This window comes from Cocleimonas flava (assembly GCF_004339015.1).
Taxonomy (GTDB): Bacteria; Pseudomonadota; Gammaproteobacteria; order Thiotrichales; family Thiotrichaceae; genus Cocleimonas; species Cocleimonas flava.
On sequence record NZ_SMFQ01000003.1, the window covers coordinates 346,029 to 403,699 of the forward strand.

At 39.8% G+C, this 57,671-nt stretch carries 47 protein-coding genes and 1 tRNA gene (2 of these 48 cut by a window edge); 25 read left to right on the top strand and 23 right to left on the bottom strand.

From position 1 onward, the window contains the following. The 3 genes from EV695_RS07580 to EV695_RS07590 form a co-directional block, all read left to right on the top strand. On the top strand, positions 1 to 572 hold the 3' portion of the coding sequence (locus EV695_RS07580) for a hypothetical protein (RefSeq protein ID WP_131905342.1). Its footprint begins 199 nt before the window's first position; only the last 572 of its 771 coding nucleotides appear in the window; the start codon falls outside the window, past its left edge; the stop codon is at positions 570 to 572. Positions 573 to 668: 96 nt separating this feature from the next. After that, positions 669 to 1,847, top strand: a complete 1,179-nt coding sequence (locus EV695_RS07585; RefSeq protein WP_131905343.1) for a M20 aminoacylase family protein — start codon at positions 669 to 671, stop codon at positions 1,845 to 1,847. Between the two features lie 213 nt (positions 1,848 to 2,060). Further along, entirely contained in the window at positions 2,061 to 3,143 is a 1,083-nt protein-coding gene (locus EV695_RS07590; RefSeq protein WP_131905344.1) for a hypothetical protein, read from the top strand. Between the two features lie 116 nt (positions 3,144 to 3,259). Here the strand turns inward: EV695_RS07590 and EV695_RS07595 are convergent, their stop codons facing one another. Next, the gene (locus tag EV695_RS07595; RefSeq protein WP_131905345.1) at positions 3,260 to 4,507 is read right to left on the bottom strand and encodes a GNAT family N-acetyltransferase; all 1,248 of its coding nucleotides are present in this window, start codon (positions 4,505 to 4,507) and stop codon (positions 3,260 to 3,262) included. A 349-nt stretch (positions 4,508 to 4,856) separates the two neighbouring features. On the opposite strand from EV695_RS07595, the gene recC reads away from it, so the two are divergent. From recC to EV695_RS07610, 3 genes are all read left to right on the top strand, one after another. Beyond that, positions 4,857 to 8,135, top strand: a complete 3,279-nt coding sequence (recC, locus tag EV695_RS07600; protein ID WP_131905346.1) for an exodeoxyribonuclease V subunit gamma — start codon at positions 4,857 to 4,859, stop codon at positions 8,133 to 8,135. A gap of 358 nt (positions 8,136 to 8,493) precedes the next feature. Continuing rightward, positions 8,494 to 10,503, top strand: a complete 2,010-nt coding sequence (locus EV695_RS07605) for an SLC13 family permease (RefSeq protein ID WP_243651533.1) — start codon at positions 8,494 to 8,496, stop codon at positions 10,501 to 10,503. 335 nt (positions 10,504 to 10,838) lie between these two features. Then, entirely contained in the window at positions 10,839 to 11,891 is a 1,053-nt protein-coding gene (locus EV695_RS07610) for a GGDEF domain-containing protein (RefSeq protein WP_131905347.1), read from the top strand. On the opposite strand, the gene trhO is transcribed toward EV695_RS07610, so the two are convergent. The 5 genes from trhO to guaB form a co-directional block, all read right to left on the bottom strand. Beyond that, the gene (gene trhO / locus EV695_RS07615; RefSeq protein ID WP_207907061.1) at positions 11,888 to 12,880 is read right to left on the bottom strand and encodes an oxygen-dependent tRNA uridine(34) hydroxylase TrhO; all 993 of its coding nucleotides are present in this window, start codon (positions 12,878 to 12,880) and stop codon (positions 11,888 to 11,890) included. The two genes, EV695_RS07610 and trhO, sit on opposite strands and share 4 nt — an antisense overlap. 102 nt (positions 12,881 to 12,982) lie before the next feature. After that, positions 12,983 to 13,360 carry a DUF2237 family protein gene (locus EV695_RS07620; protein WP_131905349.1) on the bottom strand — a complete coding sequence of 126 codons (378 nt, stop codon included), beginning with the start codon at positions 13,358 to 13,360 and terminating at the stop codon, positions 12,983 to 12,985. Between the two features lie 124 nt (positions 13,361 to 13,484). Further along, entirely contained in the window at positions 13,485 to 13,994 is a 510-nt protein-coding gene (gene tadA / locus EV695_RS07625) for a tRNA adenosine(34) deaminase TadA (RefSeq protein WP_131905350.1), read from the bottom strand. A gap of 144 nt (positions 13,995 to 14,138) precedes the next feature. After that, on the bottom strand, positions 14,139 to 15,716 hold the full coding sequence (gene guaA / locus EV695_RS07630; RefSeq protein WP_131905351.1) for a glutamine-hydrolyzing GMP synthase: 1,578 nt from the start codon (positions 15,714 to 15,716) through the stop codon (positions 14,139 to 14,141). A gap of 210 nt (positions 15,717 to 15,926) precedes the next feature. Further along, positions 15,927 to 17,387: an IMP dehydrogenase gene (gene guaB, locus EV695_RS07635; protein ID WP_131905352.1), complete on the bottom strand. Its 1,461-nt coding sequence runs from the start codon at positions 17,385 to 17,387 to the stop codon at positions 15,927 to 15,929. Between the two features lie 295 nt (positions 17,388 to 17,682). Here guaB and EV695_RS07640 point away from each other — a divergent pair, with 295 nt between their 5' ends. Genes EV695_RS07640 through EV695_RS07655 form a run of 4 tightly spaced genes read left to right on the top strand, consistent with a single transcriptional unit; the run spans position 17,683 to position 20,005 of the window. Further along, a complete protein-coding gene (locus tag EV695_RS07640; protein WP_131905353.1) occupies positions 17,683 to 17,967 on the top strand; it encodes a hypothetical protein in 285 nt (94 codons plus the stop codon). Between the two features lie 36 nt (positions 17,968 to 18,003). Next, a complete protein-coding gene (gene xseA, locus EV695_RS07645; protein WP_131905354.1) occupies positions 18,004 to 19,335 on the top strand; it encodes an exodeoxyribonuclease VII large subunit in 1,332 nt (443 codons plus the stop codon). A 43-nt stretch (positions 19,336 to 19,378) separates the two neighbouring features. Beyond that, positions 19,379 to 19,768, top strand: a complete 390-nt coding sequence (locus EV695_RS07650; RefSeq protein WP_131905355.1) for a YchJ family protein — start codon at positions 19,379 to 19,381, stop codon at positions 19,766 to 19,768. Positions 19,769 to 19,816: 48 nt separating this feature from the next. Further along, entirely contained in the window at positions 19,817 to 20,005 is a 189-nt protein-coding gene (locus EV695_RS07655; RefSeq protein WP_131905356.1) for a CPXCG motif-containing cysteine-rich protein, read from the top strand. Positions 20,006 to 20,063: 58 nt separating this feature from the next. Here EV695_RS07655 and EV695_RS07660 read toward each other — a convergent pair whose 3' ends face one another. Further along, entirely contained in the window at positions 20,064 to 20,408 is a 345-nt protein-coding gene (locus EV695_RS07660) for a 5-carboxymethyl-2-hydroxymuconate Delta-isomerase (RefSeq protein ID WP_131905357.1), read from the bottom strand. Positions 20,409 to 20,579: 171 nt separating this feature from the next. Here EV695_RS07660 and EV695_RS07665 point away from each other — a divergent pair, with 171 nt between their 5' ends. After that, complete coding sequence (locus EV695_RS07665; protein ID WP_131905358.1) at positions 20,580 to 21,884, top strand: MFS transporter; 1,305 nt, start codon at positions 20,580 to 20,582, stop codon at positions 21,882 to 21,884. A gap of 41 nt (positions 21,885 to 21,925) precedes the next feature. Here the strand turns inward: EV695_RS07665 and EV695_RS07670 are convergent, their stop codons facing one another. The 3 genes from EV695_RS07670 to gltX all read right to left on the bottom strand — a co-directional run bounded on the left by EV695_RS07670 (position 21,926) and on the right by gltX (position 25,417). Beyond that, complete coding sequence (locus tag EV695_RS07670; protein WP_131905359.1) at positions 21,926 to 22,723, bottom strand: substrate-binding periplasmic protein; 798 nt, start codon at positions 22,721 to 22,723, stop codon at positions 21,926 to 21,928. A gap of 116 nt (positions 22,724 to 22,839) precedes the next feature. Beyond that, positions 22,840 to 23,787 (bottom strand): MBL fold metallo-hydrolase, encoded by a 948-nt coding sequence (locus EV695_RS07675; RefSeq protein ID WP_131905360.1) that lies wholly within the window; start codon positions 23,785 to 23,787, stop codon positions 22,840 to 22,842. A gap of 226 nt (positions 23,788 to 24,013) precedes the next feature. After that, on the bottom strand, positions 24,014 to 25,417 hold the full coding sequence (gene gltX, locus EV695_RS07680) for a glutamate--tRNA ligase (RefSeq protein ID WP_424273798.1): 1,404 nt from the start codon (positions 25,415 to 25,417) through the stop codon (positions 24,014 to 24,016). A 326-nt stretch (positions 25,418 to 25,743) separates the two neighbouring features. On the opposite strand from gltX, the gene EV695_RS07685 reads away from it, so the two are divergent. After that, the gene (locus tag EV695_RS07685) at positions 25,744 to 26,691 is read left to right on the top strand and encodes a DUF808 domain-containing protein (protein ID WP_131905361.1); all 948 of its coding nucleotides are present in this window, start codon (positions 25,744 to 25,746) and stop codon (positions 26,689 to 26,691) included. A 98-nt stretch (positions 26,692 to 26,789) separates the two neighbouring features. Here the strand turns inward: EV695_RS07685 and EV695_RS07690 are convergent, their stop codons facing one another. After that, positions 26,790 to 27,437, bottom strand: coding sequence for a DUF3047 domain-containing protein (locus EV695_RS07690; RefSeq protein WP_131905362.1), 648 nt, complete (start codon positions 27,435 to 27,437; stop codon positions 26,790 to 26,792). A gap of 176 nt (positions 27,438 to 27,613) precedes the next feature. On the opposite strand from EV695_RS07690, the gene EV695_RS07695 reads away from it, so the two are divergent. The 3 genes from EV695_RS07695 (at position 27,614) to EV695_RS07705 (ending at position 31,350) form a co-directional block, all read left to right on the top strand. Next, entirely contained in the window at positions 27,614 to 29,746 is a 2,133-nt protein-coding gene (locus EV695_RS07695; RefSeq protein WP_131905363.1) for an FAD-dependent oxidoreductase, read from the top strand. Positions 29,747 to 29,749: 3 nt separating this feature from the next. Next, complete coding sequence (locus EV695_RS07700) at positions 29,750 to 30,532, top strand: sterol desaturase family protein (protein WP_131905364.1); 783 nt, start codon at positions 29,750 to 29,752, stop codon at positions 30,530 to 30,532. A gap of 188 nt (positions 30,533 to 30,720) precedes the next feature. Continuing rightward, positions 30,721 to 31,350 (top strand): 2-hydroxychromene-2-carboxylate isomerase, encoded by a 630-nt coding sequence (locus EV695_RS07705; protein WP_131905365.1) that lies wholly within the window; start codon positions 30,721 to 30,723, stop codon positions 31,348 to 31,350. 232 nt (positions 31,351 to 31,582) lie between these two features. Here the strand turns inward: EV695_RS07705 and ilvC are convergent, their stop codons facing one another. The 4 genes from ilvC to EV695_RS07725 form a co-directional block, all read right to left on the bottom strand. Then, complete coding sequence (gene ilvC, locus EV695_RS07710; protein WP_131905366.1) at positions 31,583 to 32,599, bottom strand: ketol-acid reductoisomerase; 1,017 nt, start codon at positions 32,597 to 32,599, stop codon at positions 31,583 to 31,585. Between the two features lie 108 nt (positions 32,600 to 32,707). After that, positions 32,708 to 33,202: an acetolactate synthase small subunit gene (gene ilvN, locus EV695_RS07715; protein ID WP_131905367.1), complete on the bottom strand. Its 495-nt coding sequence runs from the start codon at positions 33,200 to 33,202 to the stop codon at positions 32,708 to 32,710. A 17-nt stretch (positions 33,203 to 33,219) separates the two neighbouring features. Continuing rightward, positions 33,220 to 34,968: a biosynthetic-type acetolactate synthase large subunit gene (gene ilvB, locus EV695_RS07720; protein WP_131905368.1), complete on the bottom strand. Its 1,749-nt coding sequence runs from the start codon at positions 34,966 to 34,968 to the stop codon at positions 33,220 to 33,222. Positions 34,969 to 35,333: 365 nt separating this feature from the next. Continuing rightward, positions 35,334 to 35,410 (bottom strand) — tRNA-Met (locus EV695_RS07725). A 194-nt stretch (positions 35,411 to 35,604) separates the two neighbouring features. Here EV695_RS07725 and EV695_RS07730 point away from each other — a divergent pair. After that, positions 35,605 to 39,858: a DEAD/DEAH box helicase gene (locus tag EV695_RS07730; protein WP_131905369.1), complete on the top strand. Its 4,254-nt coding sequence runs from the start codon at positions 35,605 to 35,607 to the stop codon at positions 39,856 to 39,858. 266 nt (positions 39,859 to 40,124) lie between these two features. Continuing rightward, positions 40,125 to 40,904 carry an autoinducer binding domain-containing protein gene (locus EV695_RS07735; protein WP_131905370.1) on the top strand — a complete coding sequence of 260 codons (780 nt, stop codon included), beginning with the start codon at positions 40,125 to 40,127 and terminating at the stop codon, positions 40,902 to 40,904. Positions 40,905 to 40,996: 92 nt separating this feature from the next. On the opposite strand, the gene EV695_RS07740 is transcribed toward EV695_RS07735, so the two are convergent. The 3 genes from EV695_RS07740 to EV695_RS07750 all read right to left on the bottom strand — a co-directional run bounded on the left by EV695_RS07740 (position 40,997) and on the right by EV695_RS07750 (position 45,533). After that, positions 40,997 to 41,641: an START domain-containing protein gene (locus tag EV695_RS07740; protein ID WP_131905371.1), complete on the bottom strand. Its 645-nt coding sequence runs from the start codon at positions 41,639 to 41,641 to the stop codon at positions 40,997 to 40,999. A 202-nt stretch (positions 41,642 to 41,843) separates the two neighbouring features. After that, positions 41,844 to 42,431 carry an START domain-containing protein gene (locus tag EV695_RS07745; RefSeq protein WP_165874650.1) on the bottom strand — a complete coding sequence of 196 codons (588 nt, stop codon included), beginning with the start codon at positions 42,429 to 42,431 and terminating at the stop codon, positions 41,844 to 41,846. Between the two features lie 81 nt (positions 42,432 to 42,512). Then, positions 42,513 to 45,533 (bottom strand): NAD-glutamate dehydrogenase domain-containing protein, encoded by a 3,021-nt coding sequence (locus EV695_RS07750; RefSeq protein WP_131905373.1) that lies wholly within the window; start codon positions 45,531 to 45,533, stop codon positions 42,513 to 42,515. Positions 45,534 to 45,802: 269 nt separating this feature from the next. Here EV695_RS07750 and EV695_RS07755 point away from each other — a divergent pair, with 269 nt between their 5' ends. Together EV695_RS07755 and EV695_RS07760 are read left to right on the top strand one after the other, a co-directional pair. Next, on the top strand, positions 45,803 to 46,684 hold the full coding sequence (locus EV695_RS07755; protein ID WP_131905374.1) for a DMT family transporter: 882 nt from the start codon (positions 45,803 to 45,805) through the stop codon (positions 46,682 to 46,684). Positions 46,685 to 46,754: 70 nt separating this feature from the next. Continuing rightward, complete coding sequence (locus EV695_RS07760) at positions 46,755 to 47,000, top strand: hypothetical protein (RefSeq protein WP_131905375.1); 246 nt, start codon at positions 46,755 to 46,757, stop codon at positions 46,998 to 47,000. Between the two features lie 107 nt (positions 47,001 to 47,107). On the opposite strand, the gene mnmH is transcribed toward EV695_RS07760, so the two are convergent. Both mnmH and selD read right to left on the bottom strand, forming a co-directional pair. Next, positions 47,108 to 48,250, bottom strand: coding sequence for a tRNA 2-selenouridine(34) synthase MnmH (mnmH, locus tag EV695_RS07765; RefSeq protein ID WP_131905376.1), 1,143 nt, complete (start codon positions 48,248 to 48,250; stop codon positions 47,108 to 47,110). Then, positions 48,243 to 49,319, bottom strand: coding sequence for a selenide, water dikinase SelD (gene selD, locus EV695_RS07770; protein WP_207907007.1), 1,077 nt, complete (start codon positions 49,317 to 49,319; stop codon positions 48,243 to 48,245). Before selD ends, mnmH begins: the two co-directional genes overlap by 8 nt. A 172-nt stretch (positions 49,320 to 49,491) precedes the next feature. On the opposite strand from selD, the gene EV695_RS07775 reads away from it, so the two are divergent. The 3 genes from EV695_RS07775 to hflD all read left to right on the top strand — a co-directional run bounded on the left by EV695_RS07775 (position 49,492) and on the right by hflD (position 52,042). Then, a complete protein-coding gene (locus tag EV695_RS07775; RefSeq protein ID WP_131905377.1) occupies positions 49,492 to 50,187 on the top strand; it encodes an SDR family oxidoreductase in 696 nt (231 codons plus the stop codon). Positions 50,188 to 50,194: 7 nt separating this feature from the next. Further along, positions 50,195 to 51,298, top strand: coding sequence for a tRNA 2-thiouridine(34) synthase MnmA (mnmA, locus tag EV695_RS07780; protein ID WP_131905378.1), 1,104 nt, complete (start codon positions 50,195 to 50,197; stop codon positions 51,296 to 51,298). Positions 51,299 to 51,403: 105 nt separating this feature from the next. Then, positions 51,404 to 52,042 (top strand): high frequency lysogenization protein HflD, encoded by a 639-nt coding sequence (gene hflD, locus EV695_RS07785; RefSeq protein WP_131905379.1) that lies wholly within the window; start codon positions 51,404 to 51,406, stop codon positions 52,040 to 52,042. 40 nt (positions 52,043 to 52,082) lie between these two features. On the opposite strand, the gene EV695_RS07790 is transcribed toward hflD, so the two are convergent. Both EV695_RS07790 and EV695_RS07795 read right to left on the bottom strand, forming a co-directional pair. Next, positions 52,083 to 52,955 (bottom strand): lysophospholipid acyltransferase family protein, encoded by an 873-nt coding sequence (locus EV695_RS07790; RefSeq protein ID WP_165874651.1) that lies wholly within the window; start codon positions 52,953 to 52,955, stop codon positions 52,083 to 52,085. Positions 52,956 to 53,094: 139 nt separating this feature from the next. Further along, a complete protein-coding gene (locus tag EV695_RS07795; protein ID WP_131905381.1) occupies positions 53,095 to 54,027 on the bottom strand; it encodes an SRPBCC family protein in 933 nt (310 codons plus the stop codon). 140 nt (positions 54,028 to 54,167) lie between these two features. Here EV695_RS07795 and EV695_RS07800 point away from each other — a divergent pair, with 140 nt between their 5' ends. Further along, positions 54,168 to 54,725: a hypothetical protein gene (locus tag EV695_RS07800; protein ID WP_131905382.1), complete on the top strand. Its 558-nt coding sequence runs from the start codon at positions 54,168 to 54,170 to the stop codon at positions 54,723 to 54,725. Positions 54,726 to 54,818: 93 nt separating this feature from the next. Here EV695_RS07800 and EV695_RS07805 read toward each other — a convergent pair whose 3' ends face one another. Further along, positions 54,819 to 55,472: a hypothetical protein gene (locus EV695_RS07805; protein WP_131905383.1), complete on the bottom strand. Its 654-nt coding sequence runs from the start codon at positions 55,470 to 55,472 to the stop codon at positions 54,819 to 54,821. A gap of 236 nt (positions 55,473 to 55,708) precedes the next feature. Here EV695_RS07805 and EV695_RS07810 point away from each other — a divergent pair, with 236 nt between their 5' ends. Further along, a complete protein-coding gene (locus EV695_RS07810) occupies positions 55,709 to 56,923 on the top strand; it encodes a hypothetical protein (RefSeq protein WP_131905384.1) in 1,215 nt (404 codons plus the stop codon). A 70-nt stretch (positions 56,924 to 56,993) separates the two neighbouring features. Beyond that, a protein-coding gene (locus EV695_RS07815; protein ID WP_131905385.1) for a cytochrome-c peroxidase crosses the window boundary here: on the top strand, positions 56,994 to 57,671 show its beginning. The gene runs 789 nt beyond the window's last position; 678 of the gene's 1,467 nt are visible here — the first part of the coding sequence; its start codon is at positions 56,994 to 56,996; the stop codon falls past the right edge of the window.

The following is a 57,671-nucleotide window of genomic DNA, read 5'->3' on the forward strand; positions in this document are numbered from 1 at the left end:
ATGATAGGTTGGTTAAATTGGGACAGAACTATGGAAAAGATTTTTCCATACCAGTGAGTATTAAGTTAGCACCACAAATAACATCACAACCACCCAAATTGCCTGAAACCAGAAGCAGCCTGAGTGTTATATGGTGGAGTATCAAGTTACGCTACTGGGCGTGGAAAGAAGATAATTATCTGGGTGCCAAACCTCAAATACGTTCTTATGCGCTGTTTTATGACCCAAAAACCCACAAAGCTTTGAAGCATTCCACGGGTTTGAAAAAAGCAAAAATAGCCATCAATCATCTGTTCGCTGATAAACAATACAATGGGCAAAATAATGTAGTGATCATGCATGAGTTATTTCATACACTCGGTGCAACGGATAAATATGATCTACAATCAGGGATACCCGTTTATCCAGAGGGTTATGCAGATCCAGAGCAAAACCCGTTGCATCCACAAACACTGGCTGAAATTATGGGTGGCCAAATAGCGCTATCTCAAACAGAATTTACAATGCCAGACTCATTAGCTAAGGTCGTTATTGGAAATATAACGGCTAAAGAAATTGGCTGGATAGATTAAGGATTTATAATAAAAGCCTACTTAAGTGAGCTTACTTTAATTGATTTAGCAAAACATCAGCAGTTACATACTGCTAACACATTATAGGTTTACAGCATGTCATCAATCGTAAAAGACTCAGAACTTCACCAGCAGATGACCTCATGGAGGCATTGGCTACACCAACATCCAGAACTAAGTTTTAATGAGTTATTAACCAGTGATTACATCGCATCCGTACTAGAAGGTCATGATATAGAGCACCATCGTGGCCTTGCCAAAACAGGTATCGTTGCCACCATCAAAGGACAACGAGCGGGAGGAAGTATTGGTCTTCGAGCCGATATGGATGCATTACCAATTCAGGAACTCAATGAGTTCGACCATAAATCCCAACACGATGGAAAAATGCACGCCTGTGGCCATGATGGACACAGCACCATGTTGCTGGGCGCAGCAGTTTATTTAAAACAACACAATGATTTTGCTGGCACCGTTCACTTCATCTTTCAACCTGCAGAAGAAGGCGGTTGCGGTGGTAAATTTATGGTGGAAGAAGGACTCTTTGAGATGTTCCCCTGCGATTCTGTTTACGGCATGCATAACTGGCCTGGTTTAGCGGCAGGTAAATTTGCAGCGCATGATACCAATGTCATGGCAGCCGTTGACGAAATTAACATCACAATTACGGGCAAAGGTGGTCATGCTGCGATGCCGGATCAAGTAATCGATCCCGTGCTTGCTGGTGCACATGTAATCACTGCTCTGCAATCGGTAGTATCTAGGAATGTGCCGCCAGTAGAAACCGCAGTTATCAGCATTACCATTGTTGAAGCAGGCAGTATTTCTAATGTCATTCCGAACCAGATGAAACTTACAGGAACATTACGTCACTTTAATCCAGACATTGGTGTAATGCTCAAACAGCGTATGAAGGAAGTGGTTGAAAATACCTGTGCAGCAATGGGTGCAACCGGCACACTTCATATCGAACCTGGTTATCCTGCTACTATCAATACGCCAAAACACGCTCAAAAATGCGCCGAATCAGCTGCTAAAATAGTGGGAGAAGAAAACGTTATTCGAACTCTTCCACCAAGCATGGGCGCCGAAGATTTCTCGTTTATTCTTAACGCAAGTGAAGGCGCTTATATCTGGATCGGAAATGGCGAAGTGCCCAAAGATGAACTCGCTGGCGGCTGTATGTTACATAATACACAATACGATTTTAATGACGCTGTTTCAGCAGATGGGGCAAGTTACTGGGTTCAATTAGTCTATGATTTATTGAAGTAGTAATAATTTTACACCCCCCTACTTACAGGCGTTTTTTTGGTTGGATATTGAGAAACCGGAACACTTAATATAATTTTGAACAAGTCTTGTTTAAATGGTCGATGTTTGCCGTTAAACGGATTATAGAGATTGTTTTAGTGACAGGCTGACTGGTTTAAAATTTATACAAACATTATGCTGTTTACTTATAAAAGGATTTTTAAATAAGTAGCAATGATAGAAATTTCACGTCATATACACGATGGATCTGAATTAGACGCTTCTGAACTAGAGCGTTCTGAGTTAAAGATACTGGAAGCAAAGAATACATCACAAACTGTTTCTCCGATAAATAGTACGGACAGCTTTGACTGGAGCGCAGAAGAATATCAAAACTTCAGTCGTGAAATCCAACTGCTTAAACACGAATACCACAAATCAGAATTATTCAGTAACGAATCCTTAATCAAACTACTCGATAATTACCCGAGAACCTGGTTACAGTGTTACACCATGGGTACAAATCCAGAAAACCATAACGAATGGACGCCTGTGCATATCGCAGAAAGCAGCGGCATAGAAATTATGGAAGCCTTGCAAAAAGGTCGTATCTGGATCAATGCGGTAAACATCGATAAATACGATAAACATTACGGAAAACTGATCGAAGAAATGTATACCAAGATCAGTTCTAATTGCCCGCATATTCATAAGCTACGCAATGCATTTAACGCGCTGTTGATTTCATCTCCTGGTATTCAGGTTTACTATCACCTGGATACTGATCCAAATATGCTGTGGCATATTCGTGGTGTCAAAAAGTTCTGGGTTTATCCAGCACGGGATAAACGCTTTACTCCGCAAAATTATATTGAAGAAATCATTGCTCATGAACGCCATGAAAATATGCCTTATCAAAGCTGGTACGATGATCATGCGTATGCCATATCGCTAAAAGAAGGTCAGGCAGTAAGCTGGCCTCAACATTCGCCACATCGCGTTGAAAATGTGACAGTTAATGTGTCTTTAACCAGCAGCTATGAATCGACAGAAAGCCGAAGATTAGTCGGTGTACACGGAGCGAACTATTACTTCTTGAGAAAGCTAGGCATTAAAAACAGACCTACGAATACTGAAGGGCTTTTACCTGCATTTAAATCATTTAGTTACTATGTATGCAATAAACTAAGCCTACTAAAAAAAGGGAGTCGCACCAGTACGTATGTATCCAATATTCGAGTTGATCCTAAAAGCGAAACTGGATTGAGTACTATGGATAATGCCAGCCGAACTGCTTTCTCCTATATCGATGAGTGAGTATTAGCTAAAAGAACCTAACTGTTTTTTTTAATAGTGATTGTTATTCTTTAAAACCCGCCTAAATAGGCAATCTTTATCTATTCGAAATAGGTTATATTGTAGATCAAACTCTTCTACTCAACGCGCAATAGCTTTTTAATTCCTTGTTTTAATCTACCGTGTATCCATTGATACATAGAGAATTTTGCCCCTGTTTTATCAAAAGATAAGGTATACATAGTCTCAGTTGTCCCTGAATAACGCTTTTTATACGTACCCTCTTCATCTGAATACATGAAGTTAAATCGTTTTAATTGCGGATTTTCGATACTGCTTTCGATTTCTTTACTTAACATCGTAGTCAGTAAAGAATAACGATGGCCATTTTCTGTTTCGAAACCACTCTGATAAGGATGAATCGTATCTCCATCAATGAATGAATAGAGTGCTGCTACAGGCTCATCGTCAAAGTAGAGTATTTTAAAACTAATCTGATTTTTAGATAACAGACGCTTTATCACTCGTTTGTGAAATTTCACAAAATTCTCTTGCTCAAAAACGCTGTGTTTTTTCATATACCCACGACGGGAAAGATTAAGATTAGCCAAAATGTCTATAGACTGATTTACCTTCGATTCATCGTCTATGGTCTCTATGGTGTAGTTTTGCTCTGACTCTAATCTTGAGAAAGTTCTAGTGATGTTATTGCGCATTTTTTTCCGCAACCCCATCAAATAGTCTTTATATGTTTCAGGCAGATCTATATAGGTCCTAAAACCTTTTGCTTTTATTTGCTTTACTATTAATGGCTTCTCTTTGTTAGCACTATTGTTAGAACTATCATTAGTATTTTCATTTATTTGTGCAGAAAACAATCTTGATAAATAGGAGTTTTCTAGCAATTCATGAAACTTCATTCCGTCCCATAAACTATTATTTTTGATTAAGAAATTTGAGAAACAATCTATAACGCGTTGCTCTTGTCCCTGTTGAATAATTAAATCCATATATTCACCAAAAACAAAACTACCGTCTGTTTCACCTGTCCCCAAAAGGATCAATTGGCGGCTACAGGGATAGTATTTTTTAGGGTTTTGTATGATTTGAAATGGAGCAATACCAATCAACTGATGACGGTTATTCGTACATGTAAGAATGTATAGCTTTCGATTGCCATCCTTAGCGTAAGTTTCCCACCAGGTATAAAGCCATTCCCAGGAGACAAAAACAGTTCCTTTGGGGGAGCTTTCATTAATGGCATTCCACTGGTCACGCAGCGCAAAAAACTCATCTGTTTTTGTAATGACAGAGACGCGGTTAGATAATGCTGTTGTGATTTTTTCAGCGTTGTCTAGAGTATGAATGACATCTTGTACCGGCATAAATAACTGTATAACTTTCCCTTTTTATTTACGTATCTGGATTAATCGTTTTGACTAGTATGAATGATGTATTCATACCCTATTATTATTTTAATACGATTAAAAACATGTCCAATATTTTTATTATTGAATATCTATCAGATTTAAATCTTCTGATCCAAAAAGTAATGTTATCCCATTGTTAGTCTTAATTACTTTCAGGCGATGACCAAAGGTATTCTGTACTAGATTAAAGTGATTCATTGATTGAAGCGGTGATCCTTTGGTAGAGACAATGATAGCAAATTTAGCCAAAACACAAAAACCACTTCTAGATACATAAACGGCTATTAAGGTATCATATCAAGCTATGTTAACCATCCATACCAGTAATCAATTAGAACAACTTAAAAACCAGTTTTCTAAACTGATAAAAACGCCTTTAGATAATGTATTTGCGACTGAGATAGTGGTTGTACAAAACGCTGGCATGGCTCGTTGGTTATCAATGCAATTAGCTGATAGTTCTGGTGTCAGCGCCAATACTAAATTCCTTTTTCCTGCTGAATTTATGTGGCATTTATTGCGTCTGGTTTCCGAAGATATACCTGAAAAAAACCAATGCACGCCTGAAACCATGCGCTTTCATATTATGCGCGAGTTAACGCAGAACCCACAAGATTATGCGGAAATAGCTCACTATATCGGTAATCTTGAGCAACAAGATGCATTGGCTACCTGGGAATTATCCTGTGAAATTTCACAATTAATGGATCAATACCTTTTTTACCGAAGCCATTGGATTCGTGATTGGGAAAAACCAGAATGGAACAGTGATAACAACTGGCAATCTCGACTCTGGAAACGCTGTGTTCAAGATAGAAATTTAATCCATTGGCTAGCCTTACAGGATCAATTCAAACAATCATTTGAATTACTCGACAAAAGTAAACTAGACGAACGTATTACGTTTTTCTCGATGTCTGCTTTATCTCCCGGTTATATCGATATGTTAGGAGAATTAGGCGCTAAAACCGATGTGCATCTTTTTATGATTAACCCTTGTGAAGATATTTACTGGGGTGACATTCAATCTGAAAAAAGCATCGCTAAAATGGATCCTGAAACTAAAAGCTATATGGATATACAGAACCCTTTATTGGCTAGCATGGGCAAACAAGGGCGTGACTTTATCGATAAATTATTAAACCTTCCTAGCTACGAAGAACAGCAGGATTACGATTTTGATGACGGAATACAAGATGACTGTTTACAAGTAGCAGGAAAGCAGCCAAGCCTTCTAAGTATTTTACAAAAAGATATCGAGCAATTAGCCGAACCCCAAGCACTCGCGATTGATCAAATCACGAATTTAGATAACAGCATATCAATCAACGCCTGTCACACCGCCATGCGCGAAATTGAAGTGCTATATGATCAAATCCTCAATGAACTAGATTCAGATCCTACTTTAGCACCCAGTGACTTTGTGGTGATGATGCCAGATGTTGAAAAATATGCGGCTTATATTGATGCTGTTTTCTCAGCGTCAAACCCCTCTTTGCCCTTTAGTATTGCAGACCGTGAAGCACTCAATGTCTTTCAAATTATCGAAGCTTTAGAGAAACTCTTCACCTTACCCGATAGCCGTTTTGAAGTTGAATCGGTTTTTGAACTGCTAAATTACACTGATATCAGTGATAAGTTTGATCTGGATAACAATCAGATTGCTACCTGTCGTGAATTAGCCAAAGCAACCAATATACGCTGGGGCATCAATGCTGCCAACAGAAAACAGAACCAACTCCCATATACCGAAGAACACACCTGGAAATATGCATTAGACCGTATTCTGCTTGGTTATAGCCTGGGCGAAGATATTGATACATTAGTTGCTTCATTAACATCAGAAAAACTATTTGAGTCAGACAGGTTGTTATCATTATTGGCATTTACCGACATTGAAGGTAGCGAAGCGCTAATGCTGGCTAATTTCAAGCAGTGCACAGATAGCATTTTTTCAATACAACATTGGCATTCACTGGAACTCACCCTGTCTCAATGGATAGATAAAACCAAACACCTGATTCAATCAGTTATGGTAGAAAATACCGATCAACAAGTTTTAATCAATGCTATTTCAAACCTGAAAGAAATGGGCGACTTTACTGAATTCGATCAGTTACTTACCTATAACGTGTTTAACAAAATGCTGATGTCCTGTTTCCAGTCGATATCCGCCAATGAAAAATACCTTGGATACGGCATAACTTTCTGTGCTCTGGTGCCAATGCGAAGCGTACCGTTTAAAGTCGTTGCATTGGTTGGCATGAACGATGGTGAATTTCCCCGTCAAGACAAACACCATAGTTTCGATTTAATGGCTGATAAACCTTTAAAAGGCGATCGATCCAGGCGTGATGAAGACAGGTATTTATTTCTTGAATCAATTTTAGCGGCAAGAAATAAACTACTCATCAGCTTTAATGGTTTAAGTGTTAAAGATAATTCGGATATTCCACCGTCTGTATTGGTTAATGAGTTATTAGAAACGGTATCCGTCTACACAAATTTAGAACCCGAAGCACTCATCACCAAACATCCCTTACAGGCATTTAGCCCAAAATATTTTGAAACCAATAGTCAAAATAATGCTGATCTTTACTCTTATGCAAAAGAATATTGTTCCCTGAATAAGAATGAAGCACTTGCCTCTCAAATTTTTATTCAAGAGGCGCTTGAAGAGCCAGACAATGGGTATAGAGATATTTCACTGGCAGATTTTATTAGTTTCTATAAAAACCCTGCTCGTTATTTTCTGAAACAACGCTTTTCCATTCAGACTTTTGATGATGATCCTAGCTTGCTGATTAGAGAACCGTTCGAGTTAGAGTCTTTTAAAGATCGTGAAATTAGAAATTTAGTATTAGAAAACCATGATGGTCAAAATGATTCTCTGGCGATTAAAGAATCGGCACATCAGGAACTGATTGCAAGAGCCAAAGGATTATTGCCCTATGGTCAGATTGGCGATGAAATCTATCAAAGAGAAAAACACATCACAGAAAGCTTTATCGATAATCTAGCAATCGAAGATACAAATGAAAAACAAAGTGCACATCACTATTTCAATATAAAGCTCGGTGATTTTTCCATACATGGCAATATCGACCAGTTAATCGATAAAGGTCGTTTAGTCAAAGCAGTGACAAAACCTTTTACGGGTGATTATATTAGTTTCTGGCTGACACACTTAGTATTAAATGCCGTTGATGACTTAAGTTGCGATAAAACGAGTTATCTTTTTTCTCCCGATGTTGATCTACAACTTACGCCAGTCGATGATGCTAAAAACCGACTTCAGGAACTATTAGAGTATTACTGGAAAGGACTGAGTTTCCCCTTATTATTCTTTCCGAAGAGTGGTTTTGCCATGTACAAAAAACCCAGCGATACCAACCATAAAGAAGCACAGGACAGATGGCAAGGCAGCGATATGTTTGCTGGAGAAAAAGACAGTTTTGAACACTGGTTATTACACAGAACGTTAGAAATGGATAAAAACAATCTTCCTCAGGAATTTCTGGATATTAGCCAAAAGGTTTTTGGTGATATGTACCTATTCCAATATCTGAATGAAAACGACTAATTTGAATGATGTGTGGATGTTTCAACTAAAAAAACGACCTATAAGTAGGGGGGTCACTTTAGATATTTCAGATACAGACGATTGACAATTACATTCGCTGATTTTTTTACTCATCTGATTTTCTCTTTACCTTTATCTTCTCTTTCTCTTTAACTTTCTCTTCATCAAAATCTTTCGCTTTATGGCTTTCTGTTTCTTTCATAATATCCATCAATCTAGCTATAAGTAAAAACCTATAGCAACTATAAATAATTCCTGCTGTTATCCTATTAAACCTGTGGAATAAAGGGTATTATCCGCCACTTTCTATATTATTAGAAATAACTAATATTAGAACCATAATTTAAACAGTCTTACTATGAACCAACCTGCAGATACACCGCTAAACGACAAGGATGTAGCCACCAATAACACAATGGCCCTCGATAAAAAGGAAGTGATAAAGAAAGTTGCATCATTTGCTATTTTCGCTTTGTTGGCGTTATATTTTGCATCAATCTCACCCACAATAACCATTGCCTGGGTCGTTGCCATTCTAGTATTGACGATCTACTTGTTCGTGTTTGAAATTGTTGATATCGATGTTGCTGCAATTAGCATCATGGTTCTTCTCGGTTTAAGCAGTTTATTTGCCCCAATAATGGGATTAGATGAAGGATTAGTAGACACAAAACAGCTTTTTGATGGATTTTCGAGTAATGCGGTAATGTCTATCATTGCCGTGATGATTATTGGAGCAGGCCTCGATAAAACCGGCGTCATGTCAAAAGTATCGAGTTTTATCTTGAATATTGGCGGCACCTCAGAAGGCCGTATTATCCCTATCATATCCAGTACAGTCGCAATCATTTCATCATTTATGCAGAATGTAGGTGCAGCTGCCCTATTCTTGCCGGTGGTATCCAGAATTTCGTCTCGCTCCAACATCCCGATGTCTCGCTTGCTGATGCCGATGGGTTTTTGTGCGATTCTAGGCGGTACCGTTTCAATGGTTGGCTCGTCGCCACTCATCCTGCTGAATGATCTTATTGAAACGTCAAATATAGTTTTACCAGAAGACAATAAAATGGAGCTCTGGTCGTTATTCTCCACAACACCAGTAGGGCTTGCGCTAGTTGCTACTGGCATTCTTTATTTCGTTATATTCGGTAAATATGTCTTACCCGCAGTAAAAGAAACGGGTTCAAAAAATGACGATTTACGTTATTTTGAGGATGTTTACGGGCTTCGATACACACTACATGAAGTGGTAGTTGGTGATCAAAGCTTACTCATTGGTAAAAATCTGGATGACATTGAAACAGCCTATAAAATTCGCGTGGTTGCGACAAAACGTCCAAGACAACCTTCCCAAATAGGTGCTGGTGCGATCGATAGAGACACATCCATCGAAGCTAAAATGGTTTTAGCAATCATCTCTGAAAGCCATGATTTAAAAGCGTTTCTAAATAAATACAAATACCTGGAAAAACGCAAAACAATTAAAACTTTTGCGGATGACTTATCTCCAAACAAGACCGGTATTGCTGAAGTGCTTATACCACCAGGGTCAAGATTAGTGGGTAAAAGCGCGCGTGATGTTTGGCTTCGTAAAACCTATGGCACTGCCATGATCGGCCTTCACCGTAATGGTGAAACCTTGCACGAAGGTGATGATATTCGTAGTATCCCTTTCCAGGCTGGTGATACGTTAGTGGTATACACGCCTTGGGAAGCGTTAATGCGCATTGAGAAATCATCTGATTTCGTGGTGATTAACAACAACTTCCCACATGAAGAAGTGCGCCCTAAAAAGATTGCTTTTGCCGCCATCTTCTTTTTAATTTCGCTATACATGGTGTTATTTACAGACATACGTCTTTCCATCGCTCTGCTTACTGGTGCGACGGGCATGATAATTACCGGCGTGTTAAATATTGACGAAGCTTATCGAGCAGTTTCCTGGAAAACAGTATTCCTGCTAGCCAGTCTGATACCTTTGGGTATGGCGGTTGAGCAAAGTGGTACCGCTAAGTGGATTGCCGAGCAAACACTGTCTGTCGTTGGCGATATGCCAATCTGGGTGATTCAGGCCGCTGTAGCTATTCTGGCAACCTTCTTTACCTTGGTAATGTCGAATGTAGGGGCAACCGTTTTACTGGTGCCTTTAGCCGTAAATATTGCAATAGGTGCTAACGCTGACCCTGCTATATTTGCTCTAACCGTTGCTATCGCTACATCAAACTCATTCTTGATTCCTACGCATCAAGTGAACGCCTTGATCATGGGCCCTGGTGGATATCGAGTGCCTGACTTTATGAAGGCTGGCGGCATCATGACCATCCTGTTCTTGATTGTGATGATAGTGATGATGAATCTTATCTATTAGAATAAATACGCTATAAACTCAATCACACTTTTAAGTGATTGAGCCAACCATAACAACCTGATTTGTTCATTTAGGCACCCCCGTACTTTCAGGGCTTTTTTCTAAGAGCTCTAATGCCAGAGACTCTAATGTATCTATTAAATTAAGTCTCTATACTATTCAAAAAAAATATCTACCATTCATAGAATTGGCTTATGCGTAAAGCATAGGTTCAGACTCGTATCGTTATACTTTCAAGAGAAATATCTGGCTTAGCGCTGATCTGTTTGATTATCTTTGTTAGTTATATTCAATAATTAAAACAATTCTTTTCAGAAAAACCAAGAAAATCATACATGCCAAAAATCAAAATACATCGATCTGTAGAAGAAATTCTAATTATGTCTGCTTCGATTGTATCGGCATTAACGGTGTTACCTTTTGCAATTTATCGCTACATTAATGGCCAATATGGCATAGCGTTAGTTGAGGTTGTGGCAGTATTGATCGTAGCATCAATAGGTTTACTGGTCTGGAAAACCAGAGATACTATTTATACCAGCGCCAGTCTTTCCGTGATTATGCTGGCTGGATTAGTGGCATTGAATTATATGATTGATTCATCCATTTTTATCTGGACCTATCCAATAATAATGACGGTGTACTTCCTGAATTCAGCGAAAAAATCCGCATTAATGCTAGCTCCTACGCTACTCGCATTATTACCACTGATGTACATGGAAAAGACATCCATACAATTTGCTAGCGCCTTGGTGACAGTAATTATTACCTTAATTTTCAGCCACGTAGTCTCTAGAAAAATTAAACAACAGAATGATCGTTTACAAAATCTAATCAATTACGATGGCCTAACGGGCGCCCTGAATAGAAGATCCTTGGATGATAGGCTTGATCTGTTACAAAGTTTATATTTCCGTCACAAAACACGCGGCTCTAATATTGCTTCTGTCATACTCTTTGATATTGATGACTTCAAAATAATTAATGATACCCGAGGGCATTTGGAAGGCGACAAAATCCTGATTAATCTGACCAAACACATCAAACAGATGATCCGCAAAACGGATGAGTTTTATCGTTATGGTGGAGAAGAATTTGTAGTGATTGTAAATGGATCTAATTTATACAAATCAGGTGAACTCGCTGAAAAAATCAGAGCCGCGATAGAAAACGCAGAATTACTAAAAGATTTGACTGTAACAGCATCATTCGGGGTTGCCGAAATTCAAAGCCTGGAAGAATCACAAAACTGGTTGGCAAGAGCAGATAAAGCACTCTACCGCGCCAAACGTGCCGGTAAAAACCGTGTTTATCTGGCTAACCCGGAAAAACGAATAGATTACGAAAAAGAATACGAAGACTATAAAAAAGAAAAGTCACGAGCCTAATTTTTATTGTGGCTCTTTTGGGTCTGTTTAAACTGTTTCTTGCTATCGCGATGTTTACTCGCAAATTTCGTTACATCGCCACCAATATGTTCTTCACCGCGTTGACGCGCTAATTCAATCTGTTTTTGACGCTCCAGATAACGCTGCTTTTGGACTTCATCGGTCTGATCATGACAGTGATGACAACTCACACCGTGCAAAAAGTCAGGATGCTGCTTATCTTCTTCTGTAATCGGCATACGACAGGCGTGACACTGATCGTAAGAGCCTTTTTCAAGTTGATGATTCACTGATACGCGATTATCGAAAACAAAGCACTCGCCTTCCCACATCGAATTCTCTTCGGGCACATCTTCCAGATATTTTAGAATGCCACCTTGCAGGTGATAAACCTCTTCAAAACCTTGCGTCTTCAAGTAAGCGGTAGATTTTTCACAACGAATTCCACCCGTGCAAAACATCGCAACTTTTTTATGTTTATTCGGGTTTAGATTTTCTTCAACATAAGCGGGGAATTCACGAAATACCGTAGTATCCGGATTCACCGCATTTTTAAAGGTACCGATAGCCACTTCGTAATCGTTACGTGTATCAACCAGAATGACATCTGGATCAGAAATAAGATCGTTCCAATCTTCCGGTTTTACATAGGTGCCGACAATCTCTTTCGGATCAATCGTCTCGATACCCATGGTTACGATTTCTTTTTTCAGTTTTACACGCGTACGGTAAAACGGAATCTCATCATCATACGACTCTTTGGTATCGACTTTTGCTAAACGCGGATCATTGCGCAACCATACCAGTACAGCATCGATGCCTTCACGGGTACCAGAAATAGTGCCATTAATACCTTCACGAGCCAGCAATAAGGTGCCACGCACACCGTTATCTTCCATAACTTGATGCAATGGATCGCGGAGTGCTTCGAAATCTTCAAGAATCACAAAGTGATATAAAGCACATACTACATATTTTTCAGAAGTCATATTTGACATGGGATTAAACGTATTTGGTTAAAAAGTCGGCGTGCATTATACCTGTAAAATGAAACAGGTAAAATTCAGCACTAGTGCATTAACAATAAATGTTTAATTCAGATCAGTTGCATACTGCTTAAGAATATCCAGAGGAATAATGTCTAGGGCACGCTTATGCGTTCTGCTTAAAAATACTCTTGGAGCTGCACCATCGTTATAAGCCTCTAACCATCGTGCTGCACATAAGCACCAGCTATCGCCAGGCGTTAAGCCAGCAAAACCAAATTGAGGGGCAGGTGTTGATAAGTCATTGCCTTTAGCTTTGGAATAATCGAGAAATAATTTACTGGTTTCTACACATACGGTATGCGATCCAACATCCTCGTCACAGGTATTGCAGTAACTATCACGATAAAAGCCAGTCATCGGTGCATCACCACACATATCTAAAGGCTCACCTAATACGCTTACTGATTCATCTTTTTGCATAGTACTTTCCTGTTTATAGATCGGTTATCAGAAGATGATTAAGTCACCCCCCTACTTTGAGGCAGTTTTTTTACTGACTCATTTAACACCTTTTCATACGTGTCTAAACGTCAATAGCAACGAACTATTTACGTCTCGCTTTAAAGAATGCGCGTAAAATATCACCACACTCATCCTGCATAATACCACCAGTTACAGCAACCTGATGATTATGATAATTCTGGGAGAATAAATCGATAGCACTACCTGCAGTACCTGTTCGCGGATCTGGCGCACCAAAAAACAATTGACCTATGCGCGCATGAACAATTGCCCCGGCACACATTGTACAAGGCTCGAGGGTGACATATATTTGGGTATCAGGCAGACGATAATTATTTAATACGCGACCCGCTTCACGAATCGCCATAATCTCAGCATGTGCGGTCGCATCGTGGGTTTCAATAGGTCGATTCCAGCCTTCAGCAATCAATTCGCCATCTTTGACTATCAAAGCACCGACAGGAACCTCACCCTCATCACGAGAACGTTCTGCCAACATAAGCGCGTGTTTCATCCATTTCTGATGAACAATAGCATCTTTATCAGAAATAGAGGTCACCCCCCCACTTATAGGCGTTTTTTCAACAGACATAGAAATAATTTGTGTGTTTTTTACTACTCAGGGTGCTTCTAGAGCTTATCAATTCAAGGCGGGGAAATAGGCGCTTACAAACGTAAGTAACTATTTTCTCAACGCGGAAGTGATAAGTTATAGGAGTGCACTGTGAAGTAAAAATTATTCCCACTCGATGGTTGCTGGTGGCTTTCCTGAGATATCATAAGTCACGCGCGACACGTTCTCGATCTCATTAATAATACGATTAGACACATGACCAAGGAAGTCATAGGGCAAATGTGCCCAACGTGCAGTCATAAAGTCAATGGTCTCAACGGCTCGAAGCGCTATTACATAATCATAACGACGTCCATCTCCTGTAACACCGACAGATTTCACAGGTAAGAATACTGCAAAGGCCTGTGACGTCTTGTGATAAAGATCTTGCTTATATAGCTCTTCGATAAAGATATTATCTGCTAGACGGAGTATATCAGCATACTGCTTTCTCACTTCGCCCAGAATTCGAACCCCTAAACCAGGACCCGGGAAAGGATGGCGACGTACCATCTCTTCAGGTAATCCAAGCTCAACACCAATGGTTCGAACTTCATCCTTAAACAACTCACGCAGAGGCTCTACCAGACCTAACTTCATATCTTCTGGTAATCCGCCAACATTGTGGTGAGACTTTATTAAATGCGCCTTACCGGTTTTACTGCCAGCAGATTCAATCACATCAGGATAGATTGTTCCCTGTGCTAACCACTTCGCATTAGTCAGTTTTGAAGATTCTTCATCGAAGATTTCAACAAACAAATTTCCAATGATCTTACGTTTTTCTTCTGGATCAGTTTTACCTTCAAGCGCATCAAGATAACGTTGTTCTGCATCGACACGAATGACTTTCACACCCATGTGCTCAGCGAACATATCCATCACTTGATCGCCTTCGTTTAATCGAAGTAGACCCGTATCAACAAACACGCAGGTTAACTGTTTGCCAATCGCTTTGTGCAACATCGCTGCAACGACCGAAGAATCAACACCACCAGATAAACCAAGAATAACTTCATCGTCGCCGACCTGCTTTCTCACATTTTCAATACTATCTTCGATAATGTTTAACGGCGTCCATAACTTTGCACAACCACAAATGGTACAGGCAAAGCGTTCTAAAATTGCGCCACCTTGCTTAGTATGAGTAACTTCTGGATGAAACTGAATGCCGTAGAATTGTTTCTCTTCATTAGCAATACCAGCAATGGGTGCATTCGATGTGCTCGCCATTAATTTAAAAGACTCAGGAATCTCTACTACATGATCACCATGTGACATCCACACATCTAATAAACCGTGACCTTCTGCATTCACTTCATCCTGAATATCTTTGAATAGTGCTGTATGACCACGAGCACGAACCTGTGCATAGCCATATTCCTGATGATCAGCTCTTTCGACCTTGCCACCAAAATTCATCGCCATAGTCTGCATGCCGTAGCAAATACCTAACACTGGCACACCTAAATCATAAACCGCTTGAGGTGCAACAGGCGCATTCTCAGCAATCGTAGATTCCGGGCCACCTGAAAGAATAATGCCCTTCGCACCAAAATCTATCACATCCTGATCGCTAACATCCCAAGGGTAGATTTCACAATACACCCCAACCTCACGAATTCGACGAGCAATTAACTGGGTGTATTGAGCACCAAAATCGAGAATTAAAATGCGGTCTGTATGAATATTATTGGTCATAGGAAATAGACTTTGTTGAATGAGTTTAAATCTGTTTTATGTTTAACGAGAAACGGTAAAACACTTAGGAAAATACTTAACACTATTTTCGTAATGGTTAGATTGCTACTAGTACTTGTCAGTTCAAGACGGGTGAATGTGAAGTTTACAGTTTGTAAATGAACATTCGCCCAACGCCGAAATGGCAAGTACTAGTAGTGAGCTAATCAATTACGAATGGTAGTTTGGCGCCTCTTTGGTTATCGTCACATCATGCACATGCGACTCTTTCATACCAGCACCCGTAATACGCACAAACTCAGGCTTGTTACGCATTTCTTTTAAATCTTTACAGCCAACGTATCCCATGCTCGAACGAATACCGCCCGTTAATTGATGGATAATCGGTGATAGTGGACCTTTGTAAGGAACCTGTCCTTCAATCCCTTCTGGTACCAGTTTATCTGCCGCATTCTCTGATTCCTGGAAGTAACGATCACTTGAACCATCTGCCATTGCTGCTAGAGAACCCATACCACGATAAGATTTGTAAGAACGCCCTTGATAGATAATGATTTCACCGGGTGCTTCATCAGTACCCGCGAACATTCCACCTAGCATCACACAGTTAGCGCCAGCTGCGAGTGATTTTGCGATATCACCGGAAAAGCGAATACCTCCGTCAGCGATTAATGGAATTTCCATGCCTTTAAGCGCTTTTGCAACATTCATGATTGCTGTTATTTGAGGTACACCAACACCGGCAATCATACGCGTTGTGCAAATTGAACCTGGCCCAATACCAACTTTTACTGCATCTGCGCCCGCTTCAACAAGTGCTAATGCAGCTGCACCAGTAGCGATATTGCCACCGATCACCTGCACTTCAGGAAATGATTCTTTTACCCATTTCACACGATCAAGAACACCTTGTGAATGGCCGTGAGCTGTATCAACAATCAGTACATCGACTCCTGCTTCAACAAGTGCTTTGACACGAGCTTCTGTTCCATGGCCTGTTCCAACTGCAGCGCCAACACGTAAACTACCTGAGCTGTCTTTACATGCATTAGGGAAATCTTTCGATTTTTGAATATCTTTTACCGTAATCAAGCCACGTAATTTAAAGCTGTCATTAACTACTAAAACTTTTTCGATACGATGTGTGTGAAGTATCTTTTTAATTTCGCCTTTGCTTGCACCTTCAGATACGGTAATTAATTTATCTTTGGGCGTCATAATTGCTGATACTGGTTGTTCAAGATTTGTCTCGAAACGCAAATCACGACTGGTGACGATTCCTACTAAATCATCGCCGTTTGCCACGACAGGTACGCCAGAGATTCTGTGTTTTGCAGTCAGCGCCATAACATCGCCAACAGACACGTTTTCTGTAATTGTAATTGGTTCTTTGATGATTCCACTTTCAAATCGTTTAACAGTTGAGATGATCTTAGCCTGAGCATCAATTGACATATTTTTATGCACAATACCTAGACCACCTTCCTGAGCTAATGCAATTGCAAGTTTAGCTTCGGTAACGGTATCCATTGCGGCTGAAAGCATCGGTATGTTTAATACGATTTTTTTCGTAAGATTTGTACTTAAATCTACCTCTGCAGGTAACACATTAGAATGTGCAGGCACTAGAAGTACATCATCAAATGTAAGTGCTTCTTCAAGTATTCTCATAGGATACATCCGATTTTTATTGGGGTTTATGGTCAGATTTAAGCTTAATAGAAACCGGGTAGCTTTCTAACGTTTGGGTATAAACGTAAAATTAAAACTTAAATTCAAAAAAAGCCCTGAAAATTTATTCAGAGCTTTTAAAAATATAAGCGCCTGATTATAGTCATTGACCTTTATAAGGTAAACTGGTATCGCACTAAAAAGGCTAAATATTCGAAAATAAACTCGTTGCTCCAATACCTAAATAATCGCATACTAAATCGGTTTGTAATCGACATATAAATGGGTGAAGTGGTTGAGAATTAAAATAATGCTAATCGCATTTACTTTTGCCTTTGCAACAGAGCTACTCGCTACAGAAGTAGACGATGCTATCAAGCAAGCAAAAGCAGCACAAAAAGAAGCAGCAAGTTTAGGTTTTGAATGGCGTGACACGGGTAAAATAATAAAAAAAGCAGAAGCTGCAGCGAAAGAAGGAAAGGATAAAAAAGCCATCGAACTGGCCACCATTATTATTGACCAACTACCTGCTGTTAGAAAACAGGCAGCCATTGCTAAAAATGCTGGTCCACGTTTTTAATTTTCCTTTAAATATCTTATGTATTGCCAACCATAAATGCTAACCAATAACCGCACGATTTTAAGCGTTGCCGAACTCAATGCTGAGGTTAATCAGCTATTAACTCGTGGTTTCCCATTACTCTGGGTTGAAGGTGAAATATCTAACCTGGTTCGTCCATCTTCAGGGCATTTATACTTTACCCTCAAAGACAAGAAGTCCCAGATACGTTCTGCCATGTTTCGTAATAGAAATATGAAACTTAGCATTAAACCAGAAAATGGCATGAAGGTGTTGGTCAGAGGCAGAGTCGGATTATACGAGCCCCGTGGCGATTATCAGTTTATCGCCGAACACATGGAAGATGCAGGTGTAGGGCAACTACAAAAGCAGTTCGAGCAATTAAAGCAGAAGTTATCGGCGGCTGGCTTATTCGCGGATGAGCATAAAAAAGATCTTCCTGAATACCCAAAGCGCATCGGTATCATTACCTCACCCACTGGTGCTGCAATCCGTGACATCTTAAACGTATTACAACGACGCAGTCCTCAAACCCCTATTTTGATATACCCTGTAGCGGTACAGGGAGAGGCTTCTAAACTTGAGATTGAAACTGCCATTCGTAGAGCAGATGCTGATAACAAGTGTGACGTAATAATTCTTGCCAGAGGTGGTGGTTCGATTGAAGACTTATGGTCTTTCAACGAAGAGAATGTCGCCAAGGCAATCTATAACGCCAACACACCGATTGTGTGTGGTGTAGGTCATGAAATCGATTTTACCATAGCTGACTTTGTCGCAGATTTACGTGCTTCTACGCCTTCTGCGGCCGCTGAACTCATCACACCTGACCGAAATCAGTTGTATACCGATGTGATGCAAACCACATTGTGGTTAGAAGAACGAATGAAACGAGAAATTTCATCTCGGCAACAGCATTTTAGCTGGTTGCAATCACGATTAGCGTTACAGAAACCATCACAAAAGATTCAACAACAATACCAGAGACTCGATGAAGTTGAATCTCGTCTGCACCAACAACTTAATAAGCTTTTGGAACAGAAGAAAACACGTATCACCTATCTGGATACCAGACTAAGAGCGACATTACCGCATAGGAAGATACAGCAACAAAAACAACAAGTAGATCATTTACAGTCTCGACTTAATCAAAGCATGCAGACCAAATTAACTAAATCCAGATCGCTGTTCCAATTGCAAATGACAACCTTAGATAATATCAGTCCTTTAAAAACGTTAGATCGTGGTTATGCCATTGTCAAAAATAAAGACACAAATGCTTTAATTACATCGGTAAAGCAAACGAAGGATGTGAAGACAATCTCAGTCTCATTAAAAGACGGTGAATTTGATGCAAACCTCACCTAGTAAACATTGCACTAATGCATTTCACTAAGCCATTGCACTAACAATGAGTAAATTATCAAAGCTTTGCCCTTGTGGAACTGACCTAAATTACACTGTTTGCTGTGGGAAATTTCATAAAGGTAAAATACACGCAGCAACAGCAGAAGCATTAATGCGTTCTCGATATAGCGCTTATGTTTTAGATCTTACTCAGTACATATTTCGAACGTGGGATGAGACAACCCGACCTACTTTACAAAGTTTAAGAGACGGTAATACGCAACAGTTTATTGGCTTAAAAGTGTTATCAACAAGCAAAGGTGGCGCTGATGATGTATTGGGGACGGTTGAGTTTATAGCCACATACAAAGTTGGCGATCAATTGTTCGAACATCATGAAAACAGTCGGTTTAAACGTCATAAAAAACGCTGGGTATATGTAGAGCCGATTTAAAATAATTTTAAACTTGAGCTACACTTACTTATAAAAAGGATAAAGATCATGAACGGATTAGAAGCTAAAACCATTCAATGCCCCTACTGCTGGGAAATGTTTGAAATAACCATAGACTGTTCTGTGAGTTCTCAAGAATACGTGGAAGATTGTGAAGTGTGTTGCCAGCCCATCTTAATCAAAGCCACTGTTTCAAGTGATGGTGTTCCTGACGTAGAAGTTAGTAGAGAGAGTTAACGGCGCTAGTTAGATACAAAGCAAGCCACGTAAAATCCATGAAAATTCGTCGTAAATATCAAATGACTTTTTTCGTATAACTTGCAGTTTCCATCTCTACAATTTCTACCGTAATGGTTACAGCGCTTAACCTTAAATGATCAAACTCCTGTAATACTTTTTCAGACAAATCTTGTCGTTGCTCGACTGTTCTTCCTTGCAATATTCTAACGGTTACATGAATAAACCCTGCCTGTTTCACATCACCTTTTTGATAATACTCATAAGCGTGTGTACGTAATTTAATGTGATCAAGCTCAAATAACGCTGACTTTTTAGCACCGGTTAATACTGAATCTATCAGCTGTTGCTGAGTTACACGTGTTAGAACATCGTTTGAATGTTCGATAATACAATGCGGCATAATTTACCCTATAAGGAATAGTCTTGTGATTTCTAAAGGCACCCCCCCTACTTTGGAGGCTTTTTTTGTATTTGTTTAACAACAAGTACTAATGATACTCTGGATAGAACAATAGACACGAATAAAAAGCTACGCATAAGAATAATTAAAAGATAAACCGGGGACTCATTAATGCCGACACCGTTGAAACCAACTGAATCTACTCTCAGGCCTTGGTACTGGATTCCAACGCTATATTTTACCGAAGGACTGCCTTATTTCGCGATTGTTGTACTTTCCACATTTATGTATAAAAGCTTTGGCTTAAGCAATAGCGAAATCGCTTTTTATACCGCCTGGTTTTATTTACCCTGGGTAATAAAACCGCTATGGAGTCCGTTCGTAGATATTTACCGCACCAAACGCTTTTGGGTTATCAGCATGCAACTATTACTGGGTGCTGGTCTTGCCGGTATAGCACTCACTTTGCCGTTAGAAAATTACTTACTCTATTCACTGGTGATTTTCTGGTTACTCGCCTTTAGTTCTGCCACTCATGATATCGCAGCTGATGGCTTCTATATGCAAGTACTGGACAAAGGTCAGCAAGCGTTTTTCGTTGGAATTCGCTCAACTTTCTACCGCATCGCAATGATAACCGGACAAGGTTTAATCGTTATTTTAGCAGGTAAGCTGGAAAATATTTACGATGTAAAAACGGCATGGCAGATCACCATGGCTTTGCTGGCTTGCATATTAGTGGGTGTCTCTATTTATCATGCTTTTGTACTTCCAAAAGAAAACAAACAACCGCGACAAATCAGTTCAGAATCTCCTTTCACTTCTTATTTACTCGTATTTAAAGGCTTTTTTCAGAAACAACACGTTGTAGTATTTATTGCCTTTATCCTTTTATACAGACTCGGTGAAGCACAGCTGGGAAAGGTCGCGAGCTTATTTATGCTCGATGATAGAAGCGCCGGTGGTCTTGGGCTAAGTACCGAAGCCGTTGGCTTCATTTACGGCACTGTCGGTGTTTCTGCGTTGGTTATCGGCGGTATTCTTGGCGGTATTTTAGTTTCCAGACATGGACTAAAAGCATGGATTTGGTGGATGGCGTTAGCTATCAATTTGCCTGACCTTGCTTATATTTACCTGGCCTACGTACAACCAGAAAACTCGATAGTGATTCATATACTGGTAGCGATAGAGCAATTTGGTTACGGTTTTGGTTTTACCGCTTTCATGATGTATTTAATCTATATTGCTGAAGGAAGTTTCAAAACCGCACATTACGCCATAGCCACAGGATTTATGGCGATGGGAATGATGATACCTGGTATGTTCAGTGGCTGGATTCAGGAACAGTTGGGTTACCCACACTTTTTTATCTGGGTAATGATTGCAACTATTCCCTCTTTTTACGTGATATCTCGACTACCTTTAGATAAGGATTTCGCCAAATCCAGAGTTAATACTAAGGCCAGGCAAGACTAAGGTTAAGTCAGACAGATAGATGTGGACTTAATCATCTAGAACTAATCCGCTAAATCATTTTCTGAAATAATATAGGCTTTAGGGGTTTTAGTGTGAATTGCAACCGCATTTTTGATAAACCCTTCCGCAATCATTTCTGTCAAAACTCGATTTAATTTAGGCAATAAAGCAGCCTGACTTTTATGTATACGCATCGAAATATCAATTGCTGGTCCTGCATCATAGGCTTCCTTATAGGCATCGATATCATCATTAAGTTGACTAATCCAGTATTTTGCAGCCTGACGTTCTATGATTAAACCATCAATACGGTCTGCCTTGAGTAACTTTAAATTTATATCGTGACTGCGACTATCCTTTCTATCAACCAACTGATCATCAAAAGCTTTACCCACAAAAAAATTATGATGGTAACCTAAGATACTACCCAAGGTTTTTCCCTGAAAATCATTTATATAATCACCCGTGATTTCTGTTGAATGCTTAACAAAAATTACTTTTTGGACTTTTAAATAAGGGATTGTATATAACGAAACATCTTTATCAGCTTCTCTCCAAACTTTAGATGATGTTGGATCAATATCCAGCTGTCCACGTCTGAAATACGTCACCATTCTTTTTTGTGGAAGTTTGATTATTTCGAGCTCAACATTAAGTCGTTTCTTAATTTCAGCTAACACATCAGAAACAATACCTGATGCTTCTGTATGCTCATCATAGATGAAATAAGGGGGCCAATTTATCGCCGAAACACGCAGCTTCTCATCAGCAAAAGTATTTGATGATGAAACGAGTGAAATGAAAAAAACTACAACGATTAACGCTTTTAGCCGAGACATAAATAGTTACTAATAAAACTTATATATGCAATAAAACTAACATAGATTTATCCATGAAAAATGAAAAAATGGCAGAACGTTGATAAAAAAAGGGTAAATGGCTTGAATATAACTAGTTATTCAAATTCCATCTCAGTAAATACCTGCTGGGCATTTCTTCCTGACAGAGAATCAAAATTAAGCAGATAATTATACGCTGATTGATCAATGGAACTAATATCAGAAATATCGCCATCATTGTCGAGAAATTCAGCAACGGCTTCGCGCAAAAACACCAGATACTCGTAACTGTCTTTATTTGCAATTGCCAATGTCGTTGGATCACCATGACCCGGGATAATATGTTCTGGCTTATAAGCGGCCATCGCTTTATACACATCAATCCAGCTTTTACTGTTAGATTGGCTTCCCACGCCTAGCATGCGCTTTATATAGACAATGTCCCCCGTGAACATAACCTTATTTTGCGGCAACCAGATAAAGCTATCTCCCGGCGTATGTGCCTGCCCAGCATGGTTAATTTCAAAGCGTGTGCCGCCAAGATCAAACGTTGATTCGCTATCAAAAGTCGTATCAGCATATACTGCCTCAGTTCCTTTTAAGCCTTCATCGCCGACAAGATTCCCCAGACCAAAAAATTGATCCTGTGTTCTGTTTTTCTGATCTTCTACTGCCTCATTGCTCGCAATGATTTTTGCACCCAACGCTTTAAAGTAACCATTACCTAGCCAGCGATGATCTTGTCCACCTGAATTAATCACCCTCACTATCGGTTTGTCTGTGATGCTTTTGATGACGGCGTGAATTCTCTCCGCACCTTTATAGGTTGCGCCTGAATCAATGAGCACCACACCTTCGCTGGTTACGACGACGCCAAAGGTTGCATTATTGCCAAGGTTAGTGAGACTACGATTGCTCAACTCTCCAACAATTGCATAGACATTTTCAGTGACTTTTTTTAGCGTTAAATCAGACGCTGCAAACAAAGAATGACTAATAAGCAGTGAAGATAACAGAAACAGAAGAGCTAGAAATTTTAAGGTTAACGCATTAATTCGTAACATATTGTCCTCACATGTGCTTTTAGAATGGCAGTTAGGACTTCATTAGAACCTTGTTTCAAGCTGTTATAAATATGTATTAGTAGATAGGGGAGTAGATAGGGGAGTAAATAGGAGAGCAGATAGGAAAGCAAATAGGAGGATGCATTAATGGCACCCCCCTACTTATAGCCAGTTTTTTATTGTTATTTTTAGTTGTTAATTTTTTAGTAGTAAAAGTACGAAACTATTAGTCAGCATACTTAGCAGTAGCAAACTCAACTGCCTTTTCCATTCTTTCCAAGGTGCGCTCTTTACCGATTAAATTAAGCGTAACATCAAGCGATGGAGACATAGCTACACCAGTTACAGCAACACGCAATGCAGGACCAACTTTACCCATACCTAACTCTAATTCTTCACAGGTATTTTTAATTACTGCATCTATACTTTCTGTATTCCAGTTTTCTACGGCAGAAAACTTATCTAATAAGTTTTGTAAAATACCAGGCGTTGCTGTCTTAAAGTGCTTTTTAGTAGCATTCGCATCAAACTCTTCAAAGTCTTCGTAGTAATAACGAATATTGTGTGCCAGTTCTTTTAATGTTTTTGCACGTTCACGGTGCGCATCAATCACATCCGTAATAGCAGGACCATTCGATGTATCGAGGTTTTGATCATCCAAATGCCATTGCAAATGTGTCGCGATTTCTTCGGCCGGTAAAGTCTGAATATATTGCTCGTTTACCCAGATTAGTTTTTTCGTGTTAAAGGTAGAAGGTGCGACATTAACGTCTTCTATTTTGAATAGGTTAATCATTTCTTCACGACTGAAAATTTCCTGGTCTTCGTGAGACCAACCTAAACGTAATAGATAATTTAATAAGGCTTGAGGAATGAATCCGTCATCACGGTATTGCATTACACCAACCGCACCATGACGTTTTGATAAACGTTTACCATCATCACCCAGTATCATGGGCACGTGTGCAAATGCTGGTAATTTGGCACCCAAAGCTTCGAATAGATTGATTTGACGAGGCGTGTTATTGATATGGTCATCACCACGAATGACATGAGTCATACCCATATCCATATCATCCACAACAACAGTTAAATTGTAGGTAGGTACGCCATTAGGGCGCGCTAAAATCAGGTCATCCAGCTCGCGGTTATTGATGACGATATCGCCTTTAACCAAATCGTGAATCACCACATCGCCTTCCAGCGGGTTTTTAAAACGAACCACAGAACCTTCGACAGGCACATCAGTACGGTGACGACATTTACCGTTGTACTTAGGCTTTTCTTTATTCGCGCGTTGTTGTTCGCGTACTGCGTCTAATTCTTCAGGACTGCAATCACAGCGATACGCCTTGCCTTCATCCAGCAATTGCTGAATCACTTCTTTGTAGCGATCAAAACGATCAGTTTGAAAAATTGGTCCCTCATCATAATCCAGACCCAGCCAATTCATGCCATCGAGAATAGCGTCAATAGACTTTTGTGAATTACGTTCCAGATCCGTATCCTCAATGCGCAGAATAAACTTACCGTTATTCTGTCTTGCATAAAGCCAGGAATATAATGCAGTGCGAGCACCACCTATATGTAGATCACCAGTAGGACTTGGAGGAAAACGAGTAACTATCATGATATCAATCTGTTTAATTTTAAAAGAAACGAAGGGTAGCATTTAGCGCAGAAAAGCGCGAGAAATTGCCACCTGGAATTTACAATTTCAATGAATAGTTAACCTTACGATTGAGTTGTTAGGCACCCCCCTACTTTGGGGCATTTTTTTATCCGCATCATATTAATCAGACTAAAAGTAGATTAACGATAAGTCTAAAGTCCTTTAACTTCTTATAATTAAATAAGATATGCGTAAATAAAATTACAAGACTTAGACTTATCAGCACGAAAAAATAGTATTTAATGATATTATCCAAAATTAATTTTAGAGATTAGGACAAATATATGGCTGCTGGCAGTTTATTAATGTTGTTAGATGATATCGCAACGGTACTGGATGATGTTGCGGCGATGAGCAAGGTAGCCGTTAAGAAAACAGCCGGAGTGCTTGGTGATGATCTGGCATTAAATGCAGAGCAAGTATCCGGAATAAAAGCTGACCGTGAGATTCCTGTAGTTTGGGCTGTAGCCAAAGGATCGTTTAAAAACAAACTGATATTAGTCCCTGCTGCCTTAGCCATCAGTGCGTTTATTCCTTGGTTAATCACCCCTCTACTTATGTTAGGTGGGGCATTCTTGTGTTATGAAGGTTTTGAAAAGATAGCCCATAAATTCCTGCATTCATCCGATGAAAACGAACAACACCATAAAGAACAAATCAAAGCGATTCAAAACCCAGAAGTTGATATGGTCGAATTCGAGAAAGATAAAATCAGTGGCGCGATAAGGACTGACTTTATTTTATCCGCAGAAATAGTAGTGATCGCCTTAGGAACCGTTAAAGATCAATCATTCCTGATTCAATCATTAGTGGTATCAGGTATTGCTTTGTTTATTACGATAGCTGTCTATGGCCTGGTAGCAGGCATTGTGAGAATGGACGACGTCGGCCTTCATTTAATCAAAGAAAAAGCAAAAACAATGTGGGGAAGTGTCAAGCGCACTATCGGTAGATGGATTTTGGTTTTCGCCCCCATTTTAATGAAAACGCTAACCATTGTCGGCACAGCAGCGATGTTTTTAGTGGGCGGTGGTATTTTGGTACATGGCTTTCATGATATTGGCGAAGGTTTCTTACACTTCAGCGAATCACTTAAAACATTACCACTGGGTGGTTTTTGGTCAGCAATTACACCGACTCTATTGAATGGTTTATTTGGGATCCTGGCCGGTGGTTTACTGGTACTGGTGTTTAAAGTTCTGTCACCTGTTTATGCCAAATTCAAAAGCTAATTTTAAATTACTACTGCTGATAAATACTTCAAAGGTGAATGGTTTTATTAACCATTCACCTTATTAAATTTTAACCTGTGTAATAAATTCGGCTTCGCTCATTGCGCCGTAAAGAAAATATCTCCATATACCGCTGTAACTTGTCCCTTGCCGTTATCGGTGTCTGTCATGACGGCTACGGCATCTATTTTCGTGAGATTTTTGCCATAAAGCGTCTTGAAGTCCTGCTTTACATTCCGTTTTTCTTTTTGCCAAACACCAGCACGATCCTGTTGACCTCTTACAGCTGTCATCTTTGCGTTTTTAGGCAGATACGCATTGCCCCACGATGCTCCGCGGTTTTGGTTACTCGACCAGACATAATTCAATGCTTTAGAGTTCCAGGGAAACAGTCCTCCATCAATAATGACGTATACACGGGCAGCATAATCATCGCCAGCTTTGCTCTGTTCATTTAAACCCTTGAGTTGACCATCTACTTTCCAACTCCAGTTAAGAAAAGGCGTTTTATTTAAATCGACTTTTATTTTCCTGACCAAGCCGGAAGCGGTTTTATTGCTGCTTGCTTTTAATGCTTTTCGTCCCGAATCACTAACAATGTTGTAACTAGTAGTTCCACTGAATGATTTTTGCTCCCACCCTGAAAGGTTGCCAGCAGAAAAATCTCCAACAGGAACTTTATCAGCAGCTATTGCATTGCCACTGATCAGTGCTAGAGTGAATACTTGGATTATCTGTTTTAACATCAATGATGTATCTCCTATCATTTTTATCCTTGTTTATAAAAATCAAATCTTAACGTTTTCAGACTCACTCATGTGTTTTTCAGGCTGAGTATAAGAATGAACATTATTACTTACGCATCCACCTTACATTCAGTTGCGTAAAGAGATGTAAATTAACTAACCACGTAAATAAAACCATGAATAAAAAAATTATAATTGTCGCACTGATAGTCAGCATTATAGCTGCGTTCTTTCTTTTTGATTTGAAGCAATACCTGTCGCTTGATTATATCAAATCGCAGCAATCAGCCTTTCAAGCGTTCTACGCTGATAATACATTTCTTACTTTATTAATATTCTTTGTCACTTATGTTGTCATTGCCGCATTGAGTTTACCCGGCGCTGCCATCATGACTATACTGGCGGGTACGTTATTCGGCTTAGTCACAGGAACGATCATGGTTTCATTTGCGAGTACCTTAGGCGCAACCTTAGCTTTCCTCGCAACCAGGTATTTATTACAAGACACCATGGAGTCGCGTTACACTGAAAAATTAAAATCAGTGAATGCAGGCATCGAGAAAGAAGGTCCTTTCTACTTATTTGCCATGCGCCTTGTTCCGATATTTCCCTTCTTCTTAATTAATATCGTAATGGGACTCACCAAAATACCAACGTTGACCTTTGCTTTGGTTAGTCAGGTTGGAATGCTCGCTGGAACAATTGCCTATGTATTTGCAGGAACACAATTAGCAAAAATTGATTCCCTATCAGGTATTCTTTCTCCAGGTCTAATCTTTGCCTTCGCAGTATTAGGTTTATTCCCGCTTGCTGCGCGTAAAGTCATGGATAAGCTTCGTGCGAACAAAGTTTACGCTAACATTGATAAGCCAGAAAAGTTCGACAATAACCTGATTGTGATTGGTGCAGGCGCTGGTGGACTGGTCTCTTCCTACATCGCTGCAGCAGTAAAAGCCAAAGTAACCTTGATTGAAAAACACAAGATGGGTGGTGATTGTTTAAATACAGGTTGTGTACCAAGTAAAGCCATTATTCGTACTGCCAAATTACTCTCTGAAGCGCAACATGCACCTCAATACGGTATTGAGAAAATGGATGCCGAAGTTGATTTCAAATCGGTGATGAATCGTGTTCACAATGTTATCCGTAAGATTGAACCACATGATTCTGTAGAACGTTACACAGAATTAGGGGTAAACGTGATTCAGGGCGAGGCTAAAATCATCGACCCTTACAGAGTTGAAGTGAACGGCGAAGTATTAACCACTCGCAATATCATAATAGGTACAGGTGCCAGACCCTTTGTACCCAATATCCCGGGACTTGAGAGTGTTGATTATTTAACCAGTGATACACTTTGGGATCTGGAAGAACTACCTGAAAAATTCATTGTACTTGGTGGCGGCCCAATTGGCGCTGAATTAACGCAAGCGTTTGCTCGCCTTGGTTCTAATGTAACGATGATTGAACGCGAAGAACGCATTTTGATTCGTGAAGATGAAGATGTTTCAGAGTTAGTCCTCGAAAGCTTCAATGAAGATAAAGTACAAGTGCTAACGCAACATGATGCTGTTGAAGTAGTACAGAAAGACGGTCAGGATATATTGCTTTGTAAACATAACGATGAAATCGTTGAAGTACCCTTCGATAAATTGCTTATTGCAATAGGACGAAAAGCCAATATCTCTGGATTTGGTCTGGAAGAACTTGGCGTTGAAATAAACAAGAATGGAACTATTACAGCGAATCAATTCCTCGAGACTAATTATCCAAATATTCATGTGGTTGGCGATGTGACTGGACCATACCAGTTTACACACACCGCCGCTCACATGGCATGGTTTGCCAGCGTCAATGCGCTGTTTGGCTTTGCTAAACGCTTTAAGGTTGATTATCGTGTCATCCCATGGGCAACCTTTACCGACCCTGAGGTTTCTCGAGTGGGATTGAACGAACAAGAAGCAAAAGAAAAAGGCATAGAATACGAAGTAACGACTTATGGTATTGATGATCTTGACCGTGCCATTGCTGATAGTGCTGATCATGGTTTTGTAAAGGTGCTTACTCCTCCCGGAAAAGACACGATTCTTGGCGTAACCATTGTCGGCAAGGACAGCAGTAGTTTAATTGCAGAATTTGTATTAGCCATGAAATATAAACTGGGTTTAAATAAGATACTCGGAACCATTCATATATACCCAACCATGGCAGAAGCAAACAAATACGTTGCAGGTGACTGGAAGCGTAAGAATGCACCTGAGAAACTACTAGTATGGGTTGAAAAATTCCACACATGGCGCAGAGGCTAATTCATGAATGACCTTATCGCGAACGAGCCACAAATTCGGCTGTTCGCTTTCTTTAGTATTCTTGCCATCATGATTGTATGGCAAGTTGTTAAGCCTAGACGTGCTTATCAAAAACCACTACAAGAAAAAGCTAAACGTTGGACCAGCCATGCCTTGATGATGGTGGTCTCTACGTTGCTGATAAGGTTAACTCTACCGTTTTCCGCCGCAGCCTTCGCGCTGTATATTGCGGATAACAATCTTGCACTTTTCGGATTTAGTCTGCCTTTGATTATTGGCGTCATCCTTTTGGACTGCCTGATCTATTGGCAACATCGTATCTTCCATAAAGTCCCTATATTATGGCGCTTACATCGCGTACACCATAGTGATGAAACGCTAGATGTCACTTCCGCGATACGCTTTCATCCGATTGAAATATTTCTTTCAATGTTGATTAAGTTTGTGGCTATCTGGATGTTTGGTTTAAGCGCAGCGACCGTGATTATTTTTGAAATTATCTTGAACGGCATGGCTATGTTTAATCACAGCAATGCACGAATACCTGCTGATAATATTCTGCGATTAATCTTTGTTACACCTGACATGCATCGTGTTCATCACTCTGTTTACGGGAACGAAACAAACAGTAATTACGGATTTAATATGTCTATCTGGGATCGCATCTTTGCTAGCTACATCGCACAACCTAAAGATGGACACGATGCCATGACAATTGGTTTAAAAGAATATCCGGGTGGTGAAAGTGGTTTAAAAGGCTTATTAGAAATGCCTTTTAAACGCTAAAAATTCAGTGAATTCAATTTCATAAATAACCAATTCATAAAGCATCATTATGTGTGCCATGGGTTAATTTAAGGCTTAGACAGAACAGCTATAAAAACAACTCTGCAAAAAAGTGCCCATAAGTAGGGGGGTGGCTAAAGATTAAAATCAATACCATTACTACCATTGAAAACTGCTAATATTTTGTCATGAAAAAAATAGACTGGTATTTCGACTTTATTTCACCCTTCGCGTATTTGGCATTAAAGCGTTTCAATACGTTACCTAAAGATATTGAAATCAATCCCATCCCAATTTTATTTGCGGGATTACTCAATCACTACGACACTAAAGGACCTGCTGAAATTGAACGCATGCGCCAATATACCTTTCGGCATATTGTTTGGCTAGCTGAGCAATTTCAGATCCCTCTCACACTTCCGCCTGCACATCCTTTCAATCCATTAAAGTATCTGCGGTTAAGTTTATTATTGGAAAACGATTTGAAATCGATTGAGACAATCTTTGATTTCATCTGGAAGGATGGACAATCTGCCGAGGATGCCAGTAACTGGGAGAAACTAGCGATTGATTTTAGCATCAGTGATATAGATTCAAAAATCTCACAACAACACATCAAAGATCAGTTAATGAGCAATACACAACAAGCCGTTGATTTAGGTATTTTTGGTGTCCCTACTTTTGTTGTTGATGAAGAAATGTTTTTTGGTCAAGACTCAATGGAATTTCTAACATCTTATCTACAAAACCCTGAAATTCTTAAATCACAAGCAATGCGCTCAGCGGATATTCTGCCCGAGGGAATTACCCGAAAATAATAATCTAAAAAAACTGGCTATAAGTACGGGGGTGTCTTTTTTCTGATCCACAAACGAAAAAAAAGCCCAGCAATTGCCAGGCTTTTAATAATCTTATGAAAGAATATTTAGTGCGTTTAGATTTCGTTTAATATCAAGGCGTAGCTGTGCGGAGAATGTGAGCGTACATCAAGTACGTGACCATTCGAGCACAGATACAACGCAGAGATTAAGCGAAAGATGAATGCTCTAATTAGTTCTTTTCTTGATCAACGATTTTATTTTCTGTAATCCAAGGCATCATAGAACGCAACTTAGCACCTACAACCTCGATACCATGCTCTGCATTCTTACGACGGTAGCCTGACATTGATGGGTAGTTGCTCGCACCTTCAGCAATAAACTGCTTCGCGTACTCACCCGTCTGGATGTTATGAAGTGCTTCTTTCATTGCTGCACGAGACTCGTCATTGATAACACGTGGTCCTGTTACATATTCACCGTACTCAGCGTTATTAGAGATTGAGTAGTTCATGTTAGCGATTCCGCCTTCGAACATTAAATCAACAATAAGCTTTAGCTCGTGAAGACATTCGAAGTATGCCATTTCAGGCTCGTAACCAGCGTCTACTAGTGTTTCGTAACCTGCTTTAACTAGCTCTACTGCACCACCACAAAGAACTGCTTGCTCACCAAATAGGTCAGTTTCACACTCGTCACGGAACGTTGTTTCGATGATACCTGTACGGCCTCCACCAACACCTGATGCATAAGATAATGCGATATCTTTTGCCTTACCAGAAGCATCTTGCTCAACAGCGATTAAATCTGGAACACCACCACCACGAACAAACTCAGAACGTACTGTATGTCCTGGTGCCTTAGGAGCAATCATGATTACATCAAGATCTTTACGTGGAACAACCTGATTAAATAGAACAGCAAAACCATGTGCAAATGCAAGAACTGCGCCTTGCTTGATGTTTGGCTCAATTTCGTCACGGTATAATTCAGACTGGAACTCATCTGGAGTCAGAATCATGACTACGTCTGCTTCAGCAACTGCCGTTGGTACGTCAGCAGTTTTCAGGCCGTAACCTTCCGCTTTAGCAATAGATGAAGAACCAGGACGAAGACCAACAGTGACATCAACACCAGAATCTTTAAGGTTAGCAGCGTGAGCATGGCCTTGTGAACCAAAACCGATGATGGCTACTTTTAAGCCTTGAATAATAGAAAGATCACAGTCTTTATCGTAAAAAATATTCATTTTTAAATTTCCTTAAAGTATATTACTTTGATAATTAAATAACGCTAATTAGTTCTTTCTAATTAATCAGTTATGTTCTTTATTAAATGCAGTTTATAGATACAAAAACTACACTGTTAGAGAGGCATTTCCTCGAGGAATTCCCATTGCACCAGATCGAACGACTTCTACTATCTTATGGACTCTCATAGAATCCAGAAAGCCATCTAGCTTAAGGGGATTACCTGTTATTTCGATCGTATACATGTGATTACTAACATCGATGATACGACCACGGAAAATATCTGAAAGACGTTTAATAGACTCACAAGATTCCATTTCTTTGGCAACGACTTTAACAAACATCATTTCACGCTCGATGTGAGAATAATCAGATAACTCCATCACTTTGACCACATCAATCAACTTGTTTAGTTGTTTGACGATTTGTTCGATAGACGCGTCATTACCTTTCGTTACGACGGTCATACGAGAAAGTGTTGGATCATCCGTTGCGGCAACAGTCAAAGATTCGATATTGTAACCACGTTGTGAAAACAAACCAGATACGCGAGATAATGCGCCAGCTTCATTTTCCATTAATAGTGAAATTATATGTCTCATAAATTTAACTCTCCGGGTTACTTCTTGGAATTCGCATCATCAATGGCATCTTGCTTATTAAGATACATTTCATTGTGACCATAACCCGCTGGAATCATTGGATATACATTACCTTGTTCTTCAACAACAAAATCAAGGAAGTGTAAGTTCTTCTTATCTTCAACGGCTTCGCGAAGCGCATCTTCAACCTCAGAAGGTTTCGTTATGCGTTTACCAATGTGCCCATAAGCTTCAGCTAATTTAACAAAATCAGGTAAAGATTGGTTATACGTCATTGCATAACGTTCTTCGTAGAAGAACTCCTGCCACTGACGAACCATACCTAAGTAACCGTTGTTTAGGTTGATGATATTAAGCGGTAAACCGTACTGCTTACAACATCCCAACTCTTGAATACACATCTGAATACTGCCATCACCCGTAATGCAGGCAACCGTTTCATCGTGATTTGCAAATTGAACACCCATTGCTGCAGGTAGTCCGAAACCCATCGTGCCTAAGCCACCTGAATTAACCCAACGTTTAGGTTTATTGAAACGGTAGTACTGTGCTGCAAACATCTGATGCTGACCAACGTCAGAAGCAACAAAAGCATCGCCGTTAGTTACTTTACATAGCATATCAACGACATACTGAGCTTTGATGATTTCATCACCCTGCTCGTAACTAAGACAATCAAGCGCTTGCCAGGCTTTAATCTCTTTCCACCATTCATCGTATGCAGATTTATCAGGAACAATATTTTGCTCCTTAATTTCAGCTAGCATCGACTGCAAGACTTCTTTAACGTCACCTACGATAGGATTATGCGCGTGTCTATTTTTAGAGATAGATGCAGGATCTATATCGATATGGATTACTTTTGCGTCAGGTGAAAACTTTTTCAAATCTCCGGTTACACGGTCATCGAAACGTGCACCAACACAAATAATCAGGTCTGTATGATACATCGCACGATTCGCTTCAACCGTACCATGCATACCTAACATGCCGATAAACTGAGGATCATTCGACGGATAACAACCTAAGCCCATTAGAGTATTAGTCACTGGGAAATTGTATAAACGACCAAGTTCGGTAAGTTCATCTGCTGCTTTCGATGTAATTACACCACCACCCGCATAAAGCACTGGCTTTTTAGCTTGCCCGATCATTTTGATCGCAGACTTAATTTGCTTCTTGTTACCTTTGATCGTTGGCTGATAAGAACGCATCACCAAATCTTTAGGGTATTTAAATTCTATTTTCTTTACAGCAGGATTTGTTAGGTCCTTAGGGATATCGACAAGTACTGGACCTGGACGACCTGTAGAAGCAATATGAAATGCTTTTTTCATCACAGGTGCTATGTCTTCTATACACGTCACTAAGAAATTGTGTTTCACACAAGGACGAGTAATACCAACAATATCAATTTCTTGAAAAGAGTCTTTACCAATCAAATCTTTAGGAACATTACCCGAGATTACGACTAAAGGAACCGAATCCATATACGCATCGGCAATACCTGTGACGGCATTGGTAGCGCCAGGGCCAGAAGTTACAATACAGACACCAGGCTTATCGCTAGTCTTTGCATAACCTTCTGCAGCATGGACAGCACCCTGCTCATGACGAGCCAGTATGTGTCTTATCTCACCACGATTTTCTGCTTTATACAGTTCATCATAGAGAAAAAGAACTGCCCCTCCGGGATAACCAAATATGGTATCAACGTTTTCCGCTTTTAGACATTCTATAAATATCTCAGCGCCTGATAATTTCACGTATTTCTCCTCACGTAATATCTACCTTTTCACAACGAACTAAAGTTCGACATAGTAATATGAAAACAACACTCTATCCAGTCCAATATAGCGTGTTTTGCGATATTCTAACCCCTTTTAGAAGAGTGTGTTTATGAGTATATTAATCCTATGTATTAGCTCGTAGTAATATACTTAAACCTTAAACGGCATTAATTGTTCAATCTAGCGTAACAAATCAAAGTAATAATAAGGTGCTAATAATGATTAAAGTCACCCCCCTACTTCAGGGCAGTTTTTTTAAGTAGTTTAAATACAAAAAAGGCCACACAGTTGTGTGGCCTTTCGAAGAAATTAAAGCTTAAATAACTTTAATGCCTTATATATGGTGGCTATACCGAGATTCGAACTTGGGACCCCATCATTATGAGTGATGTGCTCTAACCAGCTGAGCTATATAGCCAAAACCGTTTTGCCAATCAGCAAAAACAAGGAGCGCTAATATAGTGATTGTAATACCTTGTGTCAACCATTCAAACACGAAAAATCATCACTTTATTAAAGATAAATATTCAGACAAGAGCAGACGTAAGAGGTAAAACATTTTATAATTGTTCGGTTCACTTCCACCATTAAATAAAAATAGAAATTATAATTATGAGTCATCAAAGTTTTGACCCTGCAGCATTTAGAGATTTACCCAAACTACAACGGGCACTGATTCAAATCCTTGCGATTGTTTATGCGCCTGTAGCTGCAACACCATTAGCCAGTTGTGCTCATCGACTCGGCATTGATGACCCAAATATCAACGATAGCTTCACCTTGCACAGTTTACGCCCTATTCTTGTCGACCTGATTCATGATAACTGGGTAGAAGGTAGTCAAGGCAAGTACATGGTGCCAGCCGAGATTCGTGATGATATTTTGTTAAACGCTATAGAAGAAGGCGTTTTTAATGCTTACGCCGATCAGGTGTTACAGTCCTTTTCCGCGACCGAATCGTTTGGCCGTATTCTCTGGCAAAGTGTTGAACACGGTCTTTCACACGCCAGAATTTACCTGTTTCAAGGTAAAACAGAGAAACTTGATCATACCTTAGCTCTTTTATTTGAACGCTATCAGTACCGCGAATCAGAGCTAATCAATCCCGGCTTTTACCCTTCGACGTTTGGTTCACCTGCAAATCCTAAATTATTGTCTGTGCTCAGTGATGAAATGTTCAGCATGGCTTTTATCGGTCTCTCTGAATACAGCCTTGATGGCTTGCATAAACAATCAGAGTTGTGGGAGCTATTAGAAGAAAGAAAACAAAACATACCTAATTTAGCCAGTTTTGAATTCCAGCTACTGGAACCTCAGGCGAGATACAGCATTCTTTCAGGTAATTACGAGTTATTTCCTAAATTACCACCTGCGACAAGTACACATACCAGTTCGATGTTATCGAATGATGAAAACAAAACGTACGACGATCGTCATATCTTCTGGCACCTGGCTAATTCTGCAAGGCAACTGGTTCACTCGAATAATGAAAGTGCTATACAGGCATACGACAATGCCACCGATATTTATCGCGAGGTGTATTCAAAACGTAAAAACGCTACGGTACTTTTTGGCAATGAATTAGAAAAGTTCTACCTACTTGCTTTAATTACCTCTGGTGATACACAAAACTTGGCTGTTGCACAAAAAATATTCAAACTATTAGAGCAGGATATTGACCACCAAATTCTAAGTGCCTACACCGACACCGCGGTCTCAGGCATATTTAACTTTAATGCGTCATTAAAAGAACTTGAAAGCAATACATACAGTGTTCTTTTCTATGCACTTATTAAACACTGGTTGGGACAAAAGCTCTCTGACGGTGTGCAAGATATTCTTGAGGCTAAATATAACCGTGCCAGTAATGGCCAGTACCTATGGTTAAAAGCTGAATACGCACATGCACTGGGTCTATTTGCAGAGAAACAGGAAGACCAGGAAAAATTCAAACAGGAAGCTGAAAAATTACATCAGCAATTAAACACATCAACACTATTCGACCTGGTTAAACCACAGGCAGAATGGGAACGCGCATTAAATGCAATGAATCAATTAGTCAGCACCGACAAACCTTTGGGTGGCGCTAATGATGAAGAGCGCGTTGTGTGGATGTTAGACGTTGATAAATACAATGAGTATTCCCTTACACCTAAATTACAGAAACGCACTGCGGCTGGCGGTTGGACTAAAGGACGTAATATTGCACTCAAACGTCTTAAGAAAGAAAGACAGGAATTACCGCAACTCAGTGAACAAGACCTTGATTTAGTATCGGCTATTTTTGAGCAACCAGACTACGATGCTTACTATCACCGCGGCCCACAATTTACACTTGATCTCAATAGTGCATGGCCAAAGTTGGTCAATCACCCAAATTTATACTGGGATGGCGCACGCAATACGCCGATTGAATTATCACAAGGTGAATTCGAATTACTCGTTAGTGAAGAAAACGAAAATTTACGTATAAGCTTTTACCCTGCTTTCGACAATAGTCAGGAAGACAGCCAGTACCTTATTGTCAAAGAAACGCCGACACGACTTTGTATTTATCAAAAGAATGAACAGGTCATGCGTCTCAGTGAAATTATTTCTAATGGCATAGTCATACCGCGTGAAGCTGAAAAAGATTTGCGTGAGACTTTGGGTACATTGGCACCTATGATCAGCATTCAGTCTGATCTGGAAGGTGTTGTAGATGCAGAGGAAATAGAACCGGATTCACGCATTCACGCCAACTTGCTGCCTTACGGCGAAGGATTAAGAGCGACATTACGTGTAAAACCCTTCGGAGAATTTGGTGCGTATTTCCCTCCCGGTCATGGACGCGCAAAACTATCTATTGAGCACGAAGGACAACGTTACAAAACTACCCGTGATCTGGAGAAAGAAAAAGACTTACTGGATTCTCTGCTTCAACATAGCAGCATACTTGGCGAAGAAGATGAGTTTAACGATGAATACCTGTTAGATGAGCCGCAGGATTGTCTGGAATTACTAGAGCAACTCCATAGAGAAGCCGCTGCTGGTGAAGACGGCGAAGAAGCCAATGTAATAATTGCATGGCCTGAAGGCGAAGTAATGCGTATCGCATCGCACTTTGATACCAATAATTTACGCCTAAGCATCAATAAAAGTGGCGACTGGTTCAGCCTTGAAGGCACTGTATCGACTGACCCTAACCTTATCGTTTCGCTCAAACAACTATTGAATTTGTCAGCCAACAATAAAGGTCGCTTCCTGAAGATGGAAGATGGTCAGTATTTATCACTGACGCATCAGTTTAGAAAGAAGCTGGATTCTATTCACCGTTATGCCGAAATAGATGGCGATGGCGCAAGAATTAGTGGACTTGCCTCGTTGGCCTTAGAAGACTTAACCGATATGGTTGGCGAACTGAGTGTCGATGAAGCGTGGGAAAAACATATACGCAATATCGAAGAACTCGACGATCACAACCCTCAAGTCCCTTCTACCCTCCAAACTGAATTACGTGAATACCAGGAAGATGGTTATAAATGGATGAGCCGACTTGCCAAATGGGGCGTAGGCGCATGTTTAGCCGATGACATGGGTCTCGGTAAAACCGTTCAAACCATAAGTATTTTACTAGAGCGAGCCAGCCTTGGACCTGTTTTGGTTGTTGCACCTACATCGGTGAGCAACAACTGGGAATCTGAAATACTTAAATTTTCTCCGACATTGAAACCGCATTTTTACCGTGAAGGTTGCCGTAAGACGCTACTAGAAAATGCAGGCGCATTTGACGTCGTCATTGCGAGTTATGGTCTGCTACAACAAGATGCTGAAGAGTTTATCGAGAAAAAATGGGGAACAATTGTTCTCGATGAAGCGCAAGCGATTAAAAACATTAACGCAAAACGTACTAAAACAGCTCATAAATTACAGGGTGATTTTAAACTTGTAACAACCGGTACCCCCATCGAAAATCATTTGGGTGAATTATGGAGTATTTTCAGATTCTTAAATCCTGGTCTACTTGGCACACAACAGCAGTTTATGCAGTACTACATCAGCCCTATTGAAAAGGACAACGATGCGGATGCGCGTAATCATCTAAAGAAACTGATTCAACCGTTTATTTTACGCCGCACCAAAACTCAGGTACTAGATGAATTACCACCTAAGACTGAAATCACGGTAGAAATTCCGCTATCTGAAGGTGAGCGTAGTTTATATGAAGCGGTTCGTAGCAGCGCACTTGAAAACCTTGCTCAAGACAAGAGCAAACCACAAAGTGGTGAGCACCTGAAAGTACTTGCAGCGATTACCAAACTTCGTTTGGCCAGCTGTCATCCGAAACTGGTTATGGAAGACTCGACGCTATCCAGCAGTAAACTTGATCGCTTTGGTGAGTTGCTAGAAGAACTGATCGAAAACAACCACAAGGCCTTGGTGTTCAGTCAGTTTGTGAAATACCTATCCATTATCCGTGCCTATCTGGACGAACGTGGAATCAAATACCAGTACCTAGATGGAAGTACGCCGGTCGCACAAAGAAAGGCTCGCGTAGATGCTTTTCAGGATGGTGAAGGCGAGTTATTCCTTATCAGTTTAAAAGCTGGTGGTTCTGGTTTGAACTTAACTGCTGCAGATTATGTTATTCACATGGACCCATGGTGGAACCCTGCCGTAGAAAATCAGGCATCGGATCGTGCGCATCGTATTGGACAAACACGCCCTGTGACAATTTATCGCCTTGTTGCTGAAAATACGATTGAGCAAAAAATCGTTAAATTACATCAGCACAAGAGAGACTTAGCGGAAAGCTTGCTGGAAGGTTCTGATATGAGTGGTTCTATGAGCTCTGATCAAATGCTGGAATTGATGCGAGAAAATTAACAAGTTTGTTTTATTTGGCCTGACTAAATAACAAATTATGATAATAACTTGCTAAAAAAGGCTAAGAAGAGAAAATATAAAAAATCACCCTATCTTGGTATGAAATTCAAATCAGGATAGGGTGACCAAATACTAAGAAGACTATTGCGAGTTTTCATTTAGTAAAGACTACTATATACACAAATATTTTCTCTGCAAGGTAGAGTTTCCTACCTGATAGTTTTAGATTATAATCCCATTTAATTATTCTTTATGAGTAAAAGTTAATGAGTATTGATGATAAAACTACTTTCATTAGAAATGATTGTTTCATTCAACAGTTATACGACAACGATTCACCTTCAGGTAAATTCTCATTACTAGAAAAAGAAGTACGTAAAGCTGGCTTTAATGCAGCGCTGTATACCTTCATACCCAAGCTATCTCAACTTTCAAACTCGTTAGAACCCGTATTTCAATACTCGAATATCTATCAACAAAGAATGCGCGACTATAAAAATAACCAAACGCATAGAGACGACTTTGTAATCAGACTATTTAAATCAGGCAACACACAGTGCATTGATTGGTGGGAGATATCAAAACAGATAGAGCTCACAAAAAAAGAAAAACACGCAAACCATAAAACGAAAGAACACTTCGGGGTCAGTAGAGGAATCTCGTTTCCTACGCTAAACAATGATATGGGCATCGCCTATGTGAGTGTTATCAAGTTTAAAGATAACCCTTCTAACAACAACGTAAGTTCCGAAATGTTAGCGTATTTGAATCAGTGTTCTCAGGTCTACCACGATCATGCCATGACTCATCAAGACCTTCGTTATCATTTTATTTTACCCATATTAAGAACACTCACCCCGAAAAAAGTAACACTCATTGAATACCTTATCTCAGGCAAGCCCATTAACTGTATTTCGAAACATGAGAACATCAGCACTCGTTATGCCGAGAAACTATTAATAGAGACACGCAAACAATTTGGGAATATTTCCACTAACGAATTGATCTATTTAATGGGTTGCCTAAACATAGCAGACTATATCTAAGCAAAAAAAGTGCCCCAAAGTGGGGAGGTGCCTACGATATAACACTGTTAAAAGACGATTAGAAAAACGACAATAAAGAAAAGGTCACCCCCCTACTTTGAGGCCTTTTTATATTTATCTTCCTTCGCAATACGACGTAAATTGTTTAACGTATGATAAGGAATATCCACAGCCAGCGAGTTAACCAGCCACTTGGGAATATTACCCCCGGGATCAACACTCATCTGATACAGTATTTTTAATTTGCCATTCTGCAATGGCGTTAATTCCCAAAGACCTTGCATCTTGGAAATTCTCACAGTCTTTGGCAGTTTCTCGATCAATGCTGGTTTTGAGACAAAAGTAATAGTGATCTGATTACTTGTCTTATTTTGTGTTTTTACAGATTGTACAACACTGTCGCGATCAATAACTGGCCATGGCATATCAGTGACTATATGATTATAAATCTCTGTCTCACTAACGCGTTTTATGGTTTTAGCGCTTTTGCAATTATGCACCCATCGAGGATACGAGCTAGTGTCCGCAATTACTGACAACACCGAATTAAGTGGATTATCAACAGTTACCACGCCACGGAAGGACTTTAACGGTGAACCCTTGGTTTTTGACACAAACACCTGAATATTATCTTCTTCTTTTTCTAGGTACCAATTATCCTGCGTAGCAAATATTGGAACTGAAAAAATCAGCAGCATTGAAAATAGAAAACCGAGTTTAGTATAATTTTTAATCATGTCTTAGTTTTAACATAAATTAACACCTTAAAATCGATTTTAACTAAATACCAAGATATTAATTAAGGTGTGTACCCATGATTTTTCTATTCAACTCTCCCCGCACAATCAAATAACTGCATATAAATTCAGTCAAAGATTTAAACATTTATAAAATACTTATAGTGATTAGGCGTATTTAAAGCAGCTTAAATGAGATGAGTCACTGATACTGTGACTCTTTTGCAACTCGGCGTAAATTTTGTAATGTATAAAATGGAATATCAACCAACATCGAATTTACCAACCAATTGGGAATACTGCCACCCGGATCAACACTCATCTGAAACAGAATATTTAAGCGCCCATTATGCAAAGGAGTTAACACCCACAAGCCATTAATATTAGTGACTCGGATTGTATTAGATATTTTACCAATCATGCCTGGCTTCTCAGAAATCCTGATCGTGACTGTTTTAGTCGAAGGATTTTGTGTTTTTATTGATTGAATGATGCTGTCTCTATCAACAAATGGCCATGGCATATCAGTAACTACATGACTAACAACTTCGTTGTAGCTCACAAACTTAACCATTTTGGCACTCTTGCAATGATATAACCAACGTGGGTACGAAGGCGCATCAGCAATGACAGATAATACAGAATGTAAAGAACTATCAACGGTAACCACACCACGAAAAGTTTTAATAGCCGAGCCTTTTACCTTGGCAATATACACATCAATATTGTCTTCTTCTTTTTCTAACAACCAAGGATTTTCAACCCCAAATATTGGGGTTGAAATAAACATAGCTAAAGAAAAGAAAAAATAGTGCCTAATGTATTTTTTTATCATGTGTTATTTTAACAAATCGGCACGATTTAATCTGATTTAAGCAAAACTCGGAAACTTATTTACCTGTGCTTCGATCATACCCGCATAGATACTATCGCTATCACCTTCATAAACCATCGCAGACGAAAGCTTACTCGCGAGGATAGCGTATTTCACTTTTTCCGGAAGCTTCGTTAGTCGAGTTTTAAATGCTTCGTTTTCACCAATCAAATGCGGCATGTGTAACAGCATCGCATTCTGGAACACCGTTCGATTACTTAAGTCAGGATTATTAGAAAAATAGCTAAAGATACGAGCATAGTGTTCATTAATCTCACGACTAATATCGTTAGAAATATCAGTGTATGGAATAGCCCCGTTATTTTGCGCGTATCGATCAAGTATCAATGTCGCTTCTCTTTCAGCCATTTCATTTAACTTGGCAATAACATCTTCTACATACTCGTCTTTATGGGTTAAGAACTCTTCTTCACTCAACATAAGATTTGCGATAATTTCGTAGGACGATGAAATAACACCACACTTATTCGCCGATGCATCACGGATGATAACTGTGCCCAGTCGCTGCAATTCTAAACGTGCCACTGGCGTGATATAAGAATTTGCGCCTTCAACAATAACCTTGGCACTTGGTTCACCTTGAGCATTTAAATAGCGCTGGTAATTATCCTTATCGATAGTTTCAGGACGTCCGCCGGCAGGAATAAATAAGTCTGCCTCGACAGTAAACGCCAAACTATTAAACTCTTTATAGAATTTATCCGTAGAAATCCATTGCTCTTCCAGACCACCGTCCGTCATCACCACTTTCTTGTAAAGTTCTAACATGCCTTCTTTACGCGTTTGATTGCGGTACAGTAAAAAACCACCGAGATGTAATGACTCAGGGTCAAAGCCTTCGAGATCAGATTTTAATACCACTTTATCCAATGCCGTAACATCCAGACCAGCAGGATCAAACAAAGCACCAGAACCATCAATAATGAGTTTGATCTTTACCTTGGGACAACGATCCATCAATAAGCGCATGCCATTACCTGCAACATCACCATTTGGACCACCGGTGAACTTAACGCTGAATTCATCCTTATGCATATCGATGCCTAATGACTTCATCGTTACTTCTGCAAAACGGATCACACCGATAGACGTCACCCCATAATCTTTATGGTTGATACCGACTTTTTTACTCGACATTACACCAGGACCTAATAGGTAACCTCGCTTAACTGACTGCTTTGCGATAATCTCTATCATCACATCGTGCATATTCTCATCAGGACCCAGTTCGATAGGTTCGTCTTCTGCATAGTAATCCACAACTTTTGGATTTTTCGCTATACCATCTTCGGTAACAAAAAGATCGAAGAATGCATTGATAAATGCAAGCTGGAGTTTGTATAGGTGCTGGCGATTAGATTCTGCGTTGCTATTGCTATCGACACGCAATACCGCAACCATTTTAGAACCACCTTCATAGATATCTTTATTCTTAAGGTGTTGCGTATGTGCCAGTACGTAGTTTTCTTTAAACATTGTATTGGCACTGGTTATATAGTTATCACGTCCCTGGGTGATAATGGTTCTCCAACCACCACGAGCGATATCAGAGAAGCCGATGTGATACGCAATTCCGTTTCTACTATAGAAGAAAGTGACACGATAAGGTCTATCTACTGGTAAATCTTCCGTGAATCTTTCACCCAGTTCTTCGAGATATTCAGGTGATAATCTAAACGATAAAGCATGTTTTTGCTGCACAAAGAAATTCGTTTTCAGTGTGTATTTAATAAACGATAAACCACAGCTAAAAACGGTTCTGCGGAAATCATCCAGGAATTTACGTCCTGAATTAAGTTCTGTAATAGCAGCAGTAGTGGCTGCTAGTTTTTCAGCATAGACAGTTTCCCGATCCGTTTGCTTGGGATCAAAACGCGCATAAAACAAATCGACTAACTGCGTAGTGATTTCCGGGTGGTTATGAAACGATCTGCGTATGCCTTCAAGAGTGAAACTGTCTGGATTGTTGTGTGCCAGATTGGTATGACAAAAGCTGATCATCGCATCAATCATGCTGGCATCAGTTCCAGAGGTAATTCCTTTTTTTACCAGGGCTTTATAACTACGGGAGCGAGAAGAAAGAATCTGGGTGTTATAAATCTCTCGCTGTAAGGTTAAATACAACTCACTGTCCTTACTCAAGATTGAGTTATCTCGCGGGCTTACATAAAACGTAGAGAGAAAATAAGGATGAATGCCATTACTCAAGGTCAAACTGTAAGAGCGTCTGAGTGAAATATTCAAACGATTAAACACTTCTAATATCTGCGCCACATAGCCTCGAGATGGAGGGTTAGAAATTCCGAAAAGAATACGGTATTCCTTATCATCCCCCTGAGATTTAACACTTTCCAGATCCAGATGAATACCGTCATTAATATCCGTTTGTGCATACAAGCTTATCAATCGAGCGATTCGACCCGGAGGAGACACATGTACATACTCAGGACTATTGGCGAGTACAATTTTCAAATACGATTCAACATCTACCTGTCCACAATCAACGCATGTTTTTTTCAGTTCTTCTTTTATGGTGTTAACCAAGGTGTCATCGGCAAGTAAAGTACCATCAACAGCATCCTGTTCCAGAATTTGTGCTATGTCACTTTCAGATTTTGAGGAATAATCAAAACGCAAAGCCTCTAAGCCATGCTCTGTATCTGTAATCTTATTTCTGGAAGTCGTTACCTCGGCATAAGAAATGTTTTTTTCAGGGAGCTCTAACAGTGTTCTATATAAGGAGCCTCTTTCATTTATCTGAGCCAGCATCGTAAGTTCTGGCTTATCGACAAGCAGTAAACGCTTGTGATATTCCATATTGTGAAGACTTTTGGTTAATAACGATAAAGCTTCAACTTCAGCCTGATTGAAAACGAAAAAAAGCGGATGCATTTCTTTCTGTAGCCATTCTAGATTTTCATCAGTTTGTTTTATCTCGTTCGAGATATCACGCTTAATCAACTGAGTAACAGAATCACTATTTTTTTGAAAATTCATAACCTTGGGACCTTGGTGGTTTTATAGTAGTTTAAAAAGACCATATAGGTCTCATATACTCAAAAGGCAAACCCAAAACTCATATTTCACCACTTTAATGCTATTTATTAAACAATACTATAATCATTGAAATCATCATTTAGTTTTCAGTAAAAATAATCAAAATTAGCGGCAATAAATTCCATTAAATTTTGATAGTTAAACTACACTTTGCTTCCTTTTCTTTTTTAAACATACCCACATAAATTTTATAGTGCGCTGGATATTTCATGATGACAAAAGTAACTGTACTTTTACTAATTTTTCTCGCCGCTATTTGGGGAAGCTCATTTATATTTATGCGCGCAAGCGTTGAATCTTTTGGGCCTGTAGGTTTAATAGCTCTACGCATTATTGTTGCCGCATTGTGTATGTTTGTCTTTTTATTAAAGCGAAGACGGTTTCTGGAGTTTATAAAGCATTGGCGAATCCTGTTAATCGTTGGCTTATTAAACTCGGCAATACCTTTTCTCTTTTTAGCCTACGCGAGCCTTAACCTCACGGGTGGCACTGTGTCTATTTTGAATGCCATGACACCAGTCTTTACGGCATGGATTACGCATATCTGGCTGCATGACAAAATGACGAAGTTGCAGTTCTTAGGGATGTTCCTGAGTATTACCGGCCTGGTTTTCCTTGCCTGGGATAAAGTCAGTCTGAATTTAGCCAGTTGGTTACCGATTCTGTCTGGCGTATCTGCTGCAATATCCTATGGTATTGCGACCAATCTTGCCAAAAGATACCTTGCTGATGTTTCGATTATGACTTCAACATCGGGCAGCCTGTTCTTCTCCGCTATTTTTATGAGTCTATTGCTCATTCCATTCATGCCAGATGTTCATAATATTCCATCAATTCACTGGATCTATGGAATTGCGCTAGGATCATTATGTACCGCGCTTGCCTATATTATTTACTTTAATCTAATTAAATCCATCGGCCCAATGAAAACCGCCAGTGTCACATTTTTAATTCCTATATTTTCATTCATCTGGGGATATTTGCTACTCGGCGAAAGAGTGACACTAAGAATGTGGATAGCTACCGCAATCATCCTATGTGGTATGTGTCTTGTGATGGGACTAATCAAAAAAAGAAGCCCAAAACTATAAGTACTGTTTGTTAATTTTAAGTTAATAAGAATATGCGATAATCTTACCTAAAATGCTATCAGGTAAGATCATGAAGAGACCCATACTCGTTTTATCAATCACTGTAGTTACATTGCTTTCTGCATGTTCCACACAACAAGTAGTTGGTAGCGCCATTACTGTTGCGAAAGTACCGGTTAAAGCTGCAGGTGTTGTCGCAGGAACGGCTGGTAGCATCGTCGGTGGAACTGTGGGTGGAATAATTGCAGGCGGAACGGGAGCAAGGCTTGGAAGTGCAGCGGGTAGTGCAGCAGCCAAGAAAGCCGCTTCTTTTTAAGAATATTAAATAAGGTAAGCCACCTCCCTACTTTGGAGGCTTTTTTTATTTGTCATTTGTTCTAGTGATTAAAGCTAGCGTCTTTAATCTAGTTTTAAAAACCAGCTTTAATAATCCAGTGTCTTTAGATAAGAAATCACTTCGTCATAGCTACCTTTAAAACTAATCCGGTCTTTCTTTTTAGCGCTTTGATAATCATACATAGGGTCGTAATAATCGATCAATAATGATTTAACCAGAGGAATAAATCCTTCGACCGATCCTGTTTTATTCCTGAGTGTAATCGCTTCTTCCATCTGGGTTAACGCTTCTTTATAACGCACACCACCCAAACGTTTTTGAATTTTCCCTAAGCTATTGATGAGATGCTCAGATAGTTTTTCAGCGCCTAATTCTTCACCATAAACTTCATTAAAAGAGTGCTGAGTATCCAGAATATATTCTTCGATACTCACTTTATTACGCTCTTCTTGTGAGACTTCCAGCATGACCAATTTAGACGTTTGCATTACGTCAAAGAAAGCTTGTGGAATACCCACCGAACCAACGTTTCTAGCTTCATCTTCTACAACCAGAAATTTATGTCCTGCAGCTTCTGCTTTGAGTAGCTGGACTGCAAGTGCATTCTCGAAATTAATCGGTGTTGGCTGCGGTGTAGCCGTTGGACCAAAAGCTGATCCTCTATGATTTGCCAAGCCTTCCAAATCAATGCTATTAGGTAATTGCTTTAACAATCTGGTTTTACCAGATCCGGTTCTTCCTCCCAGCACAATCACCGGAATTTTCTGACTAATACGTTCAATGCTTTGAATCAGAAAAGTTCGCATGGCTTTGTATCCGCCATCGACACGAGGGAAAGGCTGCTGACCGTCCTCGAGACTATCGGCAATCCATTGCTGTGATATTTGCGAACGCAACCCACCACGAAAACAATAAAGCACACCATTAGGATTATCGCTAAAAAACCGATTCCACTTCTGTGTTCTTCGTTCTCGTATTTCAGGCGTAACTAATTTGGATCCTAAAACAATCGCTGAGTCTTGACCCTGTTCTTTATACCGTATGCCAACTGCTTCGCGTTCTGCATCATTCATCAACGGTATATTGACTGAATTGGGAAATGCACCCTGATTAAATTCTACAGGAGCGCGTACATCCAAAAGTGGAATATCATTCACAAAAATATCTGTCAGGTTATTTACACTGGGTAAATTACCTTTGGGCAGCCCTTCTATCTTAAGGTCACTCATGAATTTGGATCATAGCTTGTGACTCAGCATCAGGATTTTTTTCAGTGAGATAACCGATTGCTTCCAACGATAAGCCGGCAGCTTCAATAACAGCATGAAAAGATAGCTCATCATTTTCATCAACGGCGATCAGCAAGCCACCACTGGTTTGAGGATCACAAACGATTGATTGTTGCGTTGGCGTCATTGCACTTATGTGCTCACCGTAACTATCGAAATTTCTTTGCGCGCCACCTGGCGAACAACCTTGATTGAGGTATTCCATCACGTGTGGCAATAACGGTAATTTACTGTAATTAATCACCGCATGAAGACCACTACCTTCACAAACTTCGCGTAAATGACCACCTAAACCAAAACCCGTTACATCTGTCAGTGCAGTCACACAATCAAGTTGTGCGAGCTTTTCACCAATGCTGTTTAATTGACACATCGAATCAGGCGCAAGGTGAGCATGCTCATCTTTAATCAATTTCTTCTTTTGGGCCGTAGATAAAATTCCGACACCCAAAGGTTTGGTCAAATAAAGTTTATTTCCCGCCTTGGCAGTTGAGTTTTGTTTGACCTGATTGCTCGCAACGGTTCCAGTAACCGCCAAACCAAAAATAGGTTCTGGAGCATCGATACTATGACCACCCGCTAATGACATTCCCGCATCTTTACACGCCTGACGTCCACCTTCTATGACTAACTGTCCTACCTCTGCCGGTAATTTATCTAAAGGCCAGCCAAAAATAGCAATTGCCATAATCGGTTTACCACCCATGGCGTATATATCACTAATGGCATTGGTGGCAGCAATGCGCCCAAAGGTGTAAGGATCATCCACTATCGGCATAAAGAAATCTGTGGTACTGATGATTGCGGTTCCATTGCCCAAATCATAAACAGCAGCATCATCACGGGTGCTATTTCCTACAAGTAATGACTCATCAACCATTGGTGGAATATCACTTTGTAACATCACATCTAAAACTGCCGGTGATATTTTACAACCACAACCAGAACCGTGACTGTACTCAGTCATTTTTACATCAGCAATGTTGATTTGAACTTCGGAATTATTCATAGAAATTGTCTAACTTATTAATGGTAGTCGGATTATACTCGCATTTATACTAAGATGAATCTATCAATGAGTAACTAAGCCTTTAAATAAGAACTTATAGACATATACTTATTTGAAGCAACACATTGTTGATTAACACTTAAACCCTATTAGAATTTACTAACAAAATTATATGCCAACATTACTGATAACAGGTGCCAATCGAGGTATCGGACTCGAACTCTGTAAACAATACGTCCAACAAGGATGGCGAGTATTCGCCACCTGTCGTTCTCCGGAAGATGCGAAGGAACTGAATCAACTCGTAGCTGACAATAAAGATTTATTGAGTGTCCATGCGCTGGATGTGAGTAATGAATATCAAATGTCCGAGCTGCAAAAAACATTGAAAAATGTACCTGTCGATATCTTGTTAAACAACGCAGGTGTCTATGGTTATGGCGCGACAGAATTTGGCAAAACACAAAGTGATGCATGGGATGAAGCTGTTGAAATAAACTTGCTTGCGCCGATGAAAATGATGGAACATTTTGTTGAAAATGTCGCAATAAGCGATAAGAAGATCATCGCCAGCATCAGCAGTAAAATGGCGAGTATGGAAGATAATACTTCAGGCGGCTCTTATGCCTATCGTGCCACTAAAGCGGCATTAAATGCCGTTATGGTAAGTGCAGCACATGACCTTAAGCATCTGGACATTACATCTTTGATTTTACACCCAGGCTGGGTTCGTACAGATATGGGCGGACCAAATGGTGAAATCTCAGTGGAAGAATCTGCAACCTTGCTTAGAAAGAATCTAACAGATTGCACGATTGCAGATAGCGGCTGTTTCCTCGATATCGATGGCAGCATAATCCCCTGGTAAAAAACAGATGAAAAAAGAAAAAGTCATAGTCGGCATGTCCGGCGGCGTAGATTCGTCTGTTGCTGCCCTGCTTTTGATTGAACAAGGTTATGAAGTTGAAGGCCTGTTCATGAAAAACTGGGAGGAAGATGATTCCGCTGAATATTGCTCAGCCACCGTCGATCTCGCTGATGCACAATCGGTCAGCGATGAACTCGGTATCAAATTACACACGGTAAACTTTTCGACCGAATACTGGGACAATGTATTCGAATACTTTCTCGAAGAGTATCGATCAGGTCGTACCCCTAATCCAGACATCATGTGCAATAAAGAAATCAAGTTTAAAGCATTTCTGGATTTTGCTCTCGACTTAGGTGCCGATTACATTGCGACTGGCCATTATGCACGCGTTGATAAAAGTGGTACTGAAGTTAAAATGTTAAAAGGGCTTGATAATAATAAAGACCAGACCTATTTCCTTTATACCTTACAACAACATCAATTAATCAAAACCTTGTTTCCCATTGGCGAACTAGAGAAATCAAGAGTGCGTGAACTGGCAGAGAAAGCTGGCTTCGATACTGCTACCAAAAAAGACAGTACAGGTATTTGCTTTATTGGCGAGCGTAAATTCACCGAATTCTTACAACGCTTTTTACCTGCACAACCGGGCAAAATCGTGACACCAGAAGGTGAAGAAATCGGCGAACATCAGGGATTGATGTATTACACCTTAGGCCAGAGACAAGGTTTAGGTATTGGAGGTTTAAAAACCTCATCAGAAGCGCCGTGGTTTGTAGTAGATAAAGACTTAAGCAACAACAAACTGATTGCTGCTCAGGGTCATAACCATGAACTTTTGTTGAAACAACAACTCAAAGCTTCTCAGTTACACTGGGTCAGCGGCAAGGCGCCGAGCGAAACTTTTAAGTGCAAAGCAAAAATCAGATACCGCCAAGAAGAACAAGCCTGTACGGTTGTGATTGATGATTCTGATACCCATAAATGCATAGTGTGTTTTGAAAAAAAACAGCGAGCAATGACACCAGGTCAATCCATTGTCTTTTATGATGAGAATATTTGTCTGGGTGGTGGCATCATCGATGAAATTAAAACCGAGTGCGATTAATCGTTCGTTTAGAAAAAACATAGAAGCGACTAAAGCCATAGCCACCCAGCATAGTAAACAACAAGATCAATTAACCAGTATAGATAAAAATAGGTAATTCAATCCGTGGAATCAAATACACAAAATCGTGCCATAGCCTTAGCTGCAGTTTTTCAATGCGTTGATGGTGTTTCTCAAGTGGCCAATACTGGCAAGGTAGACGACACTTTATTCAATACCTGTATCAATAGTGTATTAAACGATAACGCGGGTACAGCTGTTGAGTTATACGGTAGCTTAGACAACTTAAAGACTGGCCTGACATCCATGCTGTATCAATTAGGCTCTGGGCAAATGACCCCTGATGGTAAAGCCAAGGATATGGAGGCTACACGTTACGCTCTAGGCTTGCTACACCTTGAAAAGAAATTAAACAATAATCCTGAAATGTTTCAACAACTCCTTCAGGGAATCCAAGACACACAGAAAAAACTAGAGTTTTTCGATGTCGGCCATGAAAACATTACTGCTTCACTTGCTGAAATTTATACCAATACCGTGAGTAAAATCGGGCCAAAAATCATGGTAAAAGGTGAGCAATCTCATTTAGCAAATCCTGCCAATGCCTCTAAAATAAGAGCATTATTACTCGCGGGTATTCGTGCTGCATTATTATGGCGCCAAGCTGGTGGCAATCGTTGGAAGTTACTGATTGAGCGCGGCAAATTACAAAAACAGGCAGACAGCTATTTAAACAGTTTGTAATACCCGTCTATTAACCCTATTCAAAACAGCTCAACTGCATTTACGAATAGAGATTAGTACCATCTGGCAAACGCTTAAAACGCTTGTAAGACCAGCTGTATTGCTCAGGAAACTTATTGATCATCGTTTCAATCTGACTATTCATGGCATTACATGCAGTCACCAGATCTTTATCGTAAAGTGCTTTAACCCCTTCTTCGATATGAAGGTAATAGCCGTTACGTTTTCTCTCAGCGGCGATATAAAGCACAGGCGTATTATGACGCGCAGCCAATTTTGGCATTAGATTGGTGGTATAAGCCGGTTTACCAAAGAAGTCCGCATAGATTCCCTGATCCCTTCGCGGCTCCTGATCCGGCAAAATACAAATGGATTCCTTATTCGATAAGGCTTTGGTTAGCTCGCGAATTCCTTTAAACGTACTTGGGACTAAACGTGCTCCGGTAGATTGCCTACCTTCCACAACCAATTCATTCAATGCGGGTAAATTGAGCGGACGATAGGCACTGGTTGTCTTGGTATGCATTGCCGTGATTAGACCAAGATACTCCCAACTCCCCAGATGCAGTACCACAACAATCAACCCATCGCCTTTTGCATAGGTAGTTTTGATTGTGTCTAAGGATTCCGGGTTTAATAATAAAGAAGCTATCTTATCCTTACCGGCCTTCCACAAAGTGGGGGTTTCAAGCAAGGCTTCCGCACTGGAACATAATGCTTCACGCCCTACTTTCGTTTTCCATGCTGTAGATTTATCAGGATAGCAGCGATCAAGATTAAGTAAGGTTCTCTGACGCATATTTGCAGAAACGTACCAACCGATGAAGCCGATGATTCGCCCAATTCTTTGATTAACACTCAGTGGTAAATAACTGATTAATTGTAGTGATGTATGTGCCAACCAATTTTTCAAAATCTAAAACTTCCTTTATTTAAAACGTGTTATATAAATAATTGAGTAACTATAACTGAATATCTGAAATGTAAATCAGGCTTGTGAATCTGCTTACGAACGATAGGCAACCTGTAGACATATTCAATCGAAAAAGGCCCTATCTTATAGGCAATATCACCTCGGTCAATAGGTCTGCTTGATCTGTGTTGGCCGGATCATTTAAATAAAACTCATATCCTAAAGGATTTCGGCGTGTTTTGATTCTATGATTGCCACTATATGCCATAGCAGTAGACCAGGCATTGCCTAAGTGCTCGTAAAAACCGGTATGCGTAATTTTTAAACCATTCTGCTCTTTTAAAAAACCGGCTATAAGTGGGGGGGTGACTTCCATTTCTTTATTAACCGGAACAGCACAGACAAAACTCGTCATTTTAGATAAGGGATCAACACTCTTCACTATTTTAAGCGGTGAAGAGGTTAGTGATATATCTTGCTCTTTCATATAATTAAACAAATAACTGAAATCATCCCTCATTACTTGTGACAAATCCGTAATCGCACAGGTTCTTTCTAGACCAATAAAGTGCTGCTCTTGAATTTTTGTCTTACCCTCTATCTCAACCTTTGAAGAAACAGTGCCTGTCTCTAAGTAATCCTTCAGCATTTTCAAACCACGCTCATAATCCATGCCTATATGGGCTTTGATTTTCTTCGCTACAAAGAATAACAAGAAAGGAAAATGACTGTTCATTGTCCAGGTAACGCGTGTTGTCGATTGATCCTGCTTCTCTAGATCAAAGAATACTTTTGCAGTAGAGGTAAAGGGGCGTTTAAATTGTAAATCCATCGCTAATTGTTGATCTGTGATTTCTTCCAACACCATCTCACCGGCACCCACAAGCGTGCCATCCCAGTTATAACTCGCACCCACTTGAGATTGTGTATCACTATAATTTAGTTGGCTATCAGGCTCCATTATCAACCAGGGAGACCAGATCGGCCATTGACGAAAATCTATTAATGACGCCTTCACATCGGCGATGGGTTTATTAATAACGGTTGAACGTTTCACTTGATACGCAGGCATATTCTTTCCTTGAAATTTTTATTAATTATAACCAAAAAAAACGCCTATAAGTGGGGAGGTGCCTTTAAATATTTGTCTTAATGTAAAGTATCTGAGCATAGATTTTATTTAATGTTACAGAGTTATGATACAGTTTAAAAATGAGCAATTTACCCGATAAAAAAGAACAAATCATTCAAGTGCATGCCAGCCTTATCAATATGGTTGTACAAACGCATTTAAATCCACAATTAAGACCTCAGCTTAGCGAAGTACTTAAGACCAGCGCGGCTAACGGCTGGCAAAACCTGGTTTTGAGAATCTATAAAATACTTGAAGGCGATCGTTCAACATCCTTACTTAACGATCTGGATGAAGAAGATGGAATCATTATAGATGCCATTTTAAAAGGTATACAAAACCCAGCTACACTACCCGACCCAACAGCTAAAAATGCGAATCCAACGATGGCTGCACCAGGTATTGCGCACATGGTAAATGAAGCAAGCAGAGGAAGTACTCAAGCCCTGACGCTTCTATCGACCATGGCTGAACAAATGAGTCACGCTGGAGGAGATTTGACGATTTTAGCTGCCATTATGAAAAAATTAATCGACGGAGAAAGAGATCCAGAGATTTTGAGCAAAGGCATGGGAGCGCAAGGTGAGAGTCTGGTGAATGCAATTCTTGAGGAGCTTGCCAAGTTACAGATTCATTAAACTGATATTGTAGTGAGTCAAAACGCTTCCAGTAAAAATTAACCATAAAAAAAGGCTAGTAAAAACTAGCCTTTTTTTATCATTTATCAGCCCTTACTTTTTTAGTGCTTCCTGCAATTTAGTAAGACCTGCGAAATCGCCTTTCGCTGCAAGCGTTGCTTGCTCATTCCAGGAATCCATCGCTTCTTTATTGTTGTTTAAACGCGCTCCAGATTTCTCAAGCATTTCACGAAGCTCATCATCGTCCGTTTCAGCAAGTTTAGTGAAAGTATCAATACCTAAACCTTTCAGTGTCGCTTCCATGCTTGGGCCTATTCCACTGAGTTTAGTGAAATCATCACCGGTCTTTTTAGCTTTTGCTGCTGCTTTTTTCGGTGCTGCTTTCTTGGCAGTAGCTTTTTTCGGCGCTGTTTTCTTAGGTGCTGCTTTAGCAGGCGTTTTTGCAGCTGCTTTTTTTGGAGCAGCAGTAGTTGTCGTGGCAGTGCTTACAGATGCTGCTTTTGTGCTACTTGCGGCTGTAGTTGCTGCTGAAGCAGTAGCTTCATTCAATCTGCTTTGTAAACGATTGATTTCTTTTTTTCGTTCTTCTAGTTCGGACTTCAATGAAGAACAGTCTGATTTATCGCCACCTTTTAACCAAAAAGTATAGAACAACCATTCTGCAAGCCAGCCGACCAATATACCTAGAACAAATGCACCCATTACAAACTCCTGAATATGAAAGTAATTAACTCTTTCTATTGTCACACAAACACCCATAAAACTTCAAACAAATCACTTATTTTTTAATTATTTGCTGCTTCTTTGGGCAATTTATTTCTTATTTGCATACTTTGTTAATTATTGTAAGCCGATAAACGGTAGTTAAAACCCGAATAAAGAGTAAGTGGTAGTAACCATTACCATGACAGGCTGAACCTGCAATAAATATATCATTAAAATATCTTGCTTGAATCACACTTGCTAAAGTCTGTTAAATTTCAATGAATACATATTCTTTTATAGTCACTATTTTTTCGTTTGCTATGATCTCGATCATCGGCACACATGAAAATACATCCGATATTTCAGCAGATAACTTAACGAATACATCACGCTATTCAAACATAGTTACAATCAAATCTATTTTAAACGAAAAAGATGCGTTTGATCTTTTTCATGATGAGTTTTCAGCAACCAGTATGTTGCATGATCAAATGGCAATAAACGAGCTTACTGAAGAAACAGAAATAATTGTAGAATTAACAGCACAATCAACAAAGAATATCTCAGAATTACATACTGTACAGACTGTTGTAGCTAGCTCTCCAAACAGATCTCAAAAAGCAAACCGTAACAATCATCGCTTAGCATTCTACAAGCAGCTAAATGCAAAAAACGAATCTATAAAGTCCAAAGAAAATCGTACAATTTCTGATTTAGAAAAAGAAAGTACTGCAGCAGAGTTAACCTTCAACTTTAACAAGCCTACGGAAGTAGCGCCTTCTACAACTTCAAGCGCTGCTTTATCTGTTACTTCAAAAAGCACCAAACAAGATATCAAAACTGCAGCCAAGATTTCGAAAGTTGCTAACGTTGATTATTGGGATACGGTTCATTCTATCGAATCCAAGCAGGGCAAATTACTTTACAGACCCAAAAATAAAAGTAGAAGTTGTACCTACACTACTTCGCCTTGTGGTCATCATCAATTAACGGTTCAGGCGTTAAAAGACATTGGCTGTAAATCACTTCAATGTCGTAAAGATCGTTTGGACTATGCAAAGTCACTTGCCATGAGCAAGAAGCTATTAGCGAAAAATGAAAAACGTTTGAAGAAGAATGGTTATCAAAACCTGGAAGATTATCAGAGATACTTAATCCACCAACAAGGCGCTAGTGGTATTAAAGTAATACTGGGTGCAAACAAAGGTGAGAAATTATTAAACAAAACTATCAAGAAAAACATGGCGAATAATTCGCCTTACAGTTATCGGCAACTTAATCGTATGGGTAGTCGTCTAGCTGCCAATATATTCCTCAGTCACTGGAAACATAAGTGGGAAGAAGAGAAAAAACTGGTTGCAGGAATTAATCTGGCATCTAATCAAACGCCTAACGGATATAACGCGAATGATGACCAGATATCGGTAGAATCCTTCAGCCTACCCCTATTTAATGAAAATGAGATACAATTGGCATTAAACTACAAATTCTAGAAACATAGGCTATGTTCTAGTTTAATAAGAGTTTTTACACATAACCCCAACTAATCTTTAAGTCATTACAATGAAAATAATAACAAAAGTTCTGATTGAGAAATCAGCTTTTATATCTTTGGTATTAGCTACAAGTATTTTATCGTTTGCAGTCACAGCAAACGTAGAGGCGACCCAGCCTGCAAATACTGCGTCAACTCATCAACACTATGATCCTCAGCTTGATTTAGACTTATCTTCATTGATATCTCGTTACGCACTTACAGGAACCCCCAAAGCTGATCACCCACTACCTAATATTGAAAGCCCTAAAGCCCAGCTTGGGATGAAACTATTCTATTCAAAAACACTGGGTGGAGATAACACAACAGCCTGCGCTAGCTGTCATCACCCAATGTTAGGTGGCGGTGATGATTTATCGCTTTCAATCGGGGTTGATTCAAAGAATCCGGATGTACTAGGCTCTGATCGTAAATTGATCGGCAAAAAACACGCTCAGGTCCCTAGAAATGCCCCAACAACGTTTAATGTCGCTTTCTGGAAAAAAGTCTTATTCCACGATATGAGAATAGAACGTGTCGGCAAGTATGACATTCATACACCTGATATGAGCTATCCAAAACCGGATGCACTCGCGGGTGAGACTCTAGTACAGGCTCAGGCACGCTTTCCGATAACATCGGTCGAAGAGATGCGCGGTGGTTATTTAAACGATTCACATAATCAAACACTACGCAGAGCGCTTGCA

Excerpts from the sequence above, each read along its gene's own strand:
- guaA (WP_131905351.1), bottom strand. The coding sequence starts at position 15,716 with ATGACCAATAATATTCATACAGACCGCATTTTAATTCTCGATTTTGGT.
- EV695_RS07605 (WP_243651533.1), top strand. The coding sequence starts at position 8,494 with ATGAACCAACCTGCAGATACACCGCTAAACGACAAGGATGTAGCCACC.
- EV695_RS07675 (WP_131905360.1), bottom strand. The coding sequence starts at position 23,787 with ATGTTACGAATTAATGCGTTAACCTTAAAATTTCTAGCTCTTCTGTTT.
- EV695_RS07690 (WP_131905362.1), bottom strand. The coding sequence starts at position 27,437 with ATGTTAAAACAGATAATCCAAGTATTCACTCTAGCACTGATCAGTGGC.
- EV695_RS07730 (WP_131905369.1), top strand. The coding sequence starts at position 35,605 with ATGAGTCATCAAAGTTTTGACCCTGCAGCATTTAGAGATTTACCCAAA.
- EV695_RS07620 (WP_131905349.1), bottom strand. The coding sequence starts at position 13,360 with ATGCAAAAAGATGAATCAGTAAGCGTATTAGGTGAGCCTTTAGATATG.
- EV695_RS07750 (WP_131905373.1), bottom strand. The coding sequence starts at position 45,533 with ATGAATTTTCAAAAAAATAGTGATTCTGTTACTCAGTTGATTAAGCGT.
- EV695_RS07695 (WP_131905363.1), top strand. The coding sequence starts at position 27,614 with ATGAATAAAAAAATTATAATTGTCGCACTGATAGTCAGCATTATAGCT.
- EV695_RS07595 (WP_131905345.1), bottom strand. The coding sequence starts at position 4,507 with ATGCCGGTACAAGATGTCATTCATACTCTAGACAACGCTGAAAAAATC.
- EV695_RS07590 (WP_131905344.1), top strand. The coding sequence starts at position 2,061 with ATGATAGAAATTTCACGTCATATACACGATGGATCTGAATTAGACGCT.
- ilvC (WP_131905366.1), bottom strand. The coding sequence starts at position 32,599 with ATGAATATTTTTTACGATAAAGACTGTGATCTTTCTATTATTCAAGGC.
- EV695_RS07705 (WP_131905365.1), top strand. The coding sequence starts at position 30,721 with ATGAAAAAAATAGACTGGTATTTCGACTTTATTTCACCCTTCGCGTAT.
- EV695_RS07755 (WP_131905374.1), top strand. The coding sequence starts at position 45,803 with ATGATGACAAAAGTAACTGTACTTTTACTAATTTTTCTCGCCGCTATT.
- EV695_RS07775 (WP_131905377.1), top strand. The coding sequence starts at position 49,492 with ATGCCAACATTACTGATAACAGGTGCCAATCGAGGTATCGGACTCGAA.
- EV695_RS07655 (WP_131905356.1), top strand. The coding sequence starts at position 19,817 with ATGAACGGATTAGAAGCTAAAACCATTCAATGCCCCTACTGCTGGGAA.
- EV695_RS07760 (WP_131905375.1), top strand. The coding sequence starts at position 46,755 with ATGAAGAGACCCATACTCGTTTTATCAATCACTGTAGTTACATTGCTT.
- mnmA (WP_131905378.1), top strand. The coding sequence starts at position 50,195 with ATGAAAAAAGAAAAAGTCATAGTCGGCATGTCCGGCGGCGTAGATTCG.
- EV695_RS07700 (WP_131905364.1), top strand. The coding sequence starts at position 29,750 with ATGAATGACCTTATCGCGAACGAGCCACAAATTCGGCTGTTCGCTTTC.
- mnmH (WP_131905376.1), bottom strand. The coding sequence starts at position 48,250 with ATGAGTGACCTTAAGATAGAAGGGCTGCCCAAAGGTAATTTACCCAGT.
- EV695_RS07660 (WP_131905357.1), bottom strand. The coding sequence starts at position 20,408 with ATGCCGCATTGTATTATCGAACATTCAAACGATGTTCTAACACGTGTA.
- EV695_RS07800 (WP_131905382.1), top strand. The coding sequence starts at position 54,168 with ATGAGCAATTTACCCGATAAAAAAGAACAAATCATTCAAGTGCATGCC.
- xseA (WP_131905354.1), top strand. The coding sequence starts at position 18,004 with ATGCTAACCAATAACCGCACGATTTTAAGCGTTGCCGAACTCAATGCT.
- EV695_RS07665 (WP_131905358.1), top strand. The coding sequence starts at position 20,580 with ATGCCGACACCGTTGAAACCAACTGAATCTACTCTCAGGCCTTGGTAC.
- EV695_RS07670 (WP_131905359.1), bottom strand. The coding sequence starts at position 22,723 with ATGTCTCGGCTAAAAGCGTTAATCGTTGTAGTTTTTTTCATTTCACTC.
- EV695_RS07740 (WP_131905371.1), bottom strand. The coding sequence starts at position 41,641 with ATGATTAAAAATTATACTAAACTCGGTTTTCTATTTTCAATGCTGCTG.
- gltX (WP_424273798.1), bottom strand. The coding sequence starts at position 25,417 with ATGATAGTTACTCGTTTTCCTCCAAGTCCTACTGGTGATCTACATATA.
- EV695_RS07610 (WP_131905347.1), top strand. The coding sequence starts at position 10,839 with ATGCCAAAAATCAAAATACATCGATCTGTAGAAGAAATTCTAATTATG.
- guaB (WP_131905352.1), bottom strand. The coding sequence starts at position 17,387 with ATGAGAATACTTGAAGAAGCACTTACATTTGATGATGTACTTCTAGTG.
- EV695_RS07685 (WP_131905361.1), top strand. The coding sequence starts at position 25,744 with ATGGCTGCTGGCAGTTTATTAATGTTGTTAGATGATATCGCAACGGTA.
- tadA (WP_131905350.1), bottom strand. The coding sequence starts at position 13,994 with ATGTCTGTTGAAAAAACGCCTATAAGTGGGGGGGTGACCTCTATTTCT.
- selD (WP_207907007.1), bottom strand. The coding sequence starts at position 49,319 with ATGAATAATTCCGAAGTTCAAATCAACATTGCTGATGTAAAAATGACT.
- EV695_RS07735 (WP_131905370.1), top strand. The coding sequence starts at position 40,125 with ATGAGTATTGATGATAAAACTACTTTCATTAGAAATGATTGTTTCATT.
- EV695_RS07795 (WP_131905381.1), bottom strand. The coding sequence starts at position 54,027 with ATGCCTGCGTATCAAGTGAAACGTTCAACCGTTATTAATAAACCCATC.
- EV695_RS07745 (WP_165874650.1), bottom strand. The coding sequence starts at position 42,431 with ATGTTTATTTCAACCCCAATATTTGGGGTTGAAAATCCTTGGTTGTTA.
- recC (WP_131905346.1), top strand. The coding sequence starts at position 4,857 with ATGTTAACCATCCATACCAGTAATCAATTAGAACAACTTAAAAACCAG.
- EV695_RS07650 (WP_131905355.1), top strand. The coding sequence starts at position 19,379 with ATGAGTAAATTATCAAAGCTTTGCCCTTGTGGAACTGACCTAAATTAC.
- EV695_RS07585 (WP_131905343.1), top strand. The coding sequence starts at position 669 with ATGTCATCAATCGTAAAAGACTCAGAACTTCACCAGCAGATGACCTCA.
- trhO (WP_207907061.1), bottom strand. The coding sequence starts at position 12,880 with ATGACTTCTGAAAAATATGTAGTATGTGCTTTATATCACTTTGTGATT.
- ilvN (WP_131905367.1), bottom strand. The coding sequence starts at position 33,202 with ATGAGACATATAATTTCACTATTAATGGAAAATGAAGCTGGCGCATTA.
- EV695_RS07810 (WP_131905384.1), top strand. The coding sequence starts at position 55,709 with ATGAATACATATTCTTTTATAGTCACTATTTTTTCGTTTGCTATGATC.